Raw genomic sequence first — 56,684 nt, 5'->3', positions numbered from 1 at the left:
CGGCCGACGCCAACATCGGCTCGATCATGGGCATCGGGTTCCCGCCGTGGACCGGTGGCGTGCTGCAGTACATCAACGGTTACGAGGGCTCGACCGGACACGGCGTCGCCGCCTTCGTCCAGCGGGCCGAGCAGTTGACCAAGCAGTTCGGTGAGCGCTTCGAGCCGAACCAGCTGCTGCGCGACAAGGCCGACAAGGGCGAGACCTTCTAGTCCGGCCCCAGCCCACGTTGAGTGGCGCGGTTTCCGCGTCAGTGGCGCGATATTTCGCGCCACTGACGCGGTTCCGCGCCACTCGACTCGTTTCAGGAGAAGGTGAGTGAGAGTGCCCGGACCGCTCGAGGGTGTGCGCGTCGTCGAACTGCCCGCCATCGGACCCGTTCCCATGCTCGGCATGCTGCTGGCCGACCTGGGGGCCGAGGTGATCCGCATCGACCGGTTGTCCGGCGGCGGCGACCTCGGCTCGATCATGACGACGACCGCGATGGGACGGGGCCGGCGCTCGCTCGGACTCGACCTGCGCAAGCCCGGTGGCGCCGAGGTCGTGCTGCGACTCGTCGAGCGCGCGGACGCGCTGATCGAGGGGTTCCGTCCCGGGGTCGCCGAGCGGCTCGGCGTCGGACCGGACGAGGCGTTGGCCCGCAACCCGAAGCTGGTGTACGGCCGCATGACCGGGTGGGGGCAGCACGGCCCGCTCTCGGCCACCGCCGGGCACGACCTGACCTACCTCGCGGTCACCGGGTTGCTGCACGGCATCGGCCCGAAGGACGGCCCGCCCGTGCCGCCGGTGAACTACGTGGCCGACTTCGGCGGCGGCTCGATGTTCCTGGCCACCGGGCTGCTGGCCGGGATCCTGCACGCGCGGGCGAGCGGCGAGGGCCAGGTCGTCGACGTCGCCATGACCGAGGGCGCCGCCTACCTCGGCACGATGACCCGCGTCATGGCCGGCATGGGGGTCTGGCAGGACCGCCGCGAGGCGAACCTGCTCGACGGCGGCTCGCCGAACTACCGCTGCTACGAGACCTCGGACGGCAGGTGGGTCGCCGTCGGCGCGCTCGAACCGCAGTTCTGGGAGGCGTTGGTGACCACGCTCGGCCGCGAGGTCGAGGGCACGCCGGGTCCCTACGACCCGAAGGAGTGGAAGGCCTGCCGCGCCTGGCTCACCGAGACCTTCCTGACCCGCACCCGCGACGAGTGGGCCGAGCTGTTCGCGCCGCTCGACGCCTGCGTGGCACCGGTGCTGACGCTGGCCGAGGCGCAGGAGCACCCGCACAACGTCGCCCGCGGGTCGTTCACCGACGTGGCCGGTGCGACCGTGCCGGCGCCCGCGCCGAAGTTCTCGCGCACCCCCGGTGAGGCCGGCACGGTGCCGCGGTCCGGGGCCGACTCGGCGTCCGTGCTGGGCGAGCTCGGTTACGACGACGCCGACCTGGCGCAGCTGCGCGAGGCCGGCGCGATCGTCTGAGCCTCGGGCACGGCGTTACCGTCCAGCCATGGACTACCGGCTGGAACTGATCTGCGTGCCCGTGACCGATGTCGACGCGGCGAAGGAGTTCTACGTCGACAAGATCGGTTTCACCGCCGATCACGACGAACGTGTCGACGACAACCTGCGGTTCGTGCAGCTCACCCCGCCCGGGTCGGGATGCTCGATCTGCATCGGCGAGGGCCTGACGACGATGGCGCCTGGCTCGCTCGAGGGGCTGCAGCTCATCGTGGCCGACGCGGACGCCGCGCACGCCGAACTCAGCGCGCGCGGCGCCCCCGTCAGTGAGGTCGAGGACCTGCCCTGGGGCCGCTTCGTCTACTTCAAGGACCCCGACGGCAACGCCTGGAACGTGCAGCAGCTGACGCAGCCGTCCTGACCCGGACGCGGGTCAGAAGGTCGCCGGCTTCGACTGCGTGACCAGCCACGTGCGGAAGAACGCGTCGAGCTGCCGGCCCGACACCTTCTCGGCCAGCGCCGTGAACTGGGACGTGGTCGCGTTGCCGTAGCGGTGCTGCGACGTCCAGGTGCGCAGGAGCCGGAAGAAGTCGGCGTCGCCGATCTTCTTGCGCAGAGCGGCGAGGGTCATGCCGCCCCGCTCGTAGACCGCGGCCGAGAACATCGTGTCGCGCTTCGGATCACGGATGGACTGCTTCCAGAACGAACTGGAGGCCGGCACCTGCTGCCACTCGGCCTTGAAGTGGTCGTAGGTGTTCGCGCCGCCGATGTGCTCGCTCCAGTAGGCCGCGGCGAAGGTCGCGAAGCCCTCGTTCAGCCAGATGTCGCGCCAGGTGCGGACCGAGACGCTGTCACCGAACCACTGGTGCGCGAGCTCGTGCGCGATCGTCCCCTGATCGGCGGCGAAGCCGTAGAGCGGACGGGTCTGCGTCTCGAGCGAGAACCCGACGTCGGGCACGTCGTCGACGATGGCGCCGGTGGACGTGAACGGGTAGCGCCCGAACGTCTTCGCCCAGAAGTCGGTGATGCGGCCGGTCTGGCGGAAGATGCGGGCGACCGCTTCGCGGTGGGTCGGGTCGGTGGCCTGCAGCTGGCGGATGCCGCCCGGCGTCCTGCCGGTGCGGTAGTTCCAGTTGCCGATGTCGACGGTGGCGAGATAGGTGGCCATCGGCTTGGTCTCGCGCCACACGAACGTCGTGGAGGCCGCGCGGCGGGTCGTGGCGACCCGGTCGCCGTTGGCGACGACCTGCTTGCCCTTCGGCACGGTCACGTGGAAGGAGAACGTGGCCTTGTCGCTCGGGTGGTCGCTGCTCGGGAACCAGGTGCGCGCGCCGTTGGGCTCGTCGCCGACGAAGGACCCGTCCTTCGTGTACTGCCACCCGTAGTCGGACCCGAACACGATGGGCGAGCCCTTGATGGTCTTCGGGGTGCCCGCGTAGCGGACGCGGACGACGAAGTCGCTGCCCTTGCGCAGCCCCTGCTTCGGCGTGATGCGCAGCTCGGGACCGGGCCGGGAGAAGCGGGCGGCGCGGTCGTTCACCCGCACCGAGCTGATCTTCGGGCCGGAGTAGTCGAGGTCGAAGCGTGAGAGGTTCTGCGTCGCGCGGGCGTACACCAGCGCGGTCGCGACGAGCTTCTTCGTGCGCGGTGTGTAGTTCATGAACAGCCCGTAGTGGCGGACGTCGAACCCGCCGTTGCCGAGCAGCGGGAAGTACGGGTCGCCGATGCCGGAGGCGCCGGGCGTGTACTTGACGGCGGCGGGTGTGCGGGGCGCGGCATCGGACGGCCCGGCAGCCGCCAACCCCACCGCGAGAACCCCGGCGAGCGCTCCGGCCACGATGCCGGACGGACGAAATGTCACGTTCTGCTCCTCTTCTTCGGGTACGCACCACCTTCGCACATGCTTCTGACAGAAACACCCGGTACGGCGTCCGTAGGCTCGCGGACGTGCCGACCCAGCCCGTTCCCGCGCTGCTCGAGGCGGTGTCCGCCGTCCGCTACGTGACCCCGCTGCGCGAGGGCGGGTCGCTGCCCGGGCTCATGGAAGCCGACGACCTCGGTACCTACGTCGTCAAGTACGTCGCCGCCGGGCAGGGTCGCAAGGCGCTGGTGGCCGAGGTCGTCGCCGGTGAGCTCGCGCGGGCGCTCGGGCTGCCCGTCCCCCGCATCGTCACCGTCGAGCTCGATACGGCGCTGGCGGCGAACGAGCCCGACGAGGAGGTCCAGGAGCTGCTGCGCCGCAGCGGCGGGCGCAACCTCGGCATCGACTTCCTGCCCGGCGCGCTCGACCTGGACGTGCGCGCCTTCGACGTCGACCCCGTGCTCGCCGGACGCGTGCTGTGGTTCGACGCGTGGATCGGCAACGTCGACCGCTCGTGGCGCAACCCCAACATGCTGTTCTGGCACGGGGCGCCGTACCTGATCGACCACGGCGCCGCGCTGACGTTCCACCACCGGTGGTCCGGGGCGGACGCCGCGGTCGAGCGCACCTACGACGCCGGCGAGCACGCCCTGCTCGGCGCGCACCCCGACCTGGACGCCGCCGACCTCGCCCCGCTGGTCACCCACGACCTGCTCGCCGGCGTGACCGCGCTCGTCCCGGACGAGTGGCTGGCGGACGAACCCGGCTTCGACTCCCCCGCCGCCGTCCGTGATGCCTACGCCGACGTGCTGCTGCGCCGCGCCGCCGCGCAGGATGCCTGGCTGCCCGGCGTGCGCACGGCGGTCGCCGCCGGCGCGACGCGCCTTCCGAAGCACACGAACCGGCCCCGGTGGCTGTCGTGACCCGCGTGCCGTTCGAGTACGCGGTGCTGCGCGTGGTCCCCCGCGTCGAACGCGGCGAGTTCATCAACGCGGGCGTCGTCGTCTACTGTCGCGAGCGCGAGTTCCTCGCCGCCGCCGTGCACCTCGACGCCGACCGGTTGCACGCTCTCGACCCGTCCGCCCGAGCCGACGACATCGGGGCCGTGCTCGAGACCTACAAGGCGACCTGCAACGGCTGGAGCGACTCCCCCGCCGCCCGCGAGCAGATCGGACGGCGCTTCCGCTGGCTCACCGCCCCGCGCAGCACCGTCGTACAGCCGGGGCCCGTCCACACCGGTCTGACGGACGACCCCGCCGCCGAGACCGACCGGCTATTCCACGCCCTGGTGCGCTGAGGACCGCCGCAGCGCCGCGGCGATCAGCCGGTCGACGAGCTCGGGGTAGTCGACGCCCGTGGCCGCCCACATGCGCGGGAACATCGAGATCGGCGTGAACCCCGGCATCGTGTTGATCTCGTTCAGCACGACCCGGTCGTCGGCCGCGACGAAGAAGTCGACGCGGGCCAGGCCGGCGCAGTCGAGCGCGGTGAACGCGCGGCACGCGGCGTCCTGGATGCGCTGCGTGACGTCGTCCGACAGGTGCGCCGGCACGTCGAAGTCGCAGGCGTCGTCGAGGTACTTGGCGGCGAAGTCGTACCAGTCGTGGCCCTCGCGCAACCGGATCTCGGCGACGACGCTGGCGCGGGGCTCACCGGTCTCGTCCTCGAGCACGCCGCACTCGACCTCGCGTCCGGTGACGGCCGCCTCGACGAGCACCTTGCTGTCGTGCTCGAAGGCGGTGGCGACGGCGTCGTCGAGCTGCGACCAGTCGTCGACCCGGGTGATGCCGACGCTCGAACCGGCGCGGGCCGGCTTGACGAAGACGGGCAGACCGAGGTGGTGCAGGTCGACGGCCGACCACGGACGTCCCCTGCGCAGCACGGCGAACTCGCCGACGTCGAGGCCGGCCGCCCGCAGCAGGATCTTGGTGTACTCCTTGTCCATGCCCGCCGCGCTGGCGAACACGCCGGCGCCGACGTACGGCACGCCGGCGAGCTCGAGCAGGCCCTGGATGGTGCCGTCCTCGCCGAAGCGCCCGTGCAGGACGGGGAAGACGACGTCGACCGACCCGAGCACGTCGACGGCGGCACCCGGCTCGAGGGTCACCAGCTGCGACGAGGACGGGTCGAGCACTAGCGCGGTGCCCTTCTCGACCTCGGGCAGCGTCCGTCCGGTGATGGCGAGCGTCTCGGCGGACGCCTCGGTGAGCAGCCAGCGTCCGTCCGGGGAGATGCCGACCGGCACGACGTCGTAGCGGTCGGGGTCGAGCGCGCCGAGCACGCTGCCGGCCGACACCACCGACACGCCGTGCTCGCTGCTGCGGCCGCCGTAGACGACGGCGACGCGGATCCGTCCGGTGTTCGAGTCGAGCACGCCGCGACCCTACGGGACCGGCGTCGTCACCCCGATCTCATTGCTCGGACTTCATGGCGCGCGTCATCAGCAGCTCCATGACCTCGGACAGCGGCAGCCGCCCGAAGCACACCGCCTCGACCGCCGCCGTGATTGGCACGTCGATGTCGTGCTGCCGCGCGAGCTCGAGCACCGAACGGCACGACTTCACACCTTCGGCGACCTGGCCGTGGGTGGCCTCCTGCGCCTGCTCGAAGCTCTCGCCGCGACCGAGCCGCTCGCCGAACGTGCGGTTGCGCGACAGCGGCGAGTTGCAGGTGGCGACGAGGTCGCCGAGCCCGGCGAGCCCGGCGAACGTCAACGGGTCGGCGCCCAACCTCACCCCGAGCCGCGCCGTCTCGGCCAGACCGCGCGTGATGATCGTGGCCAGCGTGTTGTCGCCGAAGCGCATGCCCTGCGCGATGCCGCACGCGAGAGCGATGACGTTCTTGACCGCCCCGCCGAGTTCGCAGCCGACGACGTCGGTGTTGGTGTACGGACGGAAGTAGGGCGTCGAGCATCGCCGCTGCACCTCGGCGGCCCGCTGCTCGTCCGCGCAGGCGACCACCGTCGCGGTGGGATGCCGCTGCGCGATCTCGAGCGCCAGGTTGGGTCCGCTGACGACGGCGATGCGGTCGGACGGTGCCCCGGCGACCTCGCCGATCACCTCGCTCATGCGCTTCGTGGTGCCCAGCTCGACACCCTTCATCAGGCTGACGAGGGTGGCGTCGGCGGGCAGGTGCGCGCGCCAGACGGCGAGGTTCTCGCGCAGCGTCTGCGACGGCAGCGCGATCGCGACCAGGTCGGCGCCCTCGAGGGCGGCCGCGTCGTCGTGGGTGGCCCGCAGCGAGGCCGGCAGCTCGATGCCGGGCAGGTAGTCGTCGTTGCGGTGCTCGGCGGTGATGCGTTCGGCCAGCTCGGGACGCCGCGCCCACATGGTGACCTCGTTGCCGGCGTCGACCAGCACCTTCGCGAACGCAGTTCCCCAGGAGCCCGCGCCCATCACGGCGGCGCGGCTCATGCCGGCGCGCTCACGCGGCGTCGCCGGTGCGCTTCGCCTTCTTGGCGGACGTACCGCCCTCGGGCAGTCGCGGGTCGGGATCGCCGCGTTTCCAGCTGAACAACGCCCCGGTCGGGGCAGGCACGCCGCGCAGTTCGGCGACGTCGTCGCGCAGCCGCCGCACGATCGTGTCGGTCATCTCGTGCAGCAGGCGGACGGTGACCTCGCGGTCGCGGTACGCGGACAGGTCGATCGGTTCGCCGGCCGACAGCACGTGCTTGGGACGCGGCACCAGCTTGACCCGCTTGCGGTACAGGTCGAACTGCTCCTGCACGCCCCACTGCACGACCGGGATCACGGGCACGTCGGGCACGAGGGTGGCCAGCCGCGCCGCGCCGGTCTTGGCGTTCATGGGCCAACCGTCCGGGTCGCGGGTGACGGTGCCCTCGGGGTGCAGCACGAGGATGCGTCCCTCCTGCAGCGCGGCGACGGCGGACGCGAGCGACTGGCGGGCATCGGTGCTGCCGCGGTGCACGGGGATGTGGCCCATGATGCGCATGCCCCAGCCGACGGCGGGGACCTCGAAGATCGAGTCCTTGGCGAGGAAGCGCGGCGTGCGCGCGGCGTCGAGGACGAACTTGGACACGAGGAACGGATCGAGGTGCGACACGTGGTTCACCACGATGATCGCGGCGCCCCGCTGCGGGATGCGCTCGATGTGGCGGTACCGCACCCGGACCAGCGCCGAGACCGGGTAGTAGAGAACGAGCCACACGAAGCGCCAGCCCGGACCCATCGGCTCGCCGTAGCCGGGCCTGCGCAGCTTCTTCAGCCTTGCCACCGACCGTCCCCTCGCCCTCCGCCGCCACCGACGCACCTGCCGCGCCCGCCTGGCCACGGCGAGCGGCCGCACCGCTCGGCGTGTCAGTCTGCCGTATCGGCGTCCGTAAGCTCGTAACCATGCGATGGACCGTGGTCATCCCGGCCAAGTCGCTGCCCGCCGCCAAGTCACGCCTGCTGGGCGCCACCGACGGTCCCGAGGCCCACGCCCGCCTCGTCCGGGCCATCAGATCCGACACCATCGCCGCCGCGCGGGCCGCGCGGGGCGTCGCCCGCGTGCTGCTGGTCACCGACCGGGGCGAGCCGGCACCGGACGTGATCGTCCAGACGCGGCCCGGCCTGAACGAGGCGCTGCGGGAGGCCGCCGAGCACGCCGTGCAACGGTGGCCGGACGACGGGGTCGCCGCGCTCCTGGGCGACCTGCCGGCGTTGCGGCCCGACGACCTGGCCGACGCGCTCGACGCTGCGGCCCGCATCGCCTCGGGCTACGTGGCGGACGCCCAGGGCACCGGCACCACCCTGCTCACCGCCGTCCCCGGACACGAGCTGGACCCGCGCTTCGGTGCCGGGTCGGCCGCGCGCCACGCCGTGGTGGCGAGAGCGCTGCCCGCAGCGCCCGGCCTGCGTCTCGACGTCGACGAGCCCGGCGATCTCGAGCGCGCCGTGTCCGACCTCGGCGTCGGCCCGGCCACCGCGGCGGTGCATTCCCTGCGCGTCGCCAACCGTTCATCCTGCGTAGGCATGATGCGCGAATGACCCAGCACCACCCCACCGCCGGCCCGGCCGGCAACCCAGTGGAGATGTCCGCGTGAGCACCGATTCCGCCACCGCCCTCGACCCGACCGACGCCGTCCCCGGCGGTGACCTCGACGAGACGGTCGGCCACGTCGACGACCTGCCCGACGACCGCTTCAGCAACCGGGAGCTGTCGTGGCTGGCGTTCAACCGCCGCGTGCTGGCCCTGGCCGAGGACAGGTCGCAGCCGCTGCTCGAGCGGTTGAAGTTCCTCGCGATCTTCGCCAACAACCTCGACGAGTTCTACATGGTGCGCATCGCCGGGTTGAAGCGTCGTGCCGACATGGGCCTGCAGGTGCAGTCGGCCGACGGCCTCTCGCCGCGCGAGGTGCTCGCGCAGCTGGCCGAGCGCACCCGTGAGCTGGTCGAACGGCACGCGCTGTGCTTCCGCGACGACGTCGCGCCCGCGCTCGAGGGCGAGGGCATCCACATCCGGCGCTGGGACGACCTGGACGACGAGGAGCGCCGTCGGCTGGCCGACTACTTCCAGTCGAAGGTGTTCCCGGTGCTGACGCCGCTGGCCGTCGACCCGTCGCACCCGTTCCCGTACATCTCCGGCCTGTCGCTGAACCTCGCGGTGATCGTGCGCGAGCCGGACGAGAAGGTGCAGCGCTTCGCGCGCGTCAAGGTGCCCAACAACGTGCCGCGGTTCGTGGTCGTCTCGCAGAGCTCGGTCGAGGCCGAGTTCCTGCCGCTCGAGGACCTCATCGCCGCGCACCTGCCGACACTGTTCCCCGGCATGGACGTCGTCGAGCACCACGTCTTCCGGGTCACCCGCAACGCCGACTTCCAGGTCGAGGAGGACCGCGACGAGGACCTCCTGCAGGCCCTCGAGCGCGAGCTGATGCGCCGCCGGTTCGGCCCGGCCGTCCGTCTCGAGGTCACCGACGACATCGACGACGAGGTCGTCGAGCTGCTCGCCAGCGAGATCGACGTCGACAAGGACGACATCATCCGGGTACCGGGGCTGCTGGACCTCGGATCGCTGTTCCAGGTCTACGACATCGACCGGCCCGCGCTGAAGGAACGGCCGTTCGTCCCCACCACCAACCCCCGCTTCGCCGAGGGCGAGACGCCGAAGTCGGTCTTCGCCACGCTTCGCGACGGGGACGTGCTCGTGCACCACCCCTACGAGTCGTTCGCCACGAGCACGCAGCGCTTCATCGAGCAGGCGGCCGCCGACCCGCGGGTGCTCGCCATCAAGCAGACGCTGTACCGCACCTCCGGTGACTCACCGATCGTCGACGCGCTCATCGACGCCGCCGAGGCGGGCAAGCAGGTGGTGGCGCTCGTCGAGATCAAGGCGCGCTTCGACGAACAGGCCAACATCAAATGGGCGCGGGCACTGGAGCGTGCCGGCTGCCACGTCGTCTACGGGTTCGTCGGCCTCAAGACCCACTGCAAGACCGCGCTCGTGGTGAGGCAGGAGGGCAACCAGATCAAGCGCTACGCGCACGTCGGCACGGGCAACTACAACCCGAAGACGGCGCGCATGTACGAGGACCTCGGGCTGTTCACCGCCGACGAGGACATCTGCGCCGACCTGACCGACCTGTTCAACGTGCTCACCGGGTACTCGCGTCAGACGTCGTACCGCTCGCTGCTCGTCGCGCCGCAGGGCATCCGCGCCGGACTCATCGACCGCATCGAGCGCGAGATCGAGTACGCGCAGCAGGGCAAGGACGCGCTGATCCGCTTCAAGACCAACCACCTGGTCGACGAGCAGACCATCGACGCCCTCTACCGCGCTGCCCGTGCCGGGGTGCGTGTCGAACTGCTGGTACGCACGTTCTGCACGATCCGCGCCGGGGTGCCGGGGTTGTCCGACAACATCGTCGTGCGTTCGATCCTCGGACGGTTCCTCGAGCACTCGCGCGTCTACCAGTTCGGCGGCGACGGCGTGCCGGAGTACTGGATGGGCTCGGCCGACATGATGCACCGCAACCTCGACCGTCGCGTCGAAGTGCTCGTGCAGGTCACCGACAAGGCGGCCGTGGCGCATCTGCAGACGTGTCTGGACGCCGCCTTCGACGCCGACACCAAGGCGTGGACGCTGCAGGCCGACGGCACCTGGTCGCAGCCGAGCGACGCGCACCACGACTTCCAGGAGTTGTTGATGAAGCGGCTCGCCGCGCGGGGTGAGTGACCGCGTGCCCAGGGTGAGGGCCGCGGGCGGCGTCGTCTGGCGCGTCGGGAAGTCGGACGGCGGCGCCCGCCGGATCGAGGTCGCGCTGGTGCACCGTCCGCGCTACGACGACTGGTCCCTGCCGAAGGGCAAGCTCGAGAAGCGGGAGTCGGAGTTCGACGCGGCCGTCCGTGAGGTGGGCGAGGAACTCGGCGCGACCGTCGCGATGTCACGCCGGCTGCGGCGCATCGCCTACCGCTACGGCACGGGCGACGAGGCGGTCGACAAGACGGTCGCGTTCTGGCTGATGCGTTACGTCGGCGGCGAATTCGTACCCAACGACGAGGTGGACGAGGTGGCGTGGCTACCGCCCGAGGACGCTGCCGCCCGGCTGAGCCACGACGTCGAACGCGAGGTGCTCGACGAGTTCGGCGCGTTGCCGCTGCCCGAGTCGCACGTCGTGGTCGTGCGGCATGCCAAGGCGGGCAAGCGCAGCGAGTGGCACGGCGACGACGCGCAGCGTCCGCTCGACGCAACCGGCGTCGCGCAGGCCGACCGTCTCGTCGCCTTCGTCTCGGCATTCGCTCCCGACCGCATCGTCTCCGCAGCACCGGTGCGGTGCGTGCAGACGGTCACCCCCTTGGCGCGCCGCCTCGGGCTGGAGGTCGTCGTCGACCCGCGGTTCTCGGACGACGACTACGTGACCGCCCCGGCCGAGGCCGAGGCGGGGCTGCTCGCGCTGGCAGTACCCGGTCGGACGGCCGTCGTCGCCAGCCAGGGCACGACCATTCCGGGTCTGGTGTCGGCGCTGCATCCTGCTTCGGCACCCGCCGCCACGAAGAAGGGAGCGGTGTGGGTGCTGGGCGTCGTCGACGGCACCGTCATCAGCGCCGACTACTACCCGGACGCAGGCCGAGCGTAGAGCGAGCGTGCGGCCCGAGCACGACGAAGGGCGCCCCACCTCACGGTGGGGCGCCCTTCGTAATGCGAGGACTACGAGCGCTTCGCGGGCGCCTTCTTCGCGGTCTTCTTGGCCACCTTCTTGGCGGGGGCCTTCTTGGCCGCCGCCTTCTTCGCCGGGGCCTTGGCCGCCGCCTTCTTCGCGGGGGCCTTCTTCGCGGCCGCCTTGGTGGCCGGAGCCTTCTTCGCCGCCGCCTTCTTCGCGGGGGCCTTCTTCGCCGCCGTCCTGGTGGCGGGCGCCTTCTTCGCGGCGGTCTTCTTCGCCGCGGTCGCCTGCTTGGCCGCGGTCTTCTTCGCCGCGGTCGTCTTCTTGGCCGCGGTCTTCTTCGCGGTGGCGGCGGTCTTCTTCGCCGTCTTCGCCGGCGCCTTGGCGGCGGAGGCCGCGCGCTGCAGCGCCTTCTTCGCCGGGGTGGCCTTCTTCGCCGGGCTCTTCTTGGCGGCCTTGCGGGCCGCCTTGGCGATCGTGCCCGGCGCCCCCTTGACCGCGTCGACGGCCTCGGAGACGGCGTCCCTGGCGTCGGACACGGCGTCGGACACGCGCTCCTGCGTCTGGTGGAGCGCCGACTGCGCTCCCTGGACGGCGGACGCGGCGCGGGCCGGGGCCTCGCGCACCGACTCGCGGGCCCGGGCGACCGCTGCCTGCGTGCGCTCGGCGCGCTCGCGCATGACGTCGGACGCGCCGGCGGCGACCTGCTTGAACTCGCTGCCCGGACGGAACACCGGGACGCGCGACGCCGCGACGCTGACCTGCTCGCCGGTGGCGGGGTTGCGCGCGGTGCGGGCGGCGCGGTCGCGCCGCTCGAACTTGCCGAAGCCGCTGATCGCGACCTCCTCGCCGCGGGCGATGACGGCGTAGACGCTGTCGATCACCGCGTCGAGGGCGGCGGCCGCACGCTTCTTGTCACCATCGAGTCGCTCGGCGAGCTGATCGATGAATTGAGCCTTGTTGGGCACTCGTCCTCCAGGGACCTCTCGCAAAACGCGCTGCACGCCTGCGGCGCAACGACAACTGTTGACGCAGGATCACGCTATTCCGTATGCGCGTTCGTGCCAACGCAAACAGCCTGTGTCGCGCCGAAAAAATGCTCGAGATCTCCGTCGGGACGGTCGATCAGCCCGTTGCGGTGGGCAACCAGGACGCTCGACGTGCCTCGAACGCCTCGATCGCGTCGACGTGTTGCGAGGTCAGGCCGATGTCGTCGAGGCCCTCGAGCAGACGCCATCGCGAGTAGTCGTCGAGTTGGAACTCGTGCAACTCACCCGACCAGCTGACCGTGCGCTCCTGCAGATCGACGGTGACCTGCGTGGTCGGGTCGGCCTCGATGTCGTCCCACAACCGCTGCACGATCTTCTCCGGCAGCTGCACGGTGAGCAGCCCGGACTTCAGCGAGTTGCCGCGGAAGATGTCGGCGAAGCGCGGCGAGATGACCACCTTGAAGCCGTAGTCGGTCAGCGCCCACACGGCGTGCTCGCGCGAGCTGCCGGTGCCGAAGTCCGGTCCGGCCACGAGGATCGTGGCGCCCTCGTACTCCGGACGGTTGAGCACGAAGTCGGGCTCGTTGGTGCGCCAGGCGCTGAACAGGCCGTCCTCGAAGCCGGTGCGCGCCACCCGCTTGAGGTACACCGCCGGGATGATCTGGTCGGTGTCGACGTTGGTGCGGCGCAGCGGGACGGCGGTGCCGGTGTGGCTCGTGAACTTGTCCATGTCGCGCTCCTCCTACAGGTCCGCGGGTGCGGTGAGACGGCCGGTGACGGCGGTCGCCGCCGCGACGAGCGGCGAGACCAGGTGGGTGCGGCCGCCCTTGCCCTGCCGGCCCTCGAAGTTGCGGTTCGACGTCGACGCGCTGCGCTCGCCCGGTGCCAGCTGGTCGGGGTTCATGCCGAGGCACATCGAGCAGCCGGCCTGGCGCCAGTCGGCGCCCGCTTCGGTGAAGATGCGGTCGAGACCCTCCTGCTCGGCCTGCTTGCGCACCCGCATCGAACCGGGAACCACGAGCACGCGGACGCCCTCGGCGACCTTGCGGCCCTCGAGGATTTTCGCCGCGGCGCGCAAATCCTCGATGCGGCCGTTGGTGCACGAGCCCACGAAGACGGTGTCGACGGCGATGTCGCGCAGCGGGGTGCCGGCGGTCAACCCCATGTACGACAGCGCCTTCTCGGCGGCCAGCCGGTCGCCGTCGTCCTCGAAGTCGGACGGGTCGGGAACGGTCGCCGACAACGGCGCACCCTGGCCCGGGTTGGTGCCCCAGGTGACGAACGGCGTGATGTCGCCGGCGTCGAGCACGACCTCGGCGTCGAACTCGGCGTCGTCGTCGGTGCGCAGGCTGCGCCAGTACTCCACCGCGGCGTCCCAGTCGTCGCCCTTCGGCGCGTGGTCGCGTCCCTTGACGTACTCGAACGTGGTGTCGTCGGGCGCGATCATGCCGCAGCGCGCGCCCCACTCGATGCTCATGTTGCAGACCGTCATGCGGCCTTCCATCGTCATGGCCTCGAAGACGTCGCCGCGGTACTCGACCATGTAGCCCTGACCGCCACCGGTTCCCGTCTTCGCGATGACGGCCAGGATCACGTCTTTGGGGGTGACACCCTCGGCGAGCGTGCCGTTCACCGTCACCGCCATCGTCCTCGGACGGTCCATGGGCAGCGTCTGCGTCGCGAGCACGTGTTCGACCTGGCTGGTGCCGATGCCGAACGCGATCGAGCCGAATGCGCCGTGCGTCGACGTGTGGGAGTCGCCGCAGACCAACGTCATGCCCGGCTGGGTGATGCCCAGCTGGGGTCCGACGACGTGCACGATGCCCTGCTCGTCGTGGCCCATCGGGTAGATGCGGACGCCGAACTCCTCGCAGTTGCTGCGCAGCGTCTCGATCTGCGTGCGGCTCGTGTCGTCCTTGATCGACGACGTGCCGACGAGCGGGAGGGTGTAGTCGGTCGGGGTGTTGTGGTCCTCGGTGGCGAGGGTCAGGTCGGGACGACGCACCGGTCGCCCCTCGAGCCGGAGGCCTTCGAACGCCTGCGGGCTCGTGACCTCGTGCACCAGGTGCATGTCGATGTAGAGCAGGTCGGGTTCGCCGGCCGCCGAGCGCACCACGTGGCTGTCCCAGACCTTCTCCGCGAGCGTCCTGCCCATCACGCCTCCACGTTTGCGGTCCCAACATGTGAGACCTTAGTATCGCTGTGTGGGACAGCCTAACAGCGAGCAGCCGCAGAGCGGTATCGGTGTCGTCGACAAGGCGGTCGCCATCCTCGCCGCGGTGGCCGAAGCGCCGCGGTCGCTCGCCGATCTGGTGGCCGCGACCGGGCTCCCCCGCGCCACCGCCCACCGCCTCGCGGTCGCCCTCGAGGTGCACCGACTGATCGCCCGCGACCCGGACGGACGGTTCGTCCCGGGAGCGCGCGTCGGCGAGTTCGCGGCGGGCCTTCCCGACCCGGTCGTCTCGGCGGCGTCGCCGGTGCTGGCGTGGTTGCGCGACGAGAGCGGCGAGAGCGCCCAACTCTACCGGCGCGACGGTGCCGAGCGGGTGTGCGTGGCGGCTGCCGAGCGCGCCCACGGCCTGCGCACGACCGTCCCCGTCGGCGCCCGGTTGCCACTGTCGGCGGGCTCCGGCGCGCAGGTGCTGTGCGCCTGGAGCGACCCGGCGTCGTTGCGGGACGTCGCCGAGCGGGTGTCGTTCACGCCCCGCGGCCTCGCGGAGTTACGCCGCCGCGGGTGGGCGCAGTCGATCGGCCAGCGCGAGGCGGGAGTGGCGTCCGTGTCGGCGCCGGTGTTCTCGCCCGAGGGCGAGCTGCTGGGCGCGCTGTCGGTGTCGGGGCCCATCGAACGGCTCGGCCGCTCCCCCGGCCAGCGCCTCGGCCCCCTGCTCGTGGCCGGTGCGCGCCGCCTCACCGAGTCGCTGCGCACACCCACCTGACGCCTTCCCCCACCCGGGAACGCGGCTACCAGTTGGTGGCGACGTAGGTGGTCTCGAGGTACTCGTCGATGCCCTCGAACCCGCCCTCACGGCCGAGACCCGACTGCTTCATGCCGCCGAACGGCGCGGCCGGGTCGGACACCAGGCCGCGGTTGAGCCCGACCATGCCGACCTCGAGCCGCTCCGAGACCCGCAGCCCGCGAGCGAGGTCGCCGGTGTAGACGTACCCGGTCAGCCCCATCTCGGTCGAGTTCGCGTACGTGACCGCGTCGTCCTCGTCGGTGAACGTGATGAGGGACGCGACCGGCCCGAAGACCTCCTCGGTCGCGACCACGGCGTCGCGCGGCACGTCGGTGAGCACGGTCGCCTCGTAGAAGAACCCGTCCTCCTCGGGCGCGCGACCGCCGAGCAGCACCGTGGCGCCGGCGTCGACCGCCTGCTGCACCTTGGCGGCGATGCCGTCACGCTGCTTGGCGTTGACCATCGGCCCGAGCTTGGTCTTCTCGTCCGTGCCGGGGCCGTGTCCGAGTTCGGCCATCTTCGCCGTCAGCTTGTCGGCGAACTCGGTCGCGACCGACTCGGCGACCAGGATGCGGTTCGCGGCGGTGCAGGCCTGGCCGCCGTTGCGCATCTTCGCGAGCATGGCGCCCTCGACGGCGGCGTCGAGGTCGGCGTCCTCGAACACGAGGAACGGGGCGTTGCCGCCGAGTTCCATCGAGGAGTCGACGATGCGGTCGGCAGCCTGGCGCAGCAGCAGCGCCCCGACACCGGTCGAGCCGGTGAACGACATCTTGCGCACGCGCGGGTCGGCCAGCGCGTGCTCGACGAGCGGGCCCGGCTTGTCGTGCGTGACGACGTTGACCACGCCGGCGGGAGCGCCCGCGTCCGTCAGCAGCTGCGCGAGGGCGAGCGCGGTGAGCGGGGTGTCCTCGGCGGGCTTGAGGACGACGGTGCAGCCGGCGGCGAGGGCCGGGCCGAGCTTGCGGGTCGCCATCGCGGCGGGGAAGTTCCACGGCGTCAGCAACAGAGCCACGCCGATCGGCTTCTTGAAGGTCAGGATGCGGTTGGCACCGGACGGCGCCATGCGCACCTCGCCGCCGACGCGGACGGCCTCCTCGGAGTACCAGCGGAAGAACTCCGCGGCGTAGGTGACCTCGCCGCGGGCGTCCGTCAGCGACTTGCCCATCTCGAGCGACATCAGGTACGCGAGCTCGTCCGAGCGCGCGACCATCAGCTCGAAGGCCTTGCGCAGCACTTCACCGCGTTCGCGCGGCGCCTTCGCGGCCCACTGCGGTTGCGCGGCCGCGGCGGCGTCGATCGCCGCGTCGACGTCGGTGGACGACGCCTTGGCCACGGCCGCGATCACCGACCCGGTGGACGGGTCGAGCACGTCGAACGTGCCCTCCGCGCCGTCGCGCCAGTCGCCGCCGATGTAGAGCTGGGTGGGGGTGCCCTCGGGAAGTCCGCCGCTCATGTGTGCCGCCTCTCGTCTCGGTCCCAGTGTCGCGCCCGGCAGCGGGGACGGACGTAACGGGTCCCCCGGCGCCCGCATTCCGTGTCGCCTCTTGCATTTCGGTGCACAGTTGTCCACTGTTCAGGAATGCGCGGCGACGAGATCAGGGACACCGGTCGGTTCACGGGCACGCTGCTCGAGGAGGTCACCGACGTGGCCCGCGGCATGCACGGTGCGATCGCCGCGCGGCTGTTCGGCCTCGCCGGGCGTCCCGGCGCCGCGGTGAAGGCGGCGCACGACGGCATCGCGGCCCTCGCCTACGGCGGCACGAAGCTCGGGGTGAAGTACCTGCCCCCGGCCCTGGGGTACGTCGCGGGCGCGGCGCACGACCCGTCCGCGCCGTCGGTGCACGACGACCCGCGCGGCCGGGCGGTCATCGCCGCCGTGGGCGGGTTCGTCGGCGACCGCATGGCCGACGAGACAGCTGCCCTCGCGCCCGAGATGCGGTTGCGGCTCGGCGACGGCCCGCTGCGTCGCACCCCGGCCAACGTCGCGCACGACGCCGCCGAGCAGGGCGCGACCGGACGTGTCGTGGTGTTCGTCCACGGCCTTTGTGAGACCGACCGGTGCTGGTCGTACGCGGCCGTGAAGCGGTGGGGCGACCGCGACGCGACGTACGGCTCGATGCTCGCGCGCGACGACGGGTGGACGCCGCTCTACCTGACCTTCAACACCGGCCTGCACATCTCGGCGAACGGCCGCGAGCTGGCCGACCAGCTCGGCGAACTCGTCGCCACCTGGCCGTGCGAGGTCACCGAGCTCGCCCTCGTCGGACACTCGCTGGGCGGGCTCGTCGCGCGCAGCGCCGCCCACCAGGGCCACGCGGACGGCCAGCACTGGGTGACCGTGCTGCGCCACGTCGTCGGGCTCGGCACCCCGCACCTCGGCGCCCCGCTCGAACGCTGGGCCAACTGGGGCATGACCAAGCTGGCGCGCTGGCCCGAGACCCGTCCGCTCGCCCGCTTCGTGAACCAGCGCAGCGTCGGCATCAAGGACCTGCGCCACGGATCGCTGGTCGAGGCCGACTGGCTGGACTTCGACCCGGACGACGCGACCGACAACGTCACCCCGGCACTGCTGATCCCGGGCGTGGCGTACTCGATGGTGTCGGCGACGCTGACCCGCGGCACGACCGGCCCGTTGGCCATGGACCTGCTCGTGCAGCACGGCAGCGCGCACGGCATCGGGAAGGTCCGCTCGATCGCCTTCGCCGACCACACGCCCGATCACAGCCACACCATCGGTGGCGGCAAGCACCACTTCGACCTGCTCGCCGACGCGACCGTCTACGCCAAGTTGCGGGAGTGGTTGGCGACGCCGGTCGTCGTGCCGGAGAGCAGGCGGCTTCCCGCCGCGGGCTGAGCGGCTGTGTGAGACGGCGCCGGGTGCGGTAGGACAGGGTCTACATCCGTCCCCAGCACCCGGGAGAAGAATCCGTATGCCCCATCAGGTCCGCGGCGTCATCAGCCGCGCCAAGGGTCAGCCCGTCGAGGTCGTGACCGTGAACGTCCCCGACCCCGGCCCGGGCGAGGCGCTCGTCAAGGTCGAGGCGTGCGGGGTCTGCCACACCGACCTGCACTACCGCGAGGGCGGCATCAACGACGACTTCCCGTTCCTGCTCGGGCACGAGGCCGCCGGCACCGTCGAGGCGGTCGGCGAGGGCGTCACCGACGTCGCGCCGGGCGACTTCGTGATCCTGAACTGGCGGGCCGTGTGCGGCGAGTGCCGGGCGTGCAAACGCGGCGAGCCGCAGTACTGCTTCGCCACTCACAACGCCACGCAGAAGATGACCCTCGAGGACGGCACCGAGCTCTCCCCCGCCCTCGGCATCGGCGCGTTCGCCGAGAAGACGCTGGTCGCGGCGGGCCAGTGCACGAAGGTCGACGCGGACGCCCCCGCGGCGGCCGCCGGCCTGCTGGGCTGCGGTGTCATGGCCGGCGTCGGCGCCGCCGTCAACACCGGCGCGATCAAGCGCGGTCAGTCGATCGCGGTCATCGGCTGCGGCGGCGTGGGGATGGCCTCCATCGCCGGCGCCCGCGTCGTCGGCGCGGCGAAGATCATCGCGATGGACGTCGACGACCGGAAGCTCGAACTCGCGAAGGAGTTCGGCGCCACGCACACGATCAACACCAAGGGCCTCGATCAGGACGCTGTGGTCGAGGCGGTCCAGGACGTCACCGACGGCTTCGGCGCCGACGTCGTCGTCGAGGCGGTCGGCCGTCCCGAGACGTACAAGCAGGCGTTCTACGCCCGCGACCTCGCCGGCACCGTCGTCCTCGTCGGCGTCCCCAACCCGGAGATGACGCTCGAGCTCCCGCTGATCGACGTCTTCGGCCGCGGCGGCGCGCTCAAGTCGTCCTGGTACGGCGACTGCCTTCCCTCCCGCGACTTCCCCATGCTCATCGACCTCTTCCAGCAGGGACGGTTCCCCTTGGACAAGTTCGTCACCGAGACGATCGGCCTGGACGACGTGGAGGCGGCCTTCGCCAAGATGCACGGCGGGGACGAACTCGTGCTGCGATCGGTGGTGCAGCTCTGATGAAGCACCTGCGCCTCGACCACACGACGACGTCCGGCACGTTCAGCCTCGACGGCAACACCTACGACGTCGAGAACAACGTGTGGGTGGTCGGTGACGACGAGTCGTGCGTCGTCATCGACGCGCCCCACGACGCCGCGCCCATCGTCGAGCTCGTCGGCGAGCGCACGCTGACCGCCGTCGTGTGCACCCACGCCCACGACGACCACGTCACCGTCGCCAGGGAGTTGTCCGAGCGGTTCGCGGCGCCCATCTGGCTGCACCCCGACGACGACGAGCTGTGGAAGGTGACCTACCCCGACACCGAGTACTTCCCGCTCGCGCACGGCCAGGCCATCCCGATCGGCGAGCACGATCTCGAGATCATCCACACGCCCGGCCACAGCCCGGGCGGGTGCAGCGTCTACGTCCGCGACCTCGAGGCGGTCTTCACCGGCGACACCCTGTTCCAGGGCGGCCCGGGCGCGACCGGGCGGTCGTTCTCCGACTACGACACCATCGTGTCGTCCATCCGCGAGCGGCTCTTCCCGCTGCCCGACGACACCGAGGTCCACACCGGGCACGGCCCCGACACCACGATCGGCGCGGAAGCGGCCAAGGCCGACTCGTGGACGAAGCCGGAGAGCGAGTCCGAGAAGGGTTCGAACGACGACTCCGGTTCGGACGACCACTCCGACTGATCACGACGGACGGCAGGGCCCCGGCGACACGAGTCGTCGGGGCCCTGCCGCGTCACGCTTCAGGCGTTCGTCAGCGCCGCCACCTGCTCGTCGCTCAGCGTCACCTGCGCCGCGCCCACGTTCTCCTCGAGGTGGCCGACGGACGACGTGCCGGGAATCGGCAGCACCACCGGCGAGCGGGCCAGCAACCACGCCAGCGCCACCTGCGCGTGCGTCGCGCCGAGGTCGTGCGCGATCTCGTCCACCGGGCCGCCCGGCTTCGCGAGGTCCCCGGCGGCGATCGGGAACCACGGGATGAACCCGATGCCGAGGCGCTCGCACTCGTCGAGCACGTCCTCGGACTTGCGGTTCGTGAGGTTGTAGAGGTTCTGGACGGTCGCGATCTGCGCGATCTCCTGCGCCTCGCGCAGCTGCGCGACGGTGATCTCCGACAGCCCGATCGCGCCGATCTTGCCCTCGTCCTGCAGCGCCGTGAGTTCACCGATCTGGTCGGCCGTCGGGACCTTCTCGTCGATGCGGTGCAGCTGGAACAGGTCGATGCGCTCGAGCCCCAGCCGGCGCAGGCTCATCTCGCACTCCTGGCGCAGGTACTCCGGGCGTCCGACCGGCAGCCAGATGTCCGGACCGTGGCGGACGAGGCCCGCCTTGGTGGCGACCAGGACCTCGTCGGGGTACGGGTGCAACGCCTCCCGGATGATCTCCTCGCTGACGTACGGGCCGTAGGAGTCGGCGGTGTCGATGAAGTCGACACCCAGTTCGACGGCGCGGCGCACGACGCGTACGCACTCGTCGCGGTCGGCGGGTTCGCCCCAGATGCCCTTGCCCGTGAGGCGCATCGCGCCGAAACCGAGCCGGTGGACCGTCCGGTCGCCGATCTCGACGGTGCCGGACGCGTGGTTGATCGGTGTGGTCATGCGCTCTCCTCGTGGTGTCGTCGTCCGACGGCCTACCCGCGTCGTCACGGCCCGTCCCGGGTGTTCGTCGCTACTGTGGCCGGATGACCGAGCGCGCCGACACCTCGGCGCTGGCCCTGGACGATCAGCTCTGCTTCGCCCTCTACGCCGCCAGCCGTGCCATGACCGCCCGCTACCGTCCGTTGCTCGACGCGCTCGGCCTCACCTACCCCCAGTACCTCGTGATGATGCTGCTGTGGGACGAGGGCCCGTCGACCGTGAGCGAGCTGGGGTCGCGGCTGCGGCTCGACTCGGGGACGCTGTCGCCGCTGCTGCAGCGTCTCGACGCGCGCGGGCTCATCACCCGCACCCGCAGCAGTGAGGACGAGCGGGCCGTCGAGGTCGCGGTCACCGCCGAGGGGGCGGCGCTGCGCGACGGTGCGGCTGCGGCCCAGTGCTCCATCGAGGCCGCGCTCGAGGGCTTCGACGTGGCGGCGATCCGCGACGAGCTGACCCGCATCGAGGCCCGGTTGCGCACCTCCTGACCGGCCCGGGCCACGGATAGGTTGTGCACAACTCGATGCGGGTACGGTCGGGAGGTACCCCACCCCGACCGAAGGGATTCAGCGCTATGCCCACTCGCACCGCACGCACCGCATGGAACGGCGGACTGCAGGACGGCTCCGGCCAGGTCGAGCTCACCAGCTCCAAGGTCGGCACCTACGACGTGTCGTTCCCGAAGCGCGCGGCGGACGACGCCGGCGGCACGACGAGCCCCGAGGAGCTCATCGCCGCGGCCCACTCCTCCTGCTACGCCATGCAGTTCTCGGCGCTGCTCGCCGAGGCCGGCGGCACCCCGCAGTCGCTCGACGTCACCGCCGAGGTCTCGCTCGGCCCAGACCCCGCCGGCGGCTTCAAGCTCACCGGCATCAAGCTCACCGTCCGCGGTGAGGTCGACGGCCTAGACCAGGACGCGTTCACCAAGGCCGCCGAGGCGGCCAAGGCCGGCTGCCCGGTCAGCAAGGCCCTCACCGGCGTCGACATCACGCTCGACGCCACCCTCGAGAGCTGATCCCCACCCACGTCGGCGGCTGACGGGTCCGGCCCGTCAGCCGCCGGTCGCGGTGGCGAGCGCGGCGTCGGCGCGCTCCTGCTCGTACGCCCAGAACACCCCGATGCCGAACGCCGCGTCCGCGCCGACGCGTGAGCGCAGTGCGGCGAGGTGGTCACTAGCGAGCACGTGGTCCTGGTGGTCGCCCAGCGCCGTCTGCAGCGCCTTGGCCCGCTTCTCCACCTTCGGCCCGTGCTTGCCCGCCGACGCCCCGGCAGCAGCCGCGACGTAGCGGGCCCGCTTGGCTGCCTTGCGCGCCCGGTGCAGGCGGTCGGCCGACGTCCCCGCCTTCGCCAGCTTGCGGTCCAGGTCCCGAGCCGCCTTGCGCACGTACCGCGCGAGCTCGGCGACCGGCTCGTCCGCCGCCTCGGTGAAGGGCGGCTGCACCGACCAGGCCCCGATTTCGCGCAGAAGCGCGATATACCGTCGGCTCTTCATCACCCGCGCCAGGTCCTGCTCCGCCGCCTCCCGGTCGGCCGCGAGCGTCGCAGTTACCGCCTCGTCGGCCGCGGCCAGCAGCCCGGCGTCCGCGCTCCGCTCCCGCACCGCCGACATCGTCGCCCGCAGGTGCTCGGCGAGCACCTCCAGGTCCCGCACCGCGCCCAGCTCGCCCGACAGCCAGCGCAGCTCGGCGTCGAGGTCCGCGGCGCGGCCGGCGTCCCACACGTCCACGACGCGCAGCGCGCTGCGGATGCGGCGGACGGCCACCCGGAACGCGTGCACCTCGTCCTCACCGCGACGCAGGCCGAGATCGGCGTGCAGTGCCGCCGTCCGTTGCTCGGCGAGGAACCGCGTCAGCGACTCCCCCACCGTGGTGGGGTTCCCGGGGCCGCTCGCCGTCCGCTCGAGGGCCTCGTGGCGGACGAGCCGCGCGACGGCGAGGTCGGGGAACGTGCCCCAGCCCGCTACCTCGACGTGCCGGGTCTCGCCTGCTTCGGCGCCCGCGGTCCGCGAGGCCGCGAGGGCGGTGCGGACGTCGGTGATCGTGCCGAGTTCGACGCCGTCCGCGTCCAGCACCCGGTGCACCAACCGCGTGCGCGACTCGCGGGCACCGGCCCGCAGCGCGGCACCCGCACGGAAACCCAGCAGCAGCTCGCGCACAGCAGCGGGCACCGCCCGCGCGGTGGTGCCCGGGAACGTGCTCGTCGTGCCGGCGACGGTCAGCGTCCAGGTGCCGCTGCCCTCCTCGCGCGTGAGGTCCGCGCCGAGTCCGGCGAGGTGCGCCTCGGCGGTGTCGTGGTGGACGAGGCGGACGGAGTCGTCCTCGGTCACCACCCGTCCGCCGGGCGGCAGCACCTTCCTGCCGAGCCGCGGCAGGGTCCAGTCGAGGGGGACGTCGAGCACCCGCGCTCCGGCGGTGGGTTCGGCGGTCACGACGGCCGAGTCTAGGCACGCCGCCCGGCCGCACCTGTGTGCCGATCACGACCCACTAACGTCGCACCAATGACGGACGGCCGCGTGCTCGCCGTCGGCGCCTCGGGCGACGCCGGCGCGGTGTTCGCCGCGCTGTCGGCGGCCTACACGGTGCACGCCGAGCCCGCCGTCATCATGCGCTGGACGTGGCTCGACACCGCCGACTGGCGACTGCACCGGGCCGGCCTGGCGCTGCGCGAGGAGCGGTGCGCCGGGCGCCGCGACCTCGTCGTCGACCGGCCGGGTGCGCCCGCCGTCGACGCCCCGGTACGCGGCGTGCGGTGGCCGGCACGGCTCGACCACCTCGGACCGTCGCCGGTGCGCGACGCGATCGCCGGCGCCGTCGGTGTCCGTGCCCTGCTGCCGGTGGCCGAGGTCGAGACGCGCCGCATCCTCATGCGGCTCATGGACGCCGCCGGCAAGACCCGGGTGCGCGTGTCGGTCGACCAGCAACGGTTGCTCGTACCCCACCGGGCGGCGCTGCCGCTGCACGTCGCCGTCCGGCCGCTGCGCGGCTACGACGACGACGCCCGCCGCTGCGTGCAGCTGCTCGCGGACGCGATGGGCGCGAGCAGCACCGAGCTGTCCCCGACGGACGCGGCGCTGGCCGCCGCGGGACGGTTGCCCGGACGGGCGAGCGGCGCCGACGACGTGGTCATCAGCCCGACCGACCCGGCCGTCCGTCCGGTGGCCAAGGCGTTGCTCGAGCACGTGGCCGTCGTCGACGACGCACGCGACGGGGCGCTCGCCGACCACGACACCGAGTACCTGCACGAGCTGCGGTCCGCGATCCGCTCGACGCGCGCGCTGCTGTCGGCGGCCGGTCACCTGCTGCTCGGCCGTTCGGCCGTCCGCGTCGAACGGGACCTCGCCTGGCTGGACGAGATGACGACGCCGCTGCGTGCCGTCGACCTGGCGCTGCTGACCGTCGCCGACGACGCCCCCGACCCGCACGGACTGCTTCCGGGCCTGGACACCATCGGTGGTGCCGGGGCGCTCGAACCGCTGCGCGAGCAGCTGCACCGCCGCAGGCGAGCCGAGCTCGGCCGCATGCGCCGCACCCTGCGTGCCCCCCGCGCGCCGGCCGCGTTCACCGCGTGGCGGCGTGACCTGCTCGGCATGCTCGACGCCGACGTCATCGGACCGTCCGCCGTCGAATCGGCGCGCACCCTCGCCACCGCCTCCCACGCCGCTCTCGTCGGCACGAAGCCCGACAACCCCGCCCTGGCCGCCGCCACGGGCGCGCTGCGCGAGGTGCTGGCAGCGTTCGCCGTCCTGTACCCCGCCGGCGACGCGCTGGCCCGGCTGCGGCGCGACACCGAGACGCTGCACCAGCTGCTCCGGCGCCGCGACGGCCTCGGTTTCGTCCGCGACGAGGTGCGCACCGCCGCGTCGGCCGACGGCATGCCGACCGGCACCGTGCTCGCGGCCGGGGCGCTCGCCGACCGTGCCGAGCGGCTGCGCGCCGACCACGCCGCGCGCATCGCCGCGGCGCACGCGCGGATCGGCGGCGCCGGCACCGCGCGCCGCCTGGCGGCGATCACGGGGGCGTCGGCATGAGGATCGCGGCGACGTACAACATCAAGGGCGGCGTGGGGAAGACGTCGACCGCGGTCAACATCGCCTACGAGAGCGCGCAACGCGGGCTGCGCACCCTGCTCTGGGACCTCGACGCCCAGGGCGCCGCGACCTACATCCTGCGGGTCGAGGCGCACGTGAAGGGTGGCGGCAAACGGTTGGTGCGCGGTACCCGTCCGCTGGTCGACGCCATCAAGGGCAGCGACTACGACGGCCTCGACCTGCTGCCCGCCGACTTCACCTACCGCCACCTCGACCTGCTGCTCGACGAGGCGAAGAAGCCGACCCGCCGGCTCGGACGGCTGCTCGAGCCGCTCGCCGACGAGTTCGACCTCGTCGTGCTCGACTGCCCGCCCAGCATGTCGCTGCTGAGCGAGAACGTGCTGCGCGCCGCCGACATCGTGCTCGTGCCGCTCATCCCCACCACGCTGTCGGTACGCACCCTCGACCAGCTCACCGGCTTCCTGCAGGAACAGCCCGCGCCCCGGCCCCGGCTGCTCGGCTTCTTCTCGATGGTCGACGCCCGCAAGAAACTGCACCGCGACATCACCGCCGAGCTGCCCGGCACCCGCGACGACCTCGCGCGCGCCGCGATCCCGATGCTGTCCGTGGTCGAGCAGATGGCGCAGCGGCGCGAGCCGGTCGCCGCCTTCGCGCCGCGCAGCACGGCGGCCCGGCGGTACCGCGAGCTGTGGGACGAGGCCTTCGGAGCAGGATCGGGCGCATGAACCGATTCGCCGACGTCTCGGCCCTGACCCCCGTCGACGAGGGACGCTTCCGCGCCCACCTGCACCCGAACTGGTCGATCGGCGGCAAGCCCAACGGCGGGTACCTGCTCGCGCTGCTCGGCCGGGCCGCCACCCTCATCGGACCGCACCGGCACGTGGTCGCGGCGAGCGCGCACTTCCTGCGCTCCCCCGACCCCGGCGAGGTCGAGGTCCGCGCCGAGCTGCTGCGCGGCGGACGCAGCGCCTCGCAGGTGCGCGCCCGGCTCCACGCCGGCGGGCAGGCGTGCGTCGAGGCCCTGATCACCACGACCGACCTCGCGCCCGACTCCGAGCCCTACTGGTCCGGCGGCCTGCCCGACCCGTTCCCGTCCGATCTCTTCCCGGACGGCCCGGCCGACCGCGACGCCGCGCTGCGCGTGCCCGGCGTCAACCCGGCCGGCGTGCCGGTGCCGATCATGGAGGAGGTCGACCTGCGCATCGACCGGGCGGCCGCCGGTTTCGCCGACGGCCGGGGTCCGTCCGGGCGCGGCGAGCTGTTCGGCTGGCTGTCACTGGCCGACGACGAGCCGTTCGACCCGGTGTCGCTGCTGTACGCGATCGACGCCTTCCCGCCCGCGACCTTCGAGGTCGAGCTCACCGGATGGGTGCCCACTCTCGAGCTGACGGTGCACGTGCGGGCGCTGCCCGCGCCCGGGCCGCTGCGCGTGCTGCAGCGCGCCGGGCTCGTCGACGGGCAGCGGGTCGACGAGGCGTGCTGGGCGTGGGACTCGCGCGGCCGGGTCGTGGCACACGGTGTCCAGCTCGCGGGCGTCCGGCTGGGCTGAGCGGTGGCCCCACGCGACGTTGCGCGATCCACACCCTTTTTCCCGCGCAGAGTGGGCACACTGTGCCCGTGAACCTGCCCCAGGTGCGCCTGCTGATGGCCACGCGCTCGTGGTGGGGCCGCAGTCTCGGCGGCCGCGGCTACGCCCGCATGCGGGAGCTCGACCTCGACACCCACATGCTCGCGTTCAGCGCGCAGCAGGTGCTCTGCACCGCGCCGCTGGTGGTGGCGATCTCGTCCGTGCTCGACCGCTTCACCGGCCGGGACGTCTCCGGGGCGATCATCCGGTTCTTCGCGCTGCACCGCGAGGCGGGCGACGCGGTGCAGGACCTGTTCAGCCACGCCTCCCGGCGGCTGAGCCTGTCCGAACTCGTCTTCGGCCTCGTCGTGGCGGTGCTGTTCACCACCAGCGTCGCCACCACGCAGCAGCGGGCCTTCGAGCTCATCTGGACGTTGCCGCGCGTCATCAGCGTCAAGGGCTACATCCGGCAGCTGCTCTGGGTGCCCGCCCTCGCCGTGTTCATCGCCGCGCTGCTCGTCATCAGCCGCTTCGTCCGCGCGCTGCACATGACCCCGATCGCGACGCAGTCGCTCATCGTCGTGGTGCAGGCGGTGGTCGTGTTCTTCTTCTACTGGTGGACGCAGCGGTGGCTGCTGCACGGGCGGGTCGAGTGGCGCGCGCTGCTGCCCGGGGCCGTGGCGGTCGCGGTGGCGACCGTGGTCACCGTCCGCCTGTCCCGGCTCATCATGGACGGGCAGATCACCTGGCAGGTCGAGGCGTACGGCCTCGTCGGCGCCGTGTTCGTGCTGTCGGTGTGGCTCGGCATCTTCAGCGCCGTCATCTTCGCCGGCATCCTCGCCGGAGCGGTGTGGGTCGAACGACGACACGTCCCGGGCCGGGCCCGCGCGAACGAGGTCGACGAGTCGCCCCTCACCAAGAAGGGCATGCGCTCGGCCGAGCGCGGGCGACCGGTCGACCCGCCCGGCGCCGGCGAGATCGAGCCCGCGGACGCCGACAGCACCGCCGACAGCACCGCCGACCGGAGCGCCGCGCCGGTCCGCTAGCGACCGGCGCGACCGCCGCGGTCAGGAGTTCTGGTCGATGTACTCGTCGGCGTCCTTGTCCTCGCCGTCGATGCCCCGGCCGGCGGGGTGCTCGGCGTAGAACGCGAGCCACTTCAGCGCCAGCTCGTGACGGACGTCGAGCGTCGCGCTCTTGATGAAGTCGGGCAGTGCCTCGCGCTCCTCCTCGTCGAGGTGCTCGCCGTTCTCGGTGCGGGCCTTGCCCACCGCCGCGAACCACTCGTCGCTGCCCACCTCGTGACGGCCCGCCTCGCGCACGGCGTCACGGATCTCGTTGTGGTCGGTGATGGCGTCCTCGGTCTCGTCCTCCGGGTCGCCTTCCTCCGACTTGCCGCCGAGCTTGAGCAGCGCGGGGTAGAACACGGTCTCCTCGGCCTCGGCGTGGGTGTCGAGACGCGTGCCCAGCGGTCCCCACACCGCGGCCAGCTCCTCCGGGGTCTTCGCGTCGTCGAGGCGGAAGAACTGCCGACGCAACCAGTCGTGGTCGGCGTAGATGAGTTCGATGATGTCGGCCATGGGTCGGGGTTCGCCCTCCTGCGGTCTGCGATGTGTACCCCCAGCGATTACCCGGTGCACGGCGTGACGAACCGCCGCCGGGGTGATGAGCGTCCCGGCCGCGGGTAGTCCAGGACGGTGACAGGCGCGGGAACACCGTCCGGCACGCAGCGGCGCGACGGACTTCGCGTCCTCGTGGCCGGGGCATCGGGATTCGTCGGACGGGCCCTGGTCCCGGCGCTGCAGCAGGACGGGCACGAGGTGCTCGCGCTCACCCGGCGGGTGGGGGCGTACACCGGGCGGGGCGTGCCGGTCGGCGGCGACGTCACCGACACCGCCGCCACCACTCGCGCCCTGCAGGGTTGCTCGCTCGCCTACTACCTCGTGCACTCGCTCGACCGCCGCGACTTCGCGCGGCGCGACGCCGCGGCGGCGGAGAGCTTCGGCGCGGCGGCACGGCGGGCCGGCGTGCGCCGCATCGTCTACCTGGGCGGTCTGGGCGACGACGCGGACGACCTGTCGCGCCATCTGCGCAGCCGTCGCGAGGTCGAGGGCATGCTCGCCGCCGGCGGCGTACCCGTGACCACGCTGCGGGCCGGCATCGTCATCGGCCGCGGCGGCGCGTCGTGGGAGATGATCCGCGCGATGACGCAGCGGGTGCCCGCGGTGGTGGTCCCCCGCTGGGCGCTCACCCGCACCCAGCCGATCTCGCTCGCCGACACCGTCCGCTACCTGCTCGGTGTCGGCATCGGCGTCCGTCCCGATCTCGACGACGGGGACGGGGAGGGGGACGACGCCGAGAACGAGGGGGCGGACGACGACACGCGCGCGCGCCGTCTCGCCGATGTCCTCGACGACACCGCGATCCACACGTACGAGATCGGCGGACGCGATGTCATGCGCTACGTCGACATGCTCAGCCGGGCGACGGCGGTGATGGGGCGGCTCGGCCTCGTGGTGCCGGTGCCGCTGCCGGCACGGCTGCCCACCACCTGGTTGGCCACGCGGCTCGCGGCGCGGGCGGTGCCGCTGCTGGCCGACGTCGACAGCACCACCGTGGCGTCGCTGCTGGAGTCGATGCGCAACGAGGTGGTCGTCCGCGACGACGCGATCCGCCGCGTCGTGCGGTTCGAGCCGATGACCTACGACGACGCGGTGCGCGACGCACTCGCACCGCCACCGGCGACGCCCGACCCGACCGTTCCCTGAACGTGTCCCCGCCGGACGCACCCCGGACACCGGGACGCCCCCGGCCGATGGGTGGGTCGGCCGGGGGCGCCTACCGGTTCGCGTCCGATCCGGCGAGACCAACGTTACGAGTCCCGGTCCGTTTTCGACAACCTTTGGCGCCGTACCGGCGAGTCCGTCCACAGGTGGGGACGTCACCCCGCGTCCTGCCGGGCGCGCCCTCTACCGTGGCGGCGTGGGTGCGCCGGGGCGAGCAGTGTCGCGGTCCGGGACGCGTGCCGGGCGCAGGCGCCTCACGTCGACCGACGTCTTCTGCGCGGTTCTGCTCATAGCCGTGGTGGCGCGGCTGATGCTGCCGTCGCTGTGGCAGCAGCCGGGTGTCCAGGCGTGGACGACGGTGTTCGCGGCGCTGTGCATCCAGTCGGCGCCCTACCTGGTACTCGGTGTCACGGTCTCGACGCTCATCGCGGTGTTCGTGCCGCCGTCGTTCTTCGAACGCGTGCTGCCGCGCCGCCCCGCGCTCGCCGTGCCGGTCGCCGGAGCCGCCGGTGTGGTGCTGCCGGGCTGCGAGTGCGGTTCGGTGCCCGTGGCGGCCTCCTTGATGCGCCGGGGTGTGGCAGCTGCGCCGGCCATCGCCTTCCTGCTCGCCGCGCCCGCCATCAATCCCGTCGTGCTCGTGGCGACGTCGGTCGCCTTCCCGGGACGCCCGGAGATGGTGGCGGCGCGCTTCGCGGCCTCGTTGCTCACCGCGGTCGTCGTCGGGTGGCTGTGGCTGCGGGTGGGCCGCGTGCCGCCGCTGCCCGTGCGTTTCCGGCGGTCCGAGGGCGCACCTGCCGGTTCGCGCGCCGAACGGGCCCGCGCCACCGCGGCGCACGACCTCGCGCAGTCGATCGGGTTGCTGACGATCGGAGCCGCCGCCGCGGCGACCGTGAACGTGGCCGTGCCCGAGACGTGGCTGAACGGCGTCGCGGGTCACCTGGTCCTGGGCGTCGTCGCGCTCGCGCTGCTCGCCGTCGTCGTGGCCGTCTGTTCCGAGGCGGACGCGTTCGTGGCCGCGTCGTTCGCGCGCTTCTCCCCCACCGCGCAACTCGCGTTCATGGCCGTGGGTCCCGCCGTCGACGTCAAGCTCGTCGCGATGCAGGCGGGCACCTTCGGGGCGCGCGTCGCCGCCCGGCTCGCACCGCTGACGTTCGTCGTCGCACTCGGCAGCGCCGCGCTCGTCGGGTGGTGGCTGCTGTGAGCCGCGCCTGCGCAGCGGACCGGGAAGCACAGTGCTGACGTGTCCCGCGGCGTCCCCGCAGCGACGCGAGGAGACGCCGTGAGCTCGCGGACGCAGGCGTTCGTCCTGTTGCTGTTCGCGGCCACGCTGCTGCGGCTGGGCACGAGCGACGTGCTGTTGCGCTTCGTCAAGGACAGCGCCCGGCCGTGGGTGCTCGTGGCCGGCGTGCTCATCGCGCTGCTGGGTGCGTGGTCGCTGGTCGCCTCCGCGAGGCACGACGAGGACGACCACGAGCAAGGGGCCGGGGACGAGCACGGGCCGGGCCCGGGGCTCGACGCGCACGGTCACTCGTCGGCGTCGCGCTCCGCGTGGCTGGTGCTGCTGCCCGTCGTGGCCGTGCTCGTCATCGGCCCGCCGGCGCTGGGCGAGTACACCGTCAGCCGCCGCGCGCCCGTCGCGGCGCAACCGGCGGGCGTCGCGCTGGCGCCGTTGCCGAAGGGTGACCCGGTGTCGCTGGGCGTCTTCGACTACGCGCTGCACGCGGTGACCGACGGCGGCGCGAGCGTGCGGGGACGCACGGTCTCGATCACCGGATTCGTCGCCCGCCGGGAGAAGGGCGGGTTCCTGCTCGCCCGGCTCGTCATCACCTGCTGCGCCGCCGACGCGACGCCCGTCGCCGTCCGCATCACCGCCCCCGACGCGGGCGGTCTGCCGGTGAACACCTGGGTGCGGGTGACCGGGAGGTACGCACCGCCGGCCGCCGACGACCCCGACGTGCCCGGTCTCGCGGCGGTGCGGGTCGAGCGGGTGCCGACGCCGAGCGAGCCGTACGACTGACGTCCGGGTGCGGGCGCTAAGCGACGACGACGTCCGCCTGCCGGCTCCATCCCCGGCGCGCTCGCACCGTGCCGATCGCACGGCACACGAGGTAGATGCCGAAGGCGATGGTCGTGACGTACGGGCTGATCGGCACGCTGCTGCCGACGGCGAGCAGGATGCCGCCGACCAGGGACGTGACCGCGAACGCGACCGAGAGCAGGGGCGTGAGCCGCGGCGACGAGGTGACCCGGACGGCCGCCGCGCCCGGCGTGACGAGGATGCTCAGCACGAGCAGGGCGCCGACGATCTGCACCGCCATCGCGACCGTGAGCCCGAGCAGCACCATGAAGACCGGCGACAGCAACCGCACCGGCACGCCCCGCGCCGCGGCGAGGTCGGGGTCGACGCTCGCGAACGCCAGCGGACGCCACACCACCAGCAGCCCGGCGAGCACGATCACGCAGGTGACGGCGAGCGTGGTCAGCTGGGCGTCGTCGACGGACACGATCTGCCCGACGAGCAACCCGAACTTGTTGGCGGCACGTCCCTGGTACAGCGACAGGAACAGCACGCCCAGGCCGAGACCGAACGGCATGAGGACGCCGATGACCGAGTTGCGGTCACGGGCGCGGCTGCCGAACAGGCCGATGACGACCGCGGCCACGATCGAACCCGCGATGCCCCCCGCCACCACGGACGTGCCGAACAACAGCGCGCCGGACGCTCCCGCGAACGACAGCTCGCTGATGCCGTGCACCGCGAACGGCAGGTCGCGCATGATCACGAACATGCTGATCAACCCGCCGACGACGCCGAGCACGGCGCCGGCGACGACCGTGTTCTGCACCAGGCCGAGCAGTTCCCCGTAGTCGGCGAAGTCGAAGACCTGGCTCCAGTCGACGCCGCTCACGCCGGCTCCCCGTCGTGCTCGTGGTGACAGTGCGCGGTGTCGGGCAGTCCGGCCACGAAGATCTGGCCGCGACTGCGGACGACCTCGACCGGCGCCTGGTACAGCTCGCTCAACGTGTCGGACGTGAGCACCTCGTCGACGGTGCCGACCCGGAAGCGTCCGCCGGCGAGGTAGAGCACGCGGTCGACGTAGGGCAGCACGGGGTTGATCTCGTGGGTCACGAACACGACCGCGGTGCCGTGGGTGCGACGGCGGCGGTCGACGAGCGCGGTGATGACCCGCTGGCTGGCCTGGTCGAGCGAGAGCAACGGTTCGTCGCACAACAGCAGCGCTGGGTCGGCGACGAGCGCCTGCGCGATGCGCAACCGCTGCTGCTCACCGCCGGAGAGCACGCCGACGGGCAGGTCCGCGTACGGCGTCGCGTCGACCTGGGCGAGCGCCTCGTCGACCCGGGCGGCACGCTCGCGGGCGTCCCGTCCCGGACGGGTGCCGAAACCCCAGCGGTGCCCGTCGAGGCCCAGTCGCACGACATCGCGGCCGCGCAGCGGCGTCGTCGGGTCGATGCGCCTCTGCTGCTGCACGTAGCCGATGGTGCGTTGGACGGCGGCACGGCCCACGGGCCGTCCGGCGACGGTGATCTCACCCGAGGTCAGCGGCTGCGTCCCGAGGATGGTGCGCACCAGGCTCGTCTTGCCCGACCCGTTCGCGCCCAGCACGGCGACGAACTCGCCCGGTGCGACGTCGAGGTCGAGCCCGCGCCAGAGGGTGCGGCGGCCGAACCCGAGGGACGCGTCCCTGATGCGGACGGCCGGAACCGGCGGCGGGAGATCCCCGCCGCCGGCGCCCTGACTGTCGTCGCGTACGCGGTCGTGCACCTGCTCAGTCAAGCGCAGTGCCGATCGCGGTGAGATTCGCCCGCATCCACTGCAGGTAGTCCTTGCCCGCGGGCAGCGTCTCGGTGACCGGCACGACGGCCACCCCGGACGCCTTCGCGGCGGCCTCGACGCGCGAGGTCACCGGCCCGCTCGTCTGCTCGTTGTAGGCGAGCAGCTTCACCTTCTTGTCGCGGAACAGGTTCAGCGTGGCGTTCAGCACCGACACCGGCACGTCGTCGCCCTCCTCGACGGCCTCGCTGAACGCCGCGGGCGTGCGGTTGACGAGCCCGCACGCCGTCAGCATGTAGAGCGGCACCGGCTCGGTGATGGCGACGCCCTCGCCGCGGTGGGCCTTCGCGATCGAGGCCTCGGTGGCCTCGAGCTCGGCCAGCGACGCCTCGAAGCGGTCGGCGTTGGCGCGGAAGGTCTTCGCCGCGCCCTCGTCCTTCGCGCTCAACGCCGTCGCGATGCGGTCGGCGAGCTTGCGCATGGACGGGAAGTCGTACCAGACGTGCTCGTTGAGCTCGCCGCCCGCGGGTGCCTTCCTGCCCGACACCGTCACGGCGTCGATGACGGTGGCATCGGAGTCGCCGCCGTCGAGCAGGGTGCCGACGAAGTCGTCGTAACCGCCGCCGTTCTTGATCACCACGTCGGCTTTCGACAGCGCCAGCTTGGTGCGGGCGGACGCCTCGTAGGAGTGCGGGTCCTGCGACGGGTCGGCGATGATCGAGGTGACCGACACCCGGTCGCCGCCGATCTGCTTCGCGATGTCGCCGTACACGTTGGTCGAGGCGACCACCGGGATGGCGCCGCCCGGCTCGGCGCTGCTCGACGACCCGCAGCCGGACAGGCCGAGGGCGGTGACGGTCAGGGCGGCCAGCGCGACGCCGGCCCGGCGCAGAGTGCTCATCAGGTCTTCCTCGTAATGACAATGATGTTCATTTCGAGGTTCACGCTAGCAGACGCGGACCGGCCGCCCGCCGGAGATCGACGGACGGCCGGTGGGCGGGTGCGATCAGGTGTGGGTGAACGAGCCGTAGGTCGCGTTCGGGTCCCAGATGTTCTGGTAGTTCACGCCGCTGTTGGTGTCGATGGCGGCGACGCTCAGTCCCGGCTTGAGGTAGATGCCGACGTGGTACACGTCGCCGACGCTGTCGTGGTAGAAGACGAGATCACCCGGACGGGCGTGCGACGCCGGGATGAGCCGGGCCGCCCGGATCTGGTCCTGCGAGACGCGGGGCGTGGTGCGGCCGTACTTGCCGTAGGCCCACAGCACGAGCCCCGAGCAGTCGAACGACTTCGGGCCGGTGGCGCCCCAGACGTAGGGCTTGCCGATCTGCTTCTTGGCCAGAGTCACGACCTTGGCGTTGATCGCCGGCGCGGCCGTCTGCGCCGGGGTGCGGTTGTCCGGGCTGCGGGTGTCGACGGCCTTGCAGCCGAGGTTGGTGTTGCTGCCGAAGCCGGAGTTGACCACCCAGACGCACGCGATGTGCGTGCCGGTGGCGACCGGCACCGACACGTCGAACTTCGACAACCATCCCGCGGCGGTGGGGCGGGGCTGGGGGTAGGCGACGGTGTTCACCGTGATCGCCGGGCTGCCGTCGAGGTAGAGGACGACCAGACTGCGCCGGTTCTTCAGGTCGGGGTCGCTCGTCCACCCGCGGACGCGGACGGAGCTCGACGTCGCGGCAGCCGCCAGCGCGCCGACGGGGCTGTGCGCCGCGACCTCGCTCGAGGACATCGCGCGGCCGAGCGGCGTGGCGAAGCACTTGTCGACGTTGCGGGTGCCCGGGCCGATGTTCTCGATGACGATGCACACGGTGTGCGACCCGGTCGGGACGCGGAAGCCCAGCGAGTACCCGGGCGTGGCGTTCGTCCGGTACTTCTTCACCGCCGCCGGCCACGGCAGCGAGGTACGGGTGCTCGCGAGCGACGTCGTGCCGTCGAGCACGGCCTGCACGGTGACCGCGGACGACAGCTTGTCCGGGTCGGCGGCCCAGCCCTTGACGGTGAGACCGGTGCGGTTGCTTGTCGCGGTGATCGTGCCGACGTTGCCGATGGGGTCGTGCGCACCCGACGTGTCGGCCGGGGCGGCGCCGGCCGCGGGGGCTCCGACGGTCAGGGCCACCGCGGCGGCGGTGGTCACCGCGAGTGACACCGCGGCGAGACCGGCGGTGAGACGGCGGGTCCTGCGGGTCGCCGGGGCGGGTTCGGACACGAGGTCCGTGCGGTCCGTGTGACTCGTGGGGCTCATGAGTGTCGCTTTCGTCCAGTTTCGTCGGCGTTCGGCCAGCATGGAATCCCCCACCGTGCCCCCATGTCGGAGCGTAACCGTCCGTAAAACCTCCGTAAAGAAACTACAACGCTGTGACTTGCCTACGATCGATCACATGGCACCACGCGCAGGGATCGTCGTCACCGGCACCGAGGTGCTCACCGGCCGGGTCACCGACCGCAACGGCCCGTGGCTGGCCGAGCAACTGCGGCACGCCGGGGTCGACGTCGCCGAGGTGATCGTCGTCGGCGACCGTCCCGACGACCTGCGTGACTGCCTCGGTTTCCTCGCCGCGTCCGGTGCCGACCTCGTCATCACCTCCGGCGGTCTCGGACCCACCGCGGACGATCTGACGGCGGCTGTCGTGGCCGACTTCCAGGGCCGTCCGCTGCGGCTCGACGACGAGCTCGAGGGACGCATCCGCGCCGTCGTCGACCGGTTGGTCTCCGCCCGCGGGTGGCGCACGGACGACGACGAGACCGCGACGGCGGTGCGCAAGCAGGCGTTGGTGCCCGAGGGCGCCGGCGTGCTCGACCCGGTCGGCACCGCGCCCGGCCTCGTCGTGCCGGTGGCCGACGGCCGCACCGGTCCGCCGGTCGTGGTGCTGCCCGGGCCGCCGCGCGAACTGCAGCCGATGTGGCCGCGCGCCCTCGAGCACCCGGCCGTCCGCGAGGCGCTGTCGGGCGCCCGCGAGCTGCGGCAGCGCACCATCCGCATCTGGGGCAGCCCCGAGTCCGAGCTAGCGGCGTCGCTGCGCCGACTCGACCGGACCGACGACCTCGGTCAGTTGGAGATCACGACCTGCCTGCGAGACGGCGAGTTGGAGATCGTGACCCGTTACGCGCCCGACGACCAGGGCACGTACGACCGCTTGTCCCGGCACCTCGCGTCCGACTTCGCCGACACCCTCTACTCCCCCGACGGCACCACGGTCGACGAGCGAGTCGCGCAGCTGCTGATCGATCACGGCTGGACGGTCGCGACCGCCGAGTCGTGCACCGCCGGCCTGCTCGCCGGACGGCTGACCGATCTCGCCGGCTCGTCCGCGTACGTCCGCGGCGGGCTGGTCGTGTACTCCAACGAGGCCAAGCACGACCTCGCCGGCGTCCCCACCGAGCTCATCGAGCGGGTCGGCGCGGTCAGCGCCGAGGTGGCGGTCGAGCTCGCGGCGGGCGCCCGCCGCGCCCTCGGGGCCGACGTGGGCGTCGGCATCACCGGCGTCGCCGGTCCCGGCGGCGGCACCGCCGAGAAGCCCGTCGGCCTCGTGCACCTCTGCGTCGAGACCCCCGAGCGGACGATCCCGCGCGAGATCCGGGTGCCGGGCTCGCGCGCCGACGTCCGCGCCCGCACGGTCACCGTCGCCCTGCACATGCTGCGCGAGGCGCTGGGCGGGTGAGCGGCGCGTCCCTGGTCGCCCGCGACCTCGCGGCCGGATTCGGTGCGCGGTCGCTGTTCCGCGGTCTCGACCTCGTCGTGGCACCGGGTGCGGTCATCGGTCTCGTCGGCCCCAACGGGGCGGGCAAGTCGACGCTGCTGCGCATCCTGTCCGGCCTCACCGCCCCGGAGTCGGGCTCCGTCACCCGGATTCCCTCGACCGCGACGGTGGGCTTCCTCGCGCAGGAACCCGAGCGGCGCGAGGGCGAGACGGTCGCCGGGTTCCTCACCAGGCGCACCGGGGTCGCCGACGCGTCCGCCGCGCTGGAGACGGCGTCGGCCGCGCTGGCCGACGGTGCCGACGGGGCGGACGACGCGTACGCCGTCGCGCTCGAGCAGTGGCTCGCGCTCGGCGGTGCCGACCTCGAGGACCGCATCGACCCGGAGCTCGAGCGCATCGGGCTCGACACGGGCCCCGACGCGCCGATGACGGCGCTGTCCGGCGGCCAGGCGGCCCGGGCCGGGCTCGCGTCGTTGCTGCTCGCGCGCTTCGACGTGTTCGCGCTCGACGAGCCCACCAACGACCTCGACCTGGCCGGCCTCGACCTGCTCGAGCAGTTCGTCACCTCGCAGCGCGCCGGGGTGGTCGTCGTCAGCCACGACCGCGAGTTCCTCGCCCGCACCGTCACCCAGGTCGTCGAGCTCGACCTGGCCCAGCAGCAGATCGCGCACTACGACGGCGGGTACCAGGCCTATCTCGACGAGCGGGCCGTGGCGCGCCGCCACGCTCGCGAGGCCTACGAGGAGTACGCCGACCGCCGCCAGGACCTCACCGACCGCGCGCGCATGCAGCGCAACTGGCTCGAGCAAGGCACCCGCAACGCCCGCCGCAAGGCGAGCAAGGACAACGACAAGATCGGCCGCAAGTTCCGGCAGGAAGCCACCGAGAAGCAGGCGGCGAAGGCCCGACAGACCGAGCGCATGATCGAGCGGCTCGACGTCGTCGAGGAGCCGCGCAAGGAGTGGCAGCTGCAGTTCGAGATCGCGGCGGCGCCCCGGGCCGGCGCGGTGGTGGCGGTGCTCGACGACGTCGTCGTCCGGCGCGGCGGCTTCACGCTCGGTCCGGTGTCGCTGCAGGTCGACTGGGGCGACCGCGTCGTGATCACCGGGCCGAACGGGGCGGGCAAGACGACGCTGCTGCGGGTGCTGCTCGGCGAGACCGCTCCGGACGCGGGGCGGGCCACGCTCGGCCCGGGTGTCGTCGTCGGCGGCGTCGACCAGGCCCGCACGCTGCTGCGCGAGGACGAGACGCTGCCCGTCGCGTTCGCCCGCCTGCTGCCCGACTGGAACGACGCCGACCGCCGCACGCTGCTGGCGAAGTTCGCGCTGCGGGCCGAGCACGTCGGCCGCGCCGTCGGGACGCTCTCGCCCGGCGAGCGCACCCGCGCCGCGCTGGCGCTGCTCCAGGGGCGCGGCGTGAACCTGCTCGTGCTCGACGAGCCCACCAACCATCTCGATCTGCCCGCCATCGAGCAGCTCGAGCAGGCGCTGGGGTCGTATCCCGGCACGTTGCTGCTCGTCAGCCACGACCGCCGCCTGCTCGACACGGTGCAGACGACGCGACGGCTCTCGGTCGACGCAGGCCGCGTCCGCGACGCCTGATCGGCCGCCGCGCGCGGCTGAACAACTCCGCCGCGCGCGGCCTGCCCTCCCGGAAACAATTGAGACCCCTTCACGAGTGGGCTTCACGAGCGGGATTCACGAGACCCACTCGTGAAGAGGTCTCGTGAAGAGGTCTCGTGAAGGGGTCTCGTGAAGGGGTCTCGTGAAGGGGTCTCAATTGTTTCCGCGGCAGGTCGCCGCGTCCCGGCGGCGGGTGGGCCCGGACAGCCGGCGGCACGGACCGCGGCCCGGCCGTCCCCAGGTGTGCACAACCCTGTGGATGAATCGAACGTGTTCTAATTCAGGCATGGCGATGGCGGTGCACCTCAACCGTCCGCCGCACTCCGTCCGGCTGCACGGGTGGGGCCGCGCGACGACCGGGTGGTGGGGCTGCGTGTCGTGGGTGCAGCGCGTGCACGCCGCGACCGGCGACGACGAGCTCGGCTTCGCGGCGTGGGTGCCGGCCGCGTGCCTGTCCCGTCCGTCCTGGTCGTCGGACGAGCCGCTCCCCCGCATCGTGCTGCCCGACGACTCCCGCCTGTGGCCGGCGCCGCGGGGGTGGCCGTCGTGGTACGCCGGGGTGTGGCTCGACGGCGAGGTCGCGTGCCCGCCCGGTGTACGTCCGGTGCAGGGCGCGGCGTGGCGCAACCGCCCCACGCTCGCGCCCTGAACCGACGCTCAGTACTGGAACTGCCCGAGCTGGCCCTTGAGCTCGCTGGCCATGCCCGCCAGCGACGTCGCCGACTGCAGGGTGTCCTGCGCACCGGTCTGCGTCGTCTCGGCGGCGCGGGCGACCTCGCTGACGTCGGTGGCGATGCCGTTGGCCCCGGCGGCCGCCTCGGTCACGCTGCGGGCGATCTCGTTCGTCGTCGCGGTCTGCTCCTCGACGGCCGACGCGATCGTCGTCGAGATCTCGTTGATGCGGTCGATGATCTCGCCGATCTCGCCGATGGCGTCCACGGCCCCGCGAGTGTCGGACTGGATGGCCTCGATCTTCTGGCCGATGTCCTCCGTCGCGCGGGCGGTCTCCTTGGCCAGCTCCTTGACCTCGTTGGCGACCACCGCGAAGCCCTTGCCCGCCTCGCCGGCCCGCGCGGCCTCGATGGTCGCGTTGAGCGCGAGCAGGTTCGTCTGCTGCGCGATCGAGGTGATGACCTTGATGACCTTGCCGATCTCGGCGCTGGACTCGCCGAGGCTGGCGACCGTCCCCTTGGCGCCGCCGGCGACCCCGACGGCGGTCGTCGCGACGGCCGCGGCCTCCGACGCGTTCTTCGCGATCTCGCGGATGCTGGCCGTCATCTCCTCGGCCGCGGTCGCGACCGTCTGGATGCTGACCGACACCTGGTCGGCCCCGGCCGCCACGGTGCCCGCGCGGTGCGAGGTCGACGTCGCGCCGTGACCCATGTCCTCCGACAGGCCGGTGAGCTCCTGGGCCGCGGAGGCGAGCGCGTCGGCGGTGTTGCCGATCTCGCCCATGCTGGCGCGCAGCTTCTGCAGCAGGTCCTGCAACCCGTTGCCGAGCCGTCCGATGGCGTCGTCGCCGCGCACCGGGATGTCCCGGGTGAGGTCGCCGGCGACGGCGGCGTCGACGGCGGCGAGCACGAGGTCGACCTTCGTCCGCAGGTCCTCGGCCGCGGCGCGCGTCTCGTCCTCGCGCTGCAGCCGCTCCAGCGCCTGCGACACCATGCGACCGACGTTGCGCAGCGTCTCGAGTCGCTGCGCCGACAGCGTCAGGGTGTCGGTGGTGAAGAAGTCCATCGTGCCGACGACCGAACCCGCGATCATGACCGGGAAGCACACGCCGGACTTGACGCCGACCTTCTGCGCGACGGGCGCGCGGACGCAGTCGGTCATCTCGCCGATGTCGGCGGTGAAGAACAGGTCGCGGGTCCGCCACGCGCGGCCCGACAGCCCGACGCCCTCGCGGAACGAGGCCGCGCGGGTGACGGCGCGGAACTCGGGGCCGGCGTCGCCCGACTCGAGCGAGAACTTCAGCGCGGCCTCGGCGGGGTCGACGGCCCAGTAGGACCCGTACGCCCAGCCGAACCGCTCGCGGACGGTGTCCAGGGCGAGACGGGTCGCCTCCTCGGCCGACTCGGCCGCGGTGAGGGCCTGCAGCAGGTCGTTGACCGCGGTCGTGTCGACCCGCAGTTCGTCCTGCGCGCGCTCGGCGGCGAGCTTGGCGGTGACGTTCTCCCAGGACGCGGTGGCGCCGCAGTACGCACCGTCCTCGTCGAAGATCGGCGTGACGGCGAGGTCCAGCTGCTCGGGGCCGACCTGGATCACCCGGTTGCGCGGCAGGTTGCGCTCGGACGACAGGATCTCGCGCTGGTGGGCGGGGTTCGCGTGGAAGACGTCGATGTTCGCGCCGAGGATCTCGTCCGCCGGGATCGGCAGGTACTGCTCGAGGTGACGCAGGCCTTCCAGCGACGCCTTGTTGACGTAGCGGATCACGAGGTCGCGGTCGCAGATCATCACCCGGATGGGCAGGTCGTCGAGCGTCGAGCTCATCGCGGCGAGCTCCCGTCCGGCGGACGCGGCGGGCGGTGCGGTCGGCACCCGCGACGCGGTGCTGCGGCGACGCGGCGTCACCGCGTGCGCGGTGTCGCGGCCGTTCTGGCTGGGCACGGTCTGGGTCACGGGTTCTCTCCTGGGGTGGGGCGGGCGGTGATCGGGGTCGGGTCCGCGCCGAGGTCGGTGGTGACATCGGCGGCTGTGTCGGCGTCGAGCAGCAGCAGGATCGCGTCGGGCAGCGGCACCACTCCCCGGACGGTGGCGCGCACGAGCGGTGGGACGGTCGACGGCACCGCCTCGACGCCGGCGCCACCGGTGTCGATGACGTCGCCGATGTCGTCGACGAGCAGGCTGACGATCTCGCCGCGGCTGCGGACGACGACGTTCATCGGCAGCCGGTCCGGGTCGCGCGGGGCGAGGCCGAGGCGGGCGCGCAGGTCGATGGCGGTGACGATCTGGCCCCGCAGGTTGATGAGCCCGGCCACGGCGGCCGGCGCCCCGGGCGCCGCGCTCATCTCCTGGTAGCGCAGCACCTCCTGCACCTGCTCGACCCCGACGCCGAAGTGGACCCCGCCGACCCAGAAGGTGCAGTGCTGCGCGGCGAGGGCGGGCGCGACGTCGACGGCGGTCACGCCGGCGCTCCCATGCGGGTCAGGGCGTCGACGTCGACGATGTCGGTGACCCGGTCCTGCACGACGAGCGAGCCGAGCACGCCCGGGCGCACGCCGACGGGGTGCGGCGTGCCGGTGGTCTCGACGACGTCGACGACGCGGTCGGCGACGACGCCCACCCGGTCGGCCCCGTGGCCGTGGACGATCACCGACAGCGTCTCCGGGTCGTCCGGCGGGCAGGGCACGCCGATGGCGTCGGCGAGGCGGACGAGAGGCAGGATGCCGTCGCGGTACTGCACGACCTCGGCGAGACCGGAGCGTTCGACGGCCTCGCGCGGCAGCTCCTCCAGTCGCGACACGGCGTCCAGCGGCAGGGCGGCGCGGCGGCCACCGCCCACGTCGAGCACGAGCATGGTGCGTCGCTCGGCGTCGTCACCGCGCGGCTCGGTGGCCGCCGGCGGGTGCGCGGCGAGCCCGGCGGCGCGGGCGAGCCCGCCGACGTCGAGGATCAGGGCCACCCGTCCGTCGCCCATGATGGTCGCGCCGGCGTAGGCGTCCAAGGCCTTCAGCTGGCGGCCCAGGGGTTTGACGACGATCTCCTGGGTGTCGTGCACCTCGCTGACGAGCAGTCCGAAGCGCACCTCGTCGGCCTGCACGACGACCACGGACAGGTCGCTGTCGACGGCGGGCAGGTCGAGCGCACCGGCGAGCGACACCAGCGGCAGCAGCATGCCGCGCAGCCGCAGCACGGGAGCGCCCACCAGCGTCTCGACACCGTGTTCGACATCGCGCTTGTCGAGCCGTACGAGCTCGACGAGGTTGGTCTGCGGGATCGCGTACCGCTCGCCGCCCTCGCCCACGATCAGCGCAGGCACGATCGCGAGCGTCAGCGGGATGCGCACCCGCACCGTCGTGCCGCACCCGTTGGGCGAGGCCAGGTCGACGGTGCCGCCGATGCGTTCGATGTTCGTGCGGACGACGTCCATGCCGACGCCGCGGCCGGACACGTTGCTCACGGTCGCCGCGGTGGAGAACCCGGGACGGAAGATCAACTCGACGAGTTCGCGGTCGGTGGCCCGCGCGACGGCGTCCTGCGTGATGACGCCGCGCTGCACGGCGATGCGGCCGATGAGCGCGGGGTCGAGGCCCTTGCCGTCGTCGCCGATCTCGACGACGACCTGCCCGCTCTCGTGGTAGGCGCGCAGCGTGAGGATGCCTTCGGCGGACTTGCCCTTGGCGACGCGCACGTCGGGCGGTTCGATGCCGTGGTCGACGGCGTTGCGGACCAGGTGCGTGAGCGGGTCCTTCACGGCCTCGAGCAGCGAGCGGTCGAGCTCGGTCTCCTGCCCCACCATCTCGAGCCGCACCTGGCGGCCGAGCTGGGCGGCGAGGTCGCGCACGACGCGCGGGAACTTCGCCCACAGCTGGCCGATCGGCTGCATGCGCGTCTTCATCACGCTGTCCTGCAGCTCGCCGGCGACCAGGTTCAGCCGTTGCGTCGCCCGCGCCAGGTCCGGATCGGCCCGCACGTCCGACTGCTGCAGGATCTGGTTGCGCGCCAGCACCAGCTCGCCCACCAGCCGCATCATCGTGTCCAGCAGCTCGACGTCGACGCGGACGGTCGTGTCCTGCACGCCCCGCCGCCGGTCGCCCGTGCGGCGATCGCCGTCGGCCGCGGCCCAGGCCTGCTCCGCGGCAACGCCCTCGACCTCCGGCAGCACCACCGGCAGCACCACCGGCAGCTCAGCATCGGCGAGCGGCTCGATCGCCTGTGGCGCAGGGGGTGTCACCGCCGCAGCCACGTCCGGCACCGTCCCGCCCGGCACCGTCCCGTCCGGCACCGTTCCGTCCGGCACCGTCCCGTCCAGCACCGCGGTGATGGCGGCGACGGCGGACGGGACGTCGACGACCGCCGCGCCGGGCACGTCCTCGTCGCGACCGGTGCGCTCGATCAGCTCGAGCAGCCCGCGCACGGCGTCGACCATGCGCAGCAGCACCTCCGCGGTCGCCGGCGTCATCGTCATGTCGCCGTCGCGCAGACGCGACAGCAGGTTCTCGCCGACGTGCGTGAGCGACTCGAGCCGGCCGAAGGCCAGGAACCCGCTCGCGCCCTTGATCGTGTGGATGGTGCGGAAGATGCTCGACAGCAGCTCGCGCGACCCGGGCTCCTGCTCGAGCTGCACGAGATCGCGGTCGAGCTGGTCGAGGTTCTCGTGGCTCTCGACCAGGAACTCCGCGACGATCTCGTCGTCCTCGATGCTCGTGGTGGTCACGCTGTCTCCTGTGCGTCGACGATGTGCCGCCTTCTTCGGCACGCGTGGCGGCCGCCTGAGCGAAGTGCGTCGAGACGCGTCCGGACGTACGCCGTACGTACAGCGGCGACGCGCGCCGGACGGGACGGCGTTGCGTCAACGCTGGCTCAACGCTCGCCCGATCGCTTTACAGCCGCGCGCGGCGGACGGGACAGTGCGGTCATATCGAGCGAAGGAGAGAGCATGACCACGACCGACCTCGACGGACGCGTCGCCCTCGTCACCGGCGGCGCCCAGGGCCTCGGCGAGGCCACGGCGCAGGCCCTGGCCGCAGCGGGTGCACGGGTCGCGATCGGTGACCTGCAGACCGACAAGGGCGAGAAGGTCGCGGCGTCCCTCGGCGACGGGCACACCTTCGTCGAGCTCGACATCACCAGCGACGCGTCGTGGGAGAACGCCGTCGCCCGGGTGACCGAGCGGCTCGGCGGCCTCGACCTGGTCGTGAACAACGCGGGCGTCGAGATCACCGACCTGCTCGTCGACCTCGACGCCGACAAGGCGAAGCGCATGGTCGAGATCAACGTCGTGGGCACCGCGCTCGGTATCAAGCACGCGTTCCGCGCGATGCGTCCGGACGGCCCGGCCGGCAAGGGCGGCGTCGTCGTCAACATCGCGTCGGTGGCCGCGACCATCGCGTTCCCGTCGATCGCGCTGTACTCGGCCACGAAGTCGGCCGTCGACCGCCTCACCCGTGTGGCGGCGATGGAGAGCGGCAAGCTCGGCTACGGAGTCCGCGTCAACTGCGTCTACCCCGGTCTCGTGGGCAACGCGATGGGAATCGGTCTGGCGAACGACGTCACGCGCCTCGGCCTGTTCCCCTCGGTCGAGGCCGCGGTCGGCGCCGTCGTCGAGATGACCCCGTCCGGACGGTTGGCCGAACAGGAGGACATCGCCGACGCCGTCGTGTTCCTCGCCTCCGACCGCGCGAAGTTCGTCAACGGCGCGGGCCTGCCCGTCGACGGCGGCATGGGTATGTGAGCGTGTCGCTCGCGTTCTACCTCGACAAGGGGGCGTCGCTCGACGGCGACGCCCCCTGCCTCACCCTCGACGGACGCTCGCTGAGCTACGACGACGTCGTCGGCCTGTCCCATGCGGTGGCCCGCGCGCTGCGCCGCTCGGGGGCCGCCCCCGGCGACAAGGTCGGCATCCTGTCGGCGAACGACCCGACGGCGTTCGCGTGCGTGTTCGGCATCTCGCGCGCGGGGGCGGTGTGGTGCCCGATCAACCCGCGCAACGCGGCGGCCGAGAACGCCGAACTGCTCGACCTGTTCGACTGCACGGTGCTGATCTTCCAACCCTCCTTCGACGCGCTGGTGCGCGAGATCGTCCCGCGGCTGCCGAAGCTCAGGACGCTGGTGCGGCTCGGCGACGCGGACGGGCCCGCGGTCGGCTTCGACGACTGGCTGGCGGCCGCCGCCGGCGACCCGTCCGCCGAGGCCGAACCGCCGGACGACGTCGTCGCCGTGGTCGGCACCGGCGGCACCACCGGGCGTCCCAAGGGCGTCATGCTCACCGGGCGCAACCTCGAGACGATGTCGGCGATCGTGCTCATGCAGTACCCGTTCGACGGGCCGCCGACGTACCTCGCCCTCGCACCGCTGACCCACGCCGCCGGCGTACTGTGCTTCCCGGTGCTGGCGCTCGGCGGCGAGGTCGTCGTCATGGCGAAGCCCGACGTCGCGCACTTCCTCGAGCTCGTCGAGCGGCACGGTGTCACGCACACGTTCCTGCCGCCCACGCTGATCTACATGGTCCTCGCCGACCCCACCCTCGACGCCACGGACCTCTCGTCGCTGCAGTGCTTCTGGTACGGCGCCGCGCCCATCTCCCCCGACCGCCTCGCCGAGGCCCTCGAGCGCATCGGGCCGATGGCGCAGCTGTTCGGACAGTCCGAGGCGCCGATGATGATCTCGACGCTGTCACCCTCCGAGCACCGGCGGCCCGACGGCAGCGTCGCCACCGAGCGGCTGCGCTCGGCAGGCCGTCCGACGCCGCTCGTGACGGTCGCGATCCTCGGCGAGGACGGCCGTCCGGTGCCCCGCGGCGAGCGTGGCGAGATCTGCGTGCGCGGGCCGCTGGTGATGGCCGGCTACTACCGCAACCCCGAGGCGACCGCCGAGGCGTCCGCGGGCGGGTGGCACCACACCGGCGACATCGGCTATCTCGACGGCGAGAACTTCCTGTTCATCGTCGACCGCGCCAAGGACATGATCATCAGCGGCGGGTTCAACGTGTACTCCGCCGAGGTGGAGCAGGCGCTCATGGCGCATCCCGCCGTCCGCGACTGCGCCGTCGTCGGTCTGCCCGACGAGAAGTGGGGCGAGCGCGTCACCGCCGTCGTCACCACGTCCGCCGAGGTCACTGCCGGCGAGCTCGTCGCGTTCGTGAAGGAACGCATCGGCAGCGTCAAGGCACCCAAGCAGATCGAGTTCTGGGACGACCTGCCCCGCTCGACGGTCGGCAAGATCCTCAAGCCCGACATCCGGGCGTCGCTCACCTCGCCGTGAGCGGCGCACGGGCCCGGGGTACCGATCGGGCATGACCGACGCCGGTGCGCTTCCGGCCGTCCGCGTGCACGTGGGCGGCGCCGATTTCTACCTGCTCGCCGAGGACGGGCCGGCCGACGGTCTCGCGGCGCGCATCGAGGCGCTGCGTTCGAGCTCCGGTGGTGCGTTGCGGTTGCGTCCGCGGACGGCTCCGGACGACGCGCCGTGGGCCGCCCACACCGACCGCGGCGAAGCGCCGGACGCGCTCTCGGGTGACGAGGACCCGGGGACGTCGTGGCGCGACGTGCCGGGCGCCGACATCGCCGAGGTCGAGACCGTCCGGCTGCACGGACCGACCGCGCTCTGGCACTGGGCCATCGACGAACAGCCGCCGCCCATCCGCTCCTGAGGCCGGCTAGGGCCTGCGGGCGATCAGCACCGCGACGTCGTCCTCCGCCGACTCGTCGCCGAGGGCGGCGTCGAGCACCTGCGTGCAGACCGTCTCCGGGTCGCCCGCCGTGAACGCCGACAGCGCCCGTGCGATCGAGGCGCCGTAGGGGTCGTCGCCGACCCTGGACACCCGCCGCTCGGCGAGGCCGTCGGTGAACAGGCACAGCGCCGACCGTTCCGGCACGCGGACGGGCGTGGCCCGCCGGGGGGTGCGCGAGCGGACGGCCAGCGGTGGGTCGGGCGGCAGGCCCACCTGGTGGGCGGGCCCGTCCGGACCGGTCATGAACGGTGGCGGGTGTCCCGCCGAGCTGAAGACGAACTCGCCGAAGGGCGCGGTCGTCACCCCGAACAGCACGGTCGCGAACGACCCGGGCTCGAAGTGCGAGATCTTGCGGTCGAGCCGGTGCAGCACCTCGGCCGGGTCGTCGTAGTCGAGCGCGTAGGCCCGCAGGGCGCTGCGCAACCGGCCCATCACCACGGCGGCAGCGAGCCCGTGGCCGACGACGTCACCCATGACGAGCCCGACGCGTCCGTCCGGCAGCTCGAAGACGTCGTACCAGTCGCCGCCGAAATCGCCGTCGGCCGGGATGTAACGCCCGGCGAACTCCAGCCCGTCGACCTGCGGCAGCACCGAGGGCAGCAGACTGCGCTGCAGCACCAGCGCGGCCGTGTGCTCCTCGGTGGTGCGTTCGTCGCGGACGGCGCCGGCGAGCCGACCGGCGGCGCGCTGCAGCAGCTGGACGTCCTCGGCTGTGAACGCGCGGGGCGTGAGCGACCCGACGTGCACCACCCCGAGCAGTCGCCCCTCGAGCAGCAGCGGCACACCGACCAGGGAGGTCACGCCGCGCTGCAACAACATCGGGTTGACGACGTTCTCGGGCGATACGCGCGACAGCACGAGCGGTTCGCGGGTGCGCGCAATGGTGCCGGCGAACCCCTGCCCGACCCGGATACGCATCGAGGCGCGGCCCCGCACTCCCAGACCCGACCACGCGGCGGGCACCAGGGCCGAGCGCGAGTCGTCGAGCACCAGCAGCACGGCGGTGTCGGCCGACAGCAGCGCTCGCACCTCGGCCAGCAGAGCGTCCAGCCCGGTCCCTGCCTCGACGGCAGGCCCGGGAGCGGCGCCGGCGGCAGGAAGGGTCACGACCCGACCGTAGTCAGCTCTCGCGAGTCGGACGACACGACGGACGCGCCGGGGCCGCACCGCTCGCCCGCACCCGTCAACACAACCGCCCCGCTCGTCGCGACCGGGGGAAATCGCGACGAGCGGGGCGGTGATGCGTGAGGCAGGCCGCGGCGGGTATCTCCGTTGTTCCCCCGATCAACGGGTTCGCGCGGACGCGGACGTCGGAACGCCCGTGGCCGGTGCTGTCGATGGAGCGTGATACCAGCACCGAACTGCCTAACGCGAATCTAACATACCGATTCCGAGGGTCGCAAGTCCCGGAAACGAGAACACCCTCCGAGCTGTGCTCGGAGGGTGTACGTGCGTAGCCCCGACCGGATTCGAACCGGCGCTACCGCCTTGAGAGGGCGGCGTCCTGGGCCACTAGACGACGGGGCCCCAGAAACTTCCGTACTGCGCTGGGGTACCAGGACTCGAACCTAGACTAGCTGAACCAGAATCAGCCGGGCTGCCAATTACCCCATACCCCAAGGGTGTCGGCCCGTTCCCGGGCCGACGTCAGACTCTACCGGACGGTCGCGACCCGGACCAAAACCGGGTCGCGTCACAGCACCGGTCAGAGGAACCGGCTGATGATCTCCTTCATGATCTCGTTCGTTCCGCCGTAGATCTTCTGGATGCGCGAGTCGGTGAACATGCGCGAGATCGGGTACTCCTCCATGTAGCCGTAGCCACCGAAGAACTGCAGGCACTCGTCGGCGACGTCGCACTGCATCTGCGTCGTCCACCACTTGGCCATCGAAGCAGTGGGAATGTCCAACTCACCCGCGATGTGTTTGGTGATGCAGTCGTCGATGAAGACCCGCGCGATCTTCGCCGTGGTCGCCATCTCGGCGAGCTTGAACTTGGTGTTCTGGAAGTTGAACACCGGACGGCCGAACGCCTCGCGCTCCTTCGTGTACCTGATCGTGTGCTCGAGGGCGACCTCGATGGCGGCCACGGCGGCGACGGCGATCGCGAGCCGTTCCTGGGGCAGCTGCTGCATCAACTGGACGAAGCCCTGGCCCTCCTCGGACCCGAGCAGGTTCGCGGTCGGCACGCGGACGTTGTCGAAGAACAGCTCGGCGGTGTCCTGCCCGTGCTGGCCGATCTTGCGCAGCGTGCGGCCACGGCTGAAGCCCTCGAGACCGTCCGTCTCGACGGCGATCAGCGAGATGCCCTTCGCGCGGTCGTCGGGGTCGGTCTTGGCGACGACGAGGATCAGGTTGGCCTGCGAGCCGTTCGTGATGAACGTCTTCGCGCCGTCGATGACGTAGTCGTCACCGTCCCGGATGGCCTTGGTCTTGATGCTCTGCAGGTCCGAACCGGTGCCGGGCTCGGTCATGGCCACCGCACCGACCAGTTCACCGGACGCCAGCCGGGGCAGCAGCGAGCGCTTCTGCTCCTCGGTGCCGTAGTGCAGCACGTACGGCGCCACGATCGTGCTGTGCACCGAGGTGCCGAGGCTGGGCGCGAGCGCGCGGGTCTGCTCCTCCATGAGCACCGCCTCGTGGGCGAAGCTGCCGCCCCCGCCGCCGTACTCCTCCGGGATGGACGGGCACAGCAGCCCCAGCGCGCCCGCCTTGTTCCAGATCTCCCGGTCGACGTGCTGCTGCTGGCCCCACCGCTCCTCGTGCGGTGCGCACTCCTTGACCAGGAACGAGTGCGCCAGCTCGCGGAAGGCCTCGATGTCGTCGTCGGACCAGGTCGGACGGGGGTTGCTCATGCCGGGTGCCTCTCGTCGCGGACGGTGACGTCAGGACTGTGACAGTACTACCGTCACAGTCGCGCGAGCGAGAGGCGGATCACACTGCCGCCGACCCGATCAGGCGGCGACGGCTGCGACCGTCGGGCGCAGGAACGGCACGATCTCGGCCAGCAGGGCCCCCGGATCGTCGAGCTGCGGGCAGTGCCCGCACTGCGGCAGCACGACCATCGCGTGCCGCCCGTCCCACCGCCGCAGCGAGCGGACGGGGGTGAGCAGGTCGCGTCCGCCGAAGACGACGAGGGTCGGCGTGTCACCGGCGGCGACGAGCTCCCCCAACCGGGCCGTCGCCAGCTCGGCCACCAGCTGCCGTCCGATGGGGACGATGTCGGCCAGGCTGCCGCGGCGCGCGTAGGGCGCGCAGAAACCCTGCCGGGTGAGCGGGTCGACCATGCGGAAGTCGGCGGCCGCGATCGCGGCGTAGAACAGGCCCAGGCCGGCCTGGGCCGCGCGGCACGGCAGCAGGCGCGCCCCGAGCTCGGCCGGCCGCGACATCGCCAGCCGCCAGGCCCGCGGCACCCGCCGCACGCCCGGCATGTCGATGAGGACGGTGCGCTCGACGCGCTCGGGACACCGGGCGGCCAGGACGGTCGCCACCGCCGCGCCCATGGAGTTGCCGACGAGCGACACCGGGCCGGCGACCCCTTCGGCGTCGAGGACCTCGAGCACGACGTCCGCGTAACCCTCGAGCAGCGGGGCACGCCACCGGCGTCCGCTGAGCCCGAAGCCGGGCAGGTCGATCGCGATGACACGGTGGTCGACCGCGAGACGCGGCACCACGCGGTGCCAGGTGTGCAGGTTGTCGGCGAAGCCGTGCAGCAGCACGACGGTGCCGGGACCGTCGCCGGTCACGGTGTGGTGCACGCCCGCGACGCCGCCGCGCGATGTGCGCTGCTTCACATTCGTCACACCACGGAAGTACCCGTGACGTGGCGTCTTTACACCTGGCTCCTACGTCGAGGCACGCAGCCGGGCGAGCGACCGCTCCCGTCCGAGCAGCTCCATCGACTCGAACAGCGGCGGCGACACCGTGCTGCCGGTGACCGCGACGCGCACCGGGCCGAACGCGTTGCGCGGCTTGAGGCCGAGGCCGTCGACGAGCGCCTCGCGCAGTGCCTGCTCGATCGCCGCCGTGGTCCAGTCGGACAGCGCCTCGAGCGCGGGCACCGCGGCCGCGAGCACCGGCGCGCCCTTCTCCCCCAGCTGCTTGGCCGCGGACGCCTCGTCGACGACGAAATCGGCCTCGTCGACGACGAGGAACCGCAGCATGTCGACGCCCTGGTTCAGCGTCTGGGTGCGCTCCTGCACGAGCGGGGCGGCCGCCGCGACGACGGCCGGATCGGCGCTGAGGCCCGCGCGCTCGCACTGCGCGGTCAACCGGTCGGCGAAATCGGCCGCGTCGAGCTCACGGATGTAGTGGCCGTTGAGCCAGTCGAGCTTGGTCAGGTCGAAGACCGGACCCACCGTGTTGACCTTCGACCACTCGAAGTTCGCGCTGAACTGCGCGAAATCGAAGATCTCGGAGTCGGACGGCGCCCCGTATCCCAGGAGGGCGAGGAAGTTGAGCAGCGCCTCGGGCAGGTACCCCTGCTCGAGGAACCAGGTCAGGCGCGCCGCCGGGTTCTTGCGCTTGGAGATCTTCGACTTGTCGGTGTTGCGCAGCAGCGGCATGTGCGCGAACGCCGGCTCCTCGAAGCCGAGCCAGCGGTACAGCAACAGGTGCTTCGGGGTGGACGAGATCCACTCCTCGCCGCGGACGACGTGCGTGATGCCCATCAGGTGGTCGTCGACGACGACGGCGAGGTGGTAGGTCGGGAACCCGTCGGCCTTGAGGATGACCTGGTCGTCCGGGCGCGGCGCGTTCACCTCGCCGCGGATGAGGTCGGTGAAGCGCATCGGCACGCCCGAGTCGGGGACGAGCATGCGCACGACCGGGGTCTCGGTGAACCCGCCGAGCTCGCGGCGCTCGTCCTCGGTCTTGCCGAGGCACAGCCGGTCGTAGCCGGTGGGCAGCTTCTTCGCCTGCTGCCGCTCGCGCATCTCGGCGAGCCGCTCCTTGCTGCACCAGCAGCGGTAGGCGTGGCCGGCCTCGATCAACTGCTCGACGAAGGGGGCGTAGGTGTCGAGCCGCTCCGACTGCCGGTAGGGCGCGTAGGGCCCGCCGATGTCGGGGCCCTCGTCCCACGTGAGGCCGAGCCAGTGCAGCGTGTCGTAGATCTGCTGCTCGCTGTCGGCCTGGAAGCGCGCGCGGTCGGTGTCCTCGACGCGCAGCAGGAACTGCCCGCCGTGACGACGCGCGAACCCCAGGTTGAACAGCGACATGTAGGCGGTGCCGACGTGGGGGTCGCCCGTCGGCGACGGGGCCACGCGGACGCGGGGGGTCATGCGTCACGCACCTGGTTGGTCAGGGTGCCGATGCCCTCGATCTCGACGCTGACGGTGTCGCCGGCGACGATCGGGCCGACACCGGCGGGCGTGCCCGTGAGCACGATGTCGCCCGGCAGCAGCGTCATCACCTCGGAGATGAACGCAATCTGCTCCGCCAGGTCGAAGATCATGTCGCTGGTGCGGCCGTCCTGCTTGATCTCGCCGTTGACGCGGGTGACGAGGCGCAGGTCGTGCGGTTCGAGCACCGTCTCGACCCAGGGACCGACCGGGCAGAACGAGTCGTAGCCCTTCGCCCGGGTGAACTGCACGTCGCTGCGCTGCTGGTCGCGGGCGGTCACGTCGTTGGCGCAGGCGTACCCGAACACGTGCCGCAGCGCGTCGTCGCGGGCGACGTTGCGGGCGGGCAGGCCGATGACGGCGGCGAGCTCGCCCTCGAAGTGCACCTCGTCCGAGGACGGCGGCAGCCGGATGGTGTCACCGTCACCGATCACCGACGTCGACGGCTTGAGGAAGATCAGCGGACTCTTCGGCGCCTCGCCGCCCATCTCCTTCGCGTGGTCGGCGTAGTTCTTGCCCAGCGCCACGACCTTGCTGGGCAGGAACGGCGAGAGCAGGCGGACGTCCGGGAAGGACCAGCGGTCGCCGGTGAAGCTCAGCGACCCGAACGGGTGGCCGTCGATGGCGGCGACGGTGAGGTCCTCGGGGCCGGCGTCGGCCGGGCCCTCGACGGTGCCCCACGCCACGGCGGACGGGGTCTGGGCGGAACCGGGATGCACGAAGCGGGCGATACGCACGTCCGCCAACGTTACCGGCGGCCGGCCGGCCCGGGATCTGCCCACCGGCGCGGTCACGGGTTCGGTCATAATCGAGGACGTGAGTTCCCCGCTGGCGCGCATCCCCGTCGTGAAGCGTCGTCAGCTCGCCGCCACACTGGCGCTGTTCGCGACGCTGTTCGTCGCCGTCGGTGCCGTGGCCCTGACCGGCGCCACCACTGTCGTGCTCAAGGTGTTCGTGGGCATCGCCTTCGCCGTCGCCGTGTTCCTGGCCTTCCTCGCGTGGGGCGTGGCCAACTCGATCCGCATCGACACGGCGGCGACCGACGAGGCGCGGCTCGACGACGCGATCGAGCGGGCCGTGCTGGCACGCGGCGAGTCGATGTGCGGTCCGGGCTGCGGGCACGACCACGACCCGTCCGAGATGACCATCACCGACGCGCCGTGCGACCAGGACGGCCACGGCGTCGCCTGCACGCACAGCTGCGAGACGTGCACCCTCTCGGCGCTGCGGCGGCCGACCGAGCGGTCGACCGAGCGGCCGTCGCCCGCGCCGCGCCGGCCTTCGCCGACTCCTCGCTGACACGACCGCGGCACGACGGTCACAACGTCGAAGTGGCGCCGAGCAGCCCGAAGCGGACGGCGTCGTGCAACGCGAGCCAGGACGCCTCGATGACGTTGCCGTGCACGCCGACCGTCGTCCACTCGCGCTCGCCGTCGCTGGTCTCGATGAGCACGCGGGTGACGGCGTCGGTGCCGTGCCGGCCGGGCATGAGGCGCACCTTGTAGTCGGTGAGCTCCATCTTGGCGAGCTGCGGGTAGGCCTGCTCGAGCGCCTTGCGCAGCGCCCGGTCGAGGGCGTTCACGGGCCCGTTGCCCTCCTCGGTCGAGATGACGCGGCTGCCGGCGGCGACGAGTTTGACCGTCGCCTCGCTGAGCAGACTGCCGTCGGAACGCCGGCTGATCATGACGCGGTACGACTCCACCTCGAACGGCGGCGTCGTCTCCCCCAGCTCGTCGCGCACGAGCAGCTCGAAGGACGCGTCCGCGGCCTCGTAGGACCACCCGTCCGCCTCGCGCCGCTTGACCTTCTCGACGACGCTGCCGACGACGTCCGGACGGTCGCTGACGTCGACGCCCAGCTCGGCCGACTTGAGCTCGACCGACGCGCGGCCGGCCATCTCGGTGACGAGGATGCGCTGACCGTTGCCGACCAGCGACGGGTCCATGTGGTTGTAGAGCTCCGGGTCGACCTTGATCGCCGACGCGTGCAGTCCCGCCTTGTGCGCGAACGCGGCGGCGCCCACGTAGGGCGCATGCGTGTCGGGCGCGAGGTTGGCGATCTCGGCGATGGCGTGCGAGACGCGCTGCAGCTCGGCGAGGCACCCGTCGGGAAGCACGTCGAGGCCCTGCTTCATCACCAGGTTGCCGATGACGCTGAAGATGTTGGCGTTGCCCGCGCGCTCGCCGTAGCCGTTGGCCGTTCCCTGTACGTGCGTCGCGCCGGCATCCACGGCGGCCAGGGTGTTGGCCACTGCGCAACCCGTGTCGTCCTGGGTGTGGATACCGAGCCGGATACCGGCGCGACGCCGCACGTCGGACACGATCGAGTGCGCGCCCATGGGGAGCATGCCGCCGTTCGTGTCGCAGAGGACCCCGACGTCGGCCCCGGCCGAGGCGGCGGCGTCGAGGACCCGGACCCCGTAGTCCGGGTCGTGCTTGTAGCCGTCGAAGAAGTGCTCGCAGTCGACGAAGACGCGGCGTCCTTCGGCGCGCAGGAAGGCGACGGTGTCGCGCACCATCGCCAGGTTCTCGTCCAGGGTGGTGCGCAGCGCCCGCTCGACGTGGCGGACGTCCGACTTGGCCACGAGCGTCACGACCGGCGCCTGCGAGTCGAGCAGCGCGCGCACCTGCGCGTCGTCCTCGACCTTCACGCCCGCCTTGCGGGTGGCCCCGAACGCGACGAGCACCGCGTGCCGCATCGTCAGCTCACCGGCGGCGGCGCGGGCGAAGAACTCGGTGTCCTTCGGCATCGCGCCGGGCCACCCGCCCTCGACGAATCCGACGCCGACCTGGTCCAGCAGCCGGGCCACCGCCAGCTTGTCGGCGACGGAGTAGCTGATGCCCTCACGCTGGGCACCGTCGCGCAGCGTGGTGTCGAAGACGTGGAACTCGTCGGTCTGCATGGTCCGTCCCTGGGTCCGTCCGGTCGTGCGGCGTCGTGCGGCGTCGTGCGGCAAACAAAAAACCCCCTGCCGGTGGCAGAGGGTCAGGCGCGTCGGTGATGGAGCTACCGGCGCGCCGTTTCAATGATGAGCGAGAAACGCACGGGCCGAGTGTGCCACACCCGGCCCGTGCCCGGGAACCCGCTGCTCAGAGTTGCTTGCCGACGGCCGCCCGGTGCTCGGCGACCACCTCGGGCGTCCGGCCGTGCTGGGTGGTCGCGTAGTAGATGCCACCGATGGCCACGATGACGGCGATGAAGACGAAGGCGCCGTACTGGAAGTACCAGTGCTCGGAGCCGTACACGTCGGGGCGGGGCCAGGCCAGGTTGACGGTGACGACCGTCTGGAAGAGCACCGCCACGATGTTCAGCGGCAGGCCGAACCTGCCCATCGAGAAGTACGGCCCGTGGTTGTTGCGCGGCCAGTCACCGCGCAGCCGGCGCAGCAACATCGGCACCGTCACGCACATGTACGCGATGTAGAACATGATGATCGCGATCGAGGTGAGCACCAGGAACACCGACTGGTTGCCGATGTTCACCAGCAGCAGGATCACGCCGAGCACGCCGATGACGAGCGCGGGGACGATCGGGGTGCGGCTCTTGCCCGACACCCGCGCGACCGCCGAGCCGAACGGCAGCCGGCCGTCACGGGCCATCGTGAACATGATGCGGATGCCCGCGGTGTGCACGGCGAGGGCGCACACGGTGATGGCGATGACGGAGCAGGCGAGGAACACGTCGCCGAGATTCTCGCCGAGCGCGTACTTGACGATCGTGGGCAACCCGAGCGCGCCCTGGGCGAGGTTCTTCTGCGCCATGAGCGCGAACAGGATCAGCAGACCGCCGAGCACGAACGCGGCGAACATCGCACGGATGATCGCGCCGGGCGCGTGCTTGCGCGGGTTGTTGGTCTCCTCGGCCAACGAACCGGCCGTGTCGAAGCCGTAGAAGATGTAGGCGCTCGCGATGCTCGCGAGCAGGAACGCACCGGTGTAGCCCCACGTGCGCCCGTCACCGGTGTTGTTGGTCTCCATGATCACGCTCGGCCCGCGCTTGGCGTGGAAGGCCAGCAGCACGACGAGCACGGCGGCGCCGACGAGCTCGACGGTGACCCCGATGTTGTTGATGACGGCCATGACCTTGACGCCGACCATGTTGATCACCGTGGTGAACACGACGAGCAGCAGCGCGAGCACGACGGCGTTCTTCGCGCCACCCGGCGTCGTGTACAGCCCGATGTCCTTCTTGCTGCCGACGATCTGGAAGACATCGGAGATCTGCGGCAGCACGACCTGGTAGGCCACCGCGACGGCGGCGACGGTGACGATCGCGCCGATGAGGATGATCCAGCCTGCGAACCACGACGTGATCGGGCGGGCCAGCTGTTTCGACCACTGGTAGACGCTGCCGGCGAGCGGGAACTGCCCGGCCATCTCGGCGAAGCAGAGCGCGACGAGCAGCTGCCCGACGAACACGATGACCCAC

General features: G+C 72.1%; 53 protein-coding genes and 2 tRNA genes (2 of these 55 cut by a window edge). 28 read left to right on the top strand and 27 right to left on the bottom strand.

Annotated elements, in window-relative coordinates; all coding sequences use genetic code 11:
- The 3 genes from ACYVP9_RS13255 to ACYVP9_RS13245 form a co-directional block, all read left to right on the top strand.
- A protein-coding gene (locus ACYVP9_RS13255) for a fatty acid oxidation complex subunit alpha FadB (protein WP_460605343.1) crosses the window boundary here: on the top strand, positions 1-212 show its 3' end. 1,951 nt of this gene lie to the left of the window's left edge; 212 of the gene's 2,163 nt are visible here — the last part of the coding sequence; the start codon falls outside the window, past its left edge; it ends in the stop codon at positions 210-212.
- 112 nt (positions 213-324) lie between these two features.
- A complete protein-coding gene (locus ACYVP9_RS13250; protein WP_460605342.1) occupies positions 325-1,464 on the top strand; it encodes a CaiB/BaiF CoA transferase family protein in 1,140 nt (379 codons plus the stop codon).
- Between the two features lie 28 nt (positions 1,465-1,492).
- Complete coding sequence (locus ACYVP9_RS13245) at positions 1,493-1,864, top strand: VOC family protein (protein WP_460605341.1); 372 nt, start codon at positions 1,493-1,495, stop codon at positions 1,862-1,864.
- Positions 1,865-1,876: 12 nt separating this feature from the next.
- On the opposite strand, the gene ACYVP9_RS13240 is transcribed toward ACYVP9_RS13245, so the two are convergent.
- Positions 1,877-3,304: a M1 family metallopeptidase gene (locus ACYVP9_RS13240; RefSeq protein ID WP_460605340.1), complete on the bottom strand. Its 1,428-nt coding sequence runs from the start codon at positions 3,302-3,304 to the stop codon at positions 1,877-1,879.
- 110 nt (positions 3,305-3,414) lie between these two features.
- Between ACYVP9_RS13240 and ACYVP9_RS13235 the strand changes: the two genes are divergently transcribed.
- Together ACYVP9_RS13235 and ACYVP9_RS13230 are read left to right on the top strand one after the other, a co-directional pair.
- Entirely contained in the window at positions 3,415-4,227 is an 813-nt protein-coding gene (locus ACYVP9_RS13235) for a HipA family kinase (RefSeq protein WP_460605531.1), read from the top strand.
- A complete protein-coding gene (locus ACYVP9_RS13230) occupies positions 4,224-4,601 on the top strand; it encodes a DUF3037 domain-containing protein (RefSeq protein ID WP_460605339.1) in 378 nt (125 codons plus the stop codon). Before ACYVP9_RS13235 ends, ACYVP9_RS13230 begins: the two co-directional genes overlap by 4 nt.
- On the opposite strand, the gene ACYVP9_RS13225 is transcribed toward ACYVP9_RS13230, so the two are convergent.
- Genes ACYVP9_RS13225 through ACYVP9_RS13215 form a run of 3 tightly spaced genes read right to left on the bottom strand, consistent with a single transcriptional unit; the run spans position 4,578 to position 7,537 of the window.
- Positions 4,578-5,678 carry a D-alanine--D-alanine ligase family protein gene (locus ACYVP9_RS13225; RefSeq protein WP_460605338.1) on the bottom strand — a complete coding sequence of 367 codons (1,101 nt, stop codon included), beginning with the start codon at positions 5,676-5,678 and terminating at the stop codon, positions 4,578-4,580. The genes ACYVP9_RS13230 and ACYVP9_RS13225 overlap by 24 nt on opposite strands.
- Positions 5,679-5,715: 37 nt before the next feature.
- Complete coding sequence (locus ACYVP9_RS13220) at positions 5,716-6,717, bottom strand: NAD(P)H-dependent glycerol-3-phosphate dehydrogenase (protein WP_460605337.1); 1,002 nt, start codon at positions 6,715-6,717, stop codon at positions 5,716-5,718.
- 10 nt (positions 6,718-6,727) lie between these two features.
- Complete coding sequence (locus ACYVP9_RS13215) at positions 6,728-7,537, bottom strand: lysophospholipid acyltransferase family protein (RefSeq protein ID WP_460605336.1); 810 nt, start codon at positions 7,535-7,537, stop codon at positions 6,728-6,730.
- 119 nt (positions 7,538-7,656) lie between these two features.
- On the opposite strand from ACYVP9_RS13215, the gene cofC reads away from it, so the two are divergent.
- Genes cofC through ACYVP9_RS13200 form a run of 3 tightly spaced genes read left to right on the top strand, consistent with a single transcriptional unit; the run spans position 7,657 to position 11,378 of the window.
- Complete coding sequence (gene cofC, locus ACYVP9_RS13210; protein ID WP_460605335.1) at positions 7,657-8,292, top strand: 2-phospho-L-lactate guanylyltransferase; 636 nt, start codon at positions 7,657-7,659, stop codon at positions 8,290-8,292.
- A gap of 52 nt (positions 8,293-8,344) precedes the next feature.
- Positions 8,345-10,477 (top strand): polyphosphate kinase, encoded by a 2,133-nt coding sequence (locus ACYVP9_RS13205; protein WP_460605334.1) that lies wholly within the window; start codon positions 8,345-8,347, stop codon positions 10,475-10,477.
- A 4-nt stretch (positions 10,478-10,481) separates the two neighbouring features.
- Positions 10,482-11,378, top strand: coding sequence for an NUDIX hydrolase (locus ACYVP9_RS13200; protein WP_460605333.1), 897 nt, complete (start codon positions 10,482-10,484; stop codon positions 11,376-11,378).
- Positions 11,379-11,449: 71 nt separating this feature from the next.
- On the opposite strand, the gene ACYVP9_RS13195 is transcribed toward ACYVP9_RS13200, so the two are convergent.
- The 3 genes from ACYVP9_RS13195 to leuC form a co-directional block, all read right to left on the bottom strand.
- Positions 11,450-12,370 (bottom strand): HU family DNA-binding protein, encoded by a 921-nt coding sequence (locus ACYVP9_RS13195; protein WP_460605332.1) that lies wholly within the window; start codon positions 12,368-12,370, stop codon positions 11,450-11,452.
- A gap of 157 nt (positions 12,371-12,527) precedes the next feature.
- Positions 12,528-13,121: a 3-isopropylmalate dehydratase small subunit gene (gene leuD / locus ACYVP9_RS13190; RefSeq protein WP_460605331.1), complete on the bottom strand. Its 594-nt coding sequence runs from the start codon at positions 13,119-13,121 to the stop codon at positions 12,528-12,530.
- A gap of 12 nt (positions 13,122-13,133) precedes the next feature.
- Positions 13,134-14,546 (bottom strand): 3-isopropylmalate dehydratase large subunit, encoded by a 1,413-nt coding sequence (gene leuC, locus ACYVP9_RS13185; protein ID WP_460605330.1) that lies wholly within the window; start codon positions 14,544-14,546, stop codon positions 13,134-13,136.
- A 49-nt stretch (positions 14,547-14,595) separates the two neighbouring features.
- Here leuC and ACYVP9_RS13180 point away from each other — a divergent pair, with 49 nt between their 5' ends.
- Positions 14,596-15,327, top strand: a complete 732-nt coding sequence (locus ACYVP9_RS13180) for an IclR family transcriptional regulator (protein ID WP_460605329.1) — start codon at positions 14,596-14,598, stop codon at positions 15,325-15,327.
- 25 nt (positions 15,328-15,352) lie between these two features.
- Here the strand turns inward: ACYVP9_RS13180 and ACYVP9_RS13175 are convergent, their stop codons facing one another.
- Positions 15,353-16,801 (bottom strand): NAD-dependent succinate-semialdehyde dehydrogenase, encoded by a 1,449-nt coding sequence (locus tag ACYVP9_RS13175; RefSeq protein WP_460605328.1) that lies wholly within the window; start codon positions 16,799-16,801, stop codon positions 15,353-15,355.
- A gap of 126 nt (positions 16,802-16,927) precedes the next feature.
- Here ACYVP9_RS13175 and ACYVP9_RS13170 point away from each other — a divergent pair, with 126 nt between their 5' ends.
- The 3 genes from ACYVP9_RS13170 to ACYVP9_RS13160 all read left to right on the top strand — a co-directional run bounded on the left by ACYVP9_RS13170 (position 16,928) and on the right by ACYVP9_RS13160 (position 20,059).
- Positions 16,928-18,202, top strand: a complete 1,275-nt coding sequence (locus tag ACYVP9_RS13170; RefSeq protein WP_460605327.1) for an esterase/lipase family protein — start codon at positions 16,928-16,930, stop codon at positions 18,200-18,202.
- A gap of 76 nt (positions 18,203-18,278) precedes the next feature.
- Positions 18,279-19,379, top strand: coding sequence for an S-(hydroxymethyl)mycothiol dehydrogenase (locus ACYVP9_RS13165; protein ID WP_460605326.1), 1,101 nt, complete (start codon positions 18,279-18,281; stop codon positions 19,377-19,379).
- Positions 19,379-20,059 (top strand): MBL fold metallo-hydrolase, encoded by a 681-nt coding sequence (locus ACYVP9_RS13160; protein ID WP_460605325.1) that lies wholly within the window; start codon positions 19,379-19,381, stop codon positions 20,057-20,059. Before ACYVP9_RS13165 ends, ACYVP9_RS13160 begins: the two co-directional genes overlap by 1 nt.
- Before the next feature lie 59 nt (positions 20,060-20,118).
- Here the strand turns inward: ACYVP9_RS13160 and ACYVP9_RS13155 are convergent, their stop codons facing one another.
- Complete coding sequence (locus ACYVP9_RS13155) at positions 20,119-20,973, bottom strand: aldo/keto reductase (RefSeq protein ID WP_460605324.1); 855 nt, start codon at positions 20,971-20,973, stop codon at positions 20,119-20,121.
- Positions 20,974-21,056: 83 nt separating this feature from the next.
- Between ACYVP9_RS13155 and ACYVP9_RS13150 the strand changes: the two genes are divergently transcribed.
- Both ACYVP9_RS13150 and ACYVP9_RS13145 read left to right on the top strand, forming a co-directional pair.
- Positions 21,057-21,497: a MarR family winged helix-turn-helix transcriptional regulator gene (locus tag ACYVP9_RS13150; RefSeq protein ID WP_460605323.1), complete on the top strand. Its 441-nt coding sequence runs from the start codon at positions 21,057-21,059 to the stop codon at positions 21,495-21,497.
- 86 nt (positions 21,498-21,583) lie between these two features.
- Entirely contained in the window at positions 21,584-22,024 is a 441-nt protein-coding gene (locus tag ACYVP9_RS13145; RefSeq protein WP_460605322.1) for an OsmC family protein, read from the top strand.
- A 36-nt stretch (positions 22,025-22,060) separates the two neighbouring features.
- Here the strand turns inward: ACYVP9_RS13145 and ACYVP9_RS13140 are convergent, their stop codons facing one another.
- Positions 22,061-23,437, bottom strand: a complete 1,377-nt coding sequence (locus ACYVP9_RS13140) for a CHAD domain-containing protein (RefSeq protein WP_460605321.1) — start codon at positions 23,435-23,437, stop codon at positions 22,061-22,063.
- Between the two features lie 69 nt (positions 23,438-23,506).
- On the opposite strand from ACYVP9_RS13140, the gene ACYVP9_RS13135 reads away from it, so the two are divergent.
- From ACYVP9_RS13135 to ACYVP9_RS13120, 4 genes are all read left to right on the top strand, one after another.
- Complete coding sequence (locus tag ACYVP9_RS13135; RefSeq protein WP_460605320.1) at positions 23,507-25,036, top strand: CHAD domain-containing protein; 1,530 nt, start codon at positions 23,507-23,509, stop codon at positions 25,034-25,036.
- The gene (locus ACYVP9_RS13130; protein ID WP_460605319.1) at positions 25,033-25,782 is read left to right on the top strand and encodes a ParA family protein; all 750 of its coding nucleotides are present in this window, start codon (positions 25,033-25,035) and stop codon (positions 25,780-25,782) included. The genes ACYVP9_RS13135 and ACYVP9_RS13130 overlap by 4 nt, the downstream gene beginning before the upstream one ends.
- The gene (locus ACYVP9_RS13125; protein WP_460605318.1) at positions 25,779-26,606 is read left to right on the top strand and encodes a thioesterase family protein; all 828 of its coding nucleotides are present in this window, start codon (positions 25,779-25,781) and stop codon (positions 26,604-26,606) included. The genes ACYVP9_RS13130 and ACYVP9_RS13125 overlap by 4 nt, the downstream gene beginning before the upstream one ends.
- 68 nt (positions 26,607-26,674) lie before the next feature.
- The gene (locus tag ACYVP9_RS13120) at positions 26,675-27,670 is read left to right on the top strand and encodes a YhjD/YihY/BrkB family envelope integrity protein (RefSeq protein ID WP_460605317.1); all 996 of its coding nucleotides are present in this window, start codon (positions 26,675-26,677) and stop codon (positions 27,668-27,670) included.
- 21 nt (positions 27,671-27,691) lie between these two features.
- Here ACYVP9_RS13120 and ACYVP9_RS13115 read toward each other — a convergent pair whose 3' ends face one another.
- On the bottom strand, positions 27,692-28,204 hold the full coding sequence (locus ACYVP9_RS13115; RefSeq protein ID WP_460605316.1) for a hemerythrin domain-containing protein: 513 nt from the start codon (positions 28,202-28,204) through the stop codon (positions 27,692-27,694).
- 117 nt (positions 28,205-28,321) lie between these two features.
- Here ACYVP9_RS13115 and ACYVP9_RS13110 point away from each other — a divergent pair, with 117 nt between their 5' ends.
- The 3 genes from ACYVP9_RS13110 to ACYVP9_RS13100 all read left to right on the top strand — a co-directional run bounded on the left by ACYVP9_RS13110 (position 28,322) and on the right by ACYVP9_RS13100 (position 31,427).
- Positions 28,322-29,392 (top strand): Rossmann-fold NAD(P)-binding domain-containing protein, encoded by a 1,071-nt coding sequence (locus ACYVP9_RS13110; protein ID WP_460605315.1) that lies wholly within the window; start codon positions 28,322-28,324, stop codon positions 29,390-29,392.
- A gap of 313 nt (positions 29,393-29,705) precedes the next feature.
- Complete coding sequence (locus tag ACYVP9_RS13105; protein ID WP_460605314.1) at positions 29,706-30,611, top strand: permease; 906 nt, start codon at positions 29,706-29,708, stop codon at positions 30,609-30,611.
- A 78-nt stretch (positions 30,612-30,689) separates the two neighbouring features.
- Positions 30,690-31,427 carry a TIGR03943 family putative permease subunit gene (locus tag ACYVP9_RS13100; protein ID WP_460605313.1) on the top strand — a complete coding sequence of 246 codons (738 nt, stop codon included), beginning with the start codon at positions 30,690-30,692 and terminating at the stop codon, positions 31,425-31,427.
- A gap of 16 nt (positions 31,428-31,443) precedes the next feature.
- Here ACYVP9_RS13100 and ACYVP9_RS13095 read toward each other — a convergent pair whose 3' ends face one another.
- From ACYVP9_RS13095 to ACYVP9_RS13080, 4 genes are all read right to left on the bottom strand, one after another.
- A complete protein-coding gene (locus ACYVP9_RS13095) occupies positions 31,444-32,319 on the bottom strand; it encodes a metal ABC transporter permease (protein ID WP_460605312.1) in 876 nt (291 codons plus the stop codon).
- Positions 32,316-33,119 carry a metal ABC transporter ATP-binding protein gene (locus ACYVP9_RS13090; protein ID WP_460605530.1) on the bottom strand — a complete coding sequence of 268 codons (804 nt, stop codon included), beginning with the start codon at positions 33,117-33,119 and terminating at the stop codon, positions 32,316-32,318. The genes ACYVP9_RS13095 and ACYVP9_RS13090 overlap by 4 nt, the downstream gene beginning before the upstream one ends.
- Positions 33,120-33,198: 79 nt before the next feature.
- Positions 33,199-34,104 carry a TroA family protein gene (locus ACYVP9_RS13085; protein WP_460605311.1) on the bottom strand — a complete coding sequence of 302 codons (906 nt, stop codon included), beginning with the start codon at positions 34,102-34,104 and terminating at the stop codon, positions 33,199-33,201.
- A gap of 105 nt (positions 34,105-34,209) precedes the next feature.
- Positions 34,210-35,448, bottom strand: coding sequence for a C40 family peptidase (locus tag ACYVP9_RS13080; protein ID WP_460605310.1), 1,239 nt, complete (start codon positions 35,446-35,448; stop codon positions 34,210-34,212).
- Between the two features lie 136 nt (positions 35,449-35,584).
- Between ACYVP9_RS13080 and ACYVP9_RS13075 the strand changes: the two genes are divergently transcribed.
- The 3 genes from ACYVP9_RS13075 (at position 35,585) to ACYVP9_RS13065 (ending at position 39,175) form a co-directional block, all read left to right on the top strand.
- Positions 35,585-36,865 carry a competence/damage-inducible protein A gene (locus ACYVP9_RS13075; protein ID WP_460605309.1) on the top strand — a complete coding sequence of 427 codons (1,281 nt, stop codon included), beginning with the start codon at positions 35,585-35,587 and terminating at the stop codon, positions 36,863-36,865.
- A complete protein-coding gene (locus ACYVP9_RS13070) occupies positions 36,862-38,505 on the top strand; it encodes an ABC-F family ATP-binding cassette domain-containing protein (RefSeq protein ID WP_460605308.1) in 1,644 nt (547 codons plus the stop codon). The genes ACYVP9_RS13075 and ACYVP9_RS13070 overlap by 4 nt, the downstream gene beginning before the upstream one ends.
- A 307-nt stretch (positions 38,506-38,812) precedes the next feature.
- A complete protein-coding gene (locus ACYVP9_RS13065; RefSeq protein ID WP_460605307.1) occupies positions 38,813-39,175 on the top strand; it encodes a hypothetical protein in 363 nt (120 codons plus the stop codon).
- A gap of 8 nt (positions 39,176-39,183) precedes the next feature.
- Here the strand turns inward: ACYVP9_RS13065 and ACYVP9_RS13060 are convergent, their stop codons facing one another.
- Genes ACYVP9_RS13060 through ACYVP9_RS13050 form a run of 3 tightly spaced genes read right to left on the bottom strand, consistent with a single transcriptional unit; the run spans position 39,184 to position 43,903 of the window.
- A complete protein-coding gene (locus tag ACYVP9_RS13060) occupies positions 39,184-41,145 on the bottom strand; it encodes a methyl-accepting chemotaxis protein (RefSeq protein WP_460605306.1) in 1,962 nt (653 codons plus the stop codon).
- On the bottom strand, positions 41,142-41,651 hold the full coding sequence (locus ACYVP9_RS13055) for a chemotaxis protein CheW (protein WP_460605305.1): 510 nt from the start codon (positions 41,649-41,651) through the stop codon (positions 41,142-41,144). The genes ACYVP9_RS13060 and ACYVP9_RS13055 overlap by 4 nt, the downstream gene beginning before the upstream one ends.
- Positions 41,648-43,903: a chemotaxis protein CheA gene (locus tag ACYVP9_RS13050; protein ID WP_460605304.1), complete on the bottom strand. Its 2,256-nt coding sequence runs from the start codon at positions 43,901-43,903 to the stop codon at positions 41,648-41,650. The genes ACYVP9_RS13055 and ACYVP9_RS13050 overlap by 4 nt, the downstream gene beginning before the upstream one ends.
- A 222-nt stretch (positions 43,904-44,125) precedes the next feature.
- Here ACYVP9_RS13050 and ACYVP9_RS13045 point away from each other — a divergent pair, with 222 nt between their 5' ends.
- From ACYVP9_RS13045 to ACYVP9_RS13035, 3 genes are read left to right on the top strand one after another with little or no spacing between them, the layout of a single operon-like run.
- On the top strand, positions 44,126-44,920 hold the full coding sequence (locus tag ACYVP9_RS13045) for an SDR family NAD(P)-dependent oxidoreductase (protein WP_460605303.1): 795 nt from the start codon (positions 44,126-44,128) through the stop codon (positions 44,918-44,920).
- 2 nt (positions 44,921-44,922) lie between these two features.
- A complete protein-coding gene (locus tag ACYVP9_RS13040; RefSeq protein WP_460605529.1) occupies positions 44,923-46,449 on the top strand; it encodes an acyl-CoA synthetase in 1,527 nt (508 codons plus the stop codon).
- A gap of 31 nt (positions 46,450-46,480) precedes the next feature.
- Complete coding sequence (locus ACYVP9_RS13035; RefSeq protein WP_460605302.1) at positions 46,481-46,837, top strand: hypothetical protein; 357 nt, start codon at positions 46,481-46,483, stop codon at positions 46,835-46,837.
- A 6-nt stretch (positions 46,838-46,843) separates the two neighbouring features.
- On the opposite strand, the gene ACYVP9_RS13030 is transcribed toward ACYVP9_RS13035, so the two are convergent.
- The 7 genes from ACYVP9_RS13030 to ACYVP9_RS13000 form a co-directional block, all read right to left on the bottom strand.
- Complete coding sequence (locus ACYVP9_RS13030) at positions 46,844-48,025, bottom strand: PP2C family protein-serine/threonine phosphatase (protein ID WP_460605300.1); 1,182 nt, start codon at positions 48,023-48,025, stop codon at positions 46,844-46,846.
- A 347-nt stretch (positions 48,026-48,372) separates the two neighbouring features.
- A tRNA-Glu gene (locus ACYVP9_RS13025) sits at positions 48,373-48,445 on the bottom strand.
- A 20-nt stretch (positions 48,446-48,465) separates the two neighbouring features.
- Positions 48,466-48,537: transfer RNA gene (locus ACYVP9_RS13020), tRNA-Gln, on the bottom strand.
- Positions 48,538-48,623: 86 nt separating this feature from the next.
- Positions 48,624-49,772, bottom strand: coding sequence for an acyl-CoA dehydrogenase family protein (locus tag ACYVP9_RS13015; RefSeq protein WP_460605299.1), 1,149 nt, complete (start codon positions 49,770-49,772; stop codon positions 48,624-48,626).
- A gap of 99 nt (positions 49,773-49,871) precedes the next feature.
- Positions 49,872-50,711, bottom strand: coding sequence for an alpha/beta fold hydrolase (locus ACYVP9_RS13010; RefSeq protein WP_460605298.1), 840 nt, complete (start codon positions 50,709-50,711; stop codon positions 49,872-49,874).
- A gap of 51 nt (positions 50,712-50,762) precedes the next feature.
- Entirely contained in the window at positions 50,763-52,196 is a 1,434-nt protein-coding gene (gene gltX / locus ACYVP9_RS13005) for a glutamate--tRNA ligase (RefSeq protein WP_460605297.1), read from the bottom strand.
- Positions 52,193-52,993, bottom strand: a complete 801-nt coding sequence (locus ACYVP9_RS13000; RefSeq protein WP_460605296.1) for a fumarylacetoacetate hydrolase family protein — start codon at positions 52,991-52,993, stop codon at positions 52,193-52,195. The genes gltX and ACYVP9_RS13000 overlap by 4 nt, the downstream gene beginning before the upstream one ends.
- A 79-nt stretch (positions 52,994-53,072) precedes the next feature.
- Here ACYVP9_RS13000 and ACYVP9_RS12995 point away from each other — a divergent pair, with 79 nt between their 5' ends.
- Positions 53,073-53,555: a hypothetical protein gene (locus ACYVP9_RS12995; protein WP_460605295.1), complete on the top strand. Its 483-nt coding sequence runs from the start codon at positions 53,073-53,075 to the stop codon at positions 53,553-53,555.
- 19 nt (positions 53,556-53,574) lie between these two features.
- On the opposite strand, the gene cimA is transcribed toward ACYVP9_RS12995, so the two are convergent.
- Positions 53,575-55,158, bottom strand: a complete 1,584-nt coding sequence (gene cimA / locus ACYVP9_RS12990) for a (R)-citramalate synthase (RefSeq protein WP_460605294.1) — start codon at positions 55,156-55,158, stop codon at positions 53,575-53,577.
- A 187-nt stretch (positions 55,159-55,345) separates the two neighbouring features.
- Positions 55,346-56,684, bottom strand: partial view of an amino acid permease gene (locus ACYVP9_RS12985; protein ID WP_460605293.1) — the 3' portion only. The gene runs 185 nt beyond the window's last position; the window shows 1,339 of its 1,524 coding nt (coding positions 186-1,524); its start codon lies beyond the right edge, outside the window; it ends in the stop codon at positions 55,346-55,348.

The sequence above is a fragment of the Jatrophihabitans fulvus genome (genome assembly GCF_054781375.1).
Note: the sequence above shows the minus strand (reverse complement) of the source record. Positions and strands in the feature narration are given on the sequence as shown.

What these genes read in the sequence shown, in the direction of transcription:
- ACYVP9_RS13245 (WP_460605341.1), top strand. Translation starts at nt 1,493, where the DNA reads ATGGACTACCGGCTGGAACTGATCTGCGTGCCCGTGACCGATGTCGAC.
- ACYVP9_RS13220 (WP_460605337.1), bottom strand. Translation starts at nt 6,717, where the DNA reads ATGAGCCGCGCCGCCGTGATGGGCGCGGGCTCCTGGGGAACTGCGTTC.
- cofC (WP_460605335.1), top strand. Translation starts at nt 7,657, where the DNA reads ATGCGATGGACCGTGGTCATCCCGGCCAAGTCGCTGCCCGCCGCCAAG.
- leuD (WP_460605331.1), bottom strand. Translation starts at nt 13,121, where the DNA reads ATGGACAAGTTCACGAGCCACACCGGCACCGCCGTCCCGCTGCGCCGC.
- leuC (WP_460605330.1), bottom strand. Translation starts at nt 14,546, where the DNA reads ATGGGCAGGACGCTCGCGGAGAAGGTCTGGGACAGCCACGTGGTGCGC.
- ACYVP9_RS13175 (WP_460605328.1), bottom strand. Translation starts at nt 16,801, where the DNA reads ATGAGCGGCGGACTTCCCGAGGGCACCCCCACCCAGCTCTACATCGGC.
- ACYVP9_RS13170 (WP_460605327.1), top strand. Translation starts at nt 16,928, where the DNA reads ATGCGCGGCGACGAGATCAGGGACACCGGTCGGTTCACGGGCACGCTG.
- ACYVP9_RS13165 (WP_460605326.1), top strand. Translation starts at nt 18,279, where the DNA reads ATGCCCCATCAGGTCCGCGGCGTCATCAGCCGCGCCAAGGGTCAGCCC.
- ACYVP9_RS13160 (WP_460605325.1), top strand. Translation starts at nt 19,379, where the DNA reads ATGAAGCACCTGCGCCTCGACCACACGACGACGTCCGGCACGTTCAGC.
- ACYVP9_RS13155 (WP_460605324.1), bottom strand. Translation starts at nt 20,973, where the DNA reads ATGACCACACCGATCAACCACGCGTCCGGCACCGTCGAGATCGGCGAC.
- ACYVP9_RS13150 (WP_460605323.1), top strand. Translation starts at nt 21,057, where the DNA reads ATGACCGAGCGCGCCGACACCTCGGCGCTGGCCCTGGACGATCAGCTC.
- ACYVP9_RS13145 (WP_460605322.1), top strand. Translation starts at nt 21,584, where the DNA reads ATGCCCACTCGCACCGCACGCACCGCATGGAACGGCGGACTGCAGGAC.
- ACYVP9_RS13135 (WP_460605320.1), top strand. Translation starts at nt 23,507, where the DNA reads ATGACGGACGGCCGCGTGCTCGCCGTCGGCGCCTCGGGCGACGCCGGC.
- ACYVP9_RS13130 (WP_460605319.1), top strand. Translation starts at nt 25,033, where the DNA reads ATGAGGATCGCGGCGACGTACAACATCAAGGGCGGCGTGGGGAAGACG.
- ACYVP9_RS13125 (WP_460605318.1), top strand. Translation starts at nt 25,779, where the DNA reads ATGAACCGATTCGCCGACGTCTCGGCCCTGACCCCCGTCGACGAGGGA.
- ACYVP9_RS13115 (WP_460605316.1), bottom strand. Translation starts at nt 28,204, where the DNA reads ATGGCCGACATCATCGAACTCATCTACGCCGACCACGACTGGTTGCGT.
- ACYVP9_RS13085 (WP_460605311.1), bottom strand. Translation starts at nt 34,104, where the DNA reads ATGAGCACTCTGCGCCGGGCCGGCGTCGCGCTGGCCGCCCTGACCGTC.
- ACYVP9_RS13080 (WP_460605310.1), bottom strand. Translation starts at nt 35,448, where the DNA reads ATGAGCCCCACGAGTCACACGGACCGCACGGACCTCGTGTCCGAACCC.
- ACYVP9_RS13075 (WP_460605309.1), top strand. Translation starts at nt 35,585, where the DNA reads ATGGCACCACGCGCAGGGATCGTCGTCACCGGCACCGAGGTGCTCACC.
- ACYVP9_RS13065 (WP_460605307.1), top strand. Translation starts at nt 38,813, where the DNA reads ATGGCGATGGCGGTGCACCTCAACCGTCCGCCGCACTCCGTCCGGCTG.
- ACYVP9_RS13045 (WP_460605303.1), top strand. Translation starts at nt 44,126, where the DNA reads ATGACCACGACCGACCTCGACGGACGCGTCGCCCTCGTCACCGGCGGC.
- ACYVP9_RS13035 (WP_460605302.1), top strand. Translation starts at nt 46,481, where the DNA reads ATGACCGACGCCGGTGCGCTTCCGGCCGTCCGCGTGCACGTGGGCGGC.
- ACYVP9_RS13015 (WP_460605299.1), bottom strand. Translation starts at nt 49,772, where the DNA reads ATGAGCAACCCCCGTCCGACCTGGTCCGACGACGACATCGAGGCCTTC.
- gltX (WP_460605297.1), bottom strand. Translation starts at nt 52,196, where the DNA reads ATGACCCCCCGCGTCCGCGTGGCCCCGTCGCCGACGGGCGACCCCCAC.
- cimA (WP_460605294.1), bottom strand. Translation starts at nt 55,158, where the DNA reads ATGCAGACCGACGAGTTCCACGTCTTCGACACCACGCTGCGCGACGGT.